Origin of the sequence: Selenomonas sp. KH1T6, assembly GCF_900108415.1 — a bacterium.
GTDB lineage: Bacteria > Bacillota > Negativicutes > Selenomonadales > Selenomonadaceae > Selenomonas_B > Selenomonas_B ruminantium_A.
On the sequence record NZ_FNWN01000021.1, the window covers coordinates 1 to 57,671 of the forward strand.

The window sequence follows — 57,671 nt, forward strand, 5'->3', positions numbered from 1 at the left end:
GACGGGTTGTTGGAAGAAGGGCACCATCACTCTTCCATGATGTGGTATATTCGGTTATTCGCAATAATATCCGTCATCCATGTAAATGCCTGGCGTAAGCGTGCTTGAACTCTGAAAAAATTTGTTTTTCAGAGGCTGGTTTTTCTGCGCCAATTTTCTCATACGCTTTCAAGCTATGGTATTCCAGCTTTGTGTAAAAGCATTTCCCATCACCTCAATACCAACAGCCACACATTCTCATTTAGATTACCGGGTTTTCTAATTCACATATATCTGTCAATCAGCTAACTGCCTCTTCTTGCATATCACGCTGTTGTATCTTACTCCGTATAGACAAAGCCATATGCCTTATTTCATCGTCTTCAACATCTTCCACTGAGAAATCCAATGTCTTGGCCAGAGGCACTGGAACCGGATCTCCAGAGCCAATGATGCTTGCTATTACATCATCCATGAGTTCAGGATGATACAGACGCACATCGCTGGCATATTCCTGAATAGACTTTTCTGCACGCCAATTGTTGACAGCCGTATTGAACAGAGCTGGATTGCCTCCCTTGGACAAGGTATACATCAGGCAAGCTGCCACCAACGGCAGCGGCTTTTTCTTAGCTTTGTTGATTGTAACCTCAGAAACATGCATAGCATCCAGACGTCCTAGTACATAATCCATCGAAGGACACTTTGTTACCGAATCAATAAAATCGCTAGTTGCATATGTTGTAAAAGGAGGCGAAGTCCTTACGGCCTCTGTGAATTCGACAGAAAAGACCACATCGAGGATAACCCCTCTTGGCCCTTTGACTGTATTGATATCGTTAATCCGTATGGGAGACGCAGGATTTGCATTGATATCCTCAACTGCCTTCTTTACCACCAGTTTCATGTAGGTGTTGGTTTTAGCAGAATCGTTCTTGGTCGGAACCTTTTCCCTCATGGTGACCAGTGGGATGCTGATATCAAAGGAGGATTCTATCTGGTTATCAGCCCTTCTGTCAGCAATACATGCCAAGATGAGTTCCAATACTCCCTCGCTGTACTGGCTTTTTGCCAACAGATAGAATTCAATGCCGACCTGCAATTCGGGGTGAGCAAGGACGTTGGAAATATAGTATTTCTGGAACGGAGGCGATGAGTGGATTGTAAGTTCCCCATTCTGAGAGATATCCAATCCAGCAAAAATATTGAGCAAACGTTTCTCCTTAACGCCGTCCTCGTTGGTCACGTCCTCAACGTAGATGGCAGGGTTGTTGCTCATGAGGAATTCCTCGGCATCACGATATACTCTTTTCTTGAAATTGGACAAGGCACTGAGACTAAGCCCTTTGGTCTTGCCAATCTTCGTAAGATCGATCTTGATAGCTATGGATTCATTGAGATTCTTCAGTAAGCCGTTGACGTAGGCCTCCTGAAGACAGTTTTTGTACCACGCAATGAGTATCTGCGAATTCTTAGAGTACACCTCTTTAGGAGTGCTCTTAGCCAAAGGCCGGTTGTAGTACAGAACCGACTTGTTATCTTGTTCCCCCATGGATTGTGCGTCCTTTCCTCTCGTATGCCTTGATATTAGCAGAAGCCCACTCTATATGCAAGTGTTCACAAAAGGTTGCATCTGAGAGGTTAGTCGAACGTCTCATGCATTGATCAGCCCCATTGTGCTGTACATCCTAATTGCATAGTGGCTTATAGTATTTACTATATACTAACTCTTATTATAGACCACTGGTGAATGGCTGTAACCGTTGGTATTGCTGGAACAAGAGGCGACCTTTTGTGAAAGGGGCAACCTTTTGAAAACCCAGATGTGACATTTTGTGAAGCCAGAAGCAATCTTTCGTGAAGACTTCTCAGATACAGCAAGAGTTATCCACAACATCTGTGGATAAGTACTGTGGATAAACACTATAACCGCTTTAGTTATGCACAGTTAGACCCCTGTTCATAACTTAAATTCACAAAAGGTCGCTTCTGAAAATCAAGTGACAAAAATATTTTTTTGAACATAAATAGAACATCATAAGCATTGTTTCCGTAAATGTAGAATATGTTACTCCTCACAGCCGTATATATTGTGCTTAGGTATTACAGAGATGGCATATATAGTGTAAATGTCATTGATTTCTGGTATTTAAGCCCTATAATCCTCCGCTGCAGCTGCTTCACAAAAGGTTGCCAGTCCATCCATGCTATCCCAACATTGATTCACAAAACATCGTATCTGATGCCTATACATCATCCTCTCACCTGGAAAAACAGCACTGTAAGCGGCTCTGATATGAGTTTTTAGTTATTCACAAAAGGTTGCAACTGGCCTGCCCAGCAGCTTCCAGCATCACTGCTCGCATATGCTAATCCCGCGTCATTCCTAGCATTATGACGTTCGGCAAATACACTTCACAAAAGGTCGCTGGTGGTATAGCATATTCACAAAAGGTCGCTTCTGATTACCCCACCGGGGAAATGCTTCACAAAAGGTTGCTTGTCAGCTGCCATCAGTGTCTATTCACAAAAGGTTGCATCTGACGATGAATGTCGCTTCACAAAACATTTCATCTGCCATAAATACTTCCATCAGTAGCCATTACAATTGCAGTATTCATCTTATATCATGCATATAATTATGTTTATGGGACAAAACAATGACATCCTGTGCCTCTGGGATCACTCCCCATACACACTTACCCATGACAAAACTTCCAGTACAGCCTATGAGCTGAAGAACGGCGTGAAAATCCTCGTTCCTGATCAGTGGGACTGAAGCACAAAGAAGCTGCGCAACCTTGCCTCCCAGGCAAAGCCACGCAGCTTTTTTCATGTCAGGTCAGTAATACAAGGAATCCACTATCTTGTAACTCCACCCCAGCTTATCCATACAGAACTCAAAGATACCATTTCTGGGGATGACCACAGTAGTGTGGCTGCCATCCATGGTGCTTGTCTCAAACCGCCACATATCATCCTTATGCTTGCTAAACGCCCAGGTTATCACATCCAGCTGTTGTCCGTCCCTCACTGTCTTGGCCGTCACATTAAAATATCTGCCATTACTAGATGTTCCGCTGTAAATAGTTTCATCCATCACGTAGACATCTATATTCGAATCTCTCAAGTGATCAACCCAAACATCTTCAGCCTCGCAGCTTGGCAGCATGCAAGCCATCACCACCGCTATTACCAGTACAGACAATAGCCTTTTCATAACCATGCACCTCCACAATTTAGCCATATCCTTATCCCCCTAGTCTGACAAATGTATCCGTATCTCCTGTATAATCCCATTCCTCACTATAAAGCTCATTGACAGGCAGGCACTGGCGTTATAGGTGTACACTGTCCTGTTCAGCCTTTCATCATACTTATGATTCTGTTCCTCAGACAGCTTTGGTGCAGTGTGCTTCTCAATGTACACTTCATCTGCCGTGCCATAGGCCTGGGTCAGCACATATTCTGACATACCAACACCGACACCTGCTGGCGTAGCATTATTCCCAATGCGCATATTTTTCGTTACTTTGATATCAACCAGAATTGGATTTTTATCTCCAGCGAAATCCACAAAGGTCAGTATCATGCCATCGTAGTAGTGCCTTAGGCCATTCCCATCTGTGATGTTATCCGGCATACCATAGCAGGCCCTGACTGCCGCCACGCTATCTCTCGTGTGTATATTGCCTATACCTGCCTGCTCTGGGTAAATGGAGCAGCTTATGGGTAGCCCTCCCAGGTTAGTGGTAAATTCAGGCTCCCTGTAGGCATCGGCCTCATTCATGCTCCCAACGGAAAGCCCTACCACCAGTCCGACAAGAAGTCCGGCTATCTTTCTTGACAGCTTAGTCATCAGACATCCCCTCTTTTTATTATTTGACAATTCCAACAATAAGGTATCTTAATCCTGCATATTTATCTGCATGTCAATAATGATTCCGTATCTCACCATAAAATTCATAGCTAATTTCTGGCCTGCATTATAGGTGTAAATAGTCCTGTTCATGCGTCTCTCATACTCATCGTTCTGTTCCTCATTCAACTTTGGAACTGTATACTTCTCTATGTACACAGTATCTGCCATACCATATACTTGTGTCAGTATCTCCTCTGACATACCAACAGCCACACCATCCGATGTCGTATATTTGCATTTTTCATTAGCCTTGATATTTCGTAATACCGTTTTCTCTTCACCGCCATAATCTATGAACTTCAATATCAGACCATCGTAGTAATAACGTATTTTTCCTTTGTCATCATGAATATGACTGGGTTCTCCCAAAATGCTTTTAACTTTTCCAGGAGTAATTCCCGCACGTACACCGCCAATCTCAGCTTGTGATGCATAAATCGAGCAACTTATGGGGAATCCTGCTACATCTTTTATCACCTTAGGTGGATCGTAGGCATAGGCAATGCTGTTGCCGATAATAAATGCTGTCGAGAGGACTGCTGCCATGCCTAAACTTACTCTTCTGCTTATTTTCATCATGCTCACTCTTTTCCTAACCATCCAATAGATGTTCAGAGTATCCCTTTTTAATAATTCGTGTAAAGCTCTGATTCTCCTGCCCCCTCAAAAGAAAAAGCCCTGCCATCCAGTAAGAGCTATATAGATTAGTACCTGTCGTCATGAAAGTTTCATAGCTTTAAAATGATATTATGCCCATATCAGTCATGAAATTTTGCATTTCATGCAGGAATTACAAAATCTGTATAGAAATGCAGGAGTGTCGAATCCACATTATCTATATATTTAGGGAGGTTGTTCTACATGAAGAGAGGTTTAGCTGTTCTATGTACTTTAGGTTGCATGGCATTTGGGACCATGGCCTTTGCTGCGGAAAGCACGGCCAATGCTCCCGATGAGCAATGCTACACGCCGGACAAGCTTATTACCCTGGACAAGCAGGACGTCGCCAAGGGGCATGGCACACTGTACGGCAAGTTCTCCTTTACCCGTGATATGCCACCTTCAGAAGCCGCCATCAAAGAGATTGGCTGGATGACACTTCAGAAAGGTGCCTCCATTGGTCTTCACAAGCACGCCTTCAATGAGGACACCTACATCATCGTATCTGGCGAAGGCATCTTTACGGACGGTACCGGCAAAGAGACTGTTGTTCAGGCTGGCTCCATTACCATCGCACGTCCTGGCCAGTCCCACGCCCTGAGAAACGAGAAAGACGAACCTCTTGTTTTCCTTGACATCATTGCCCAGAATGACACCTATAAGGCTAATCATCCAGAAACTGAACAGAAATAACAGCTAATCCTATGTAAGTAGGAATATTAAGGCCCACGCCAAACATTTAGCGTGGGCCTTTTCTTTGACTCTATGATTTTTTCTCAACAGCCTCTTGCTTCCATTCCTTACGGTCATAATCCCAAACAGCCGTGTATTCTGTTTGGGATACAATGCTGTCCACAATGGGGAGCAACAGTTTTTCCAAAAGAGCTATGGCTTCATCCAACTCCACACTAACCATAGTCCTTTTCTTTTTCAGAAAAGCCTTCCATCGTTTTTGATGCAGTTCGCTGGCAACGAAAGCTCCATCAAAAGCATAAATATCCTCAAAGCCAGTATTACGATGCTCAAATGTTTCCTTGACAGCTTCCCTAAGCTCATTACCCAACAGCTCATAACGGTTAGCAAGCAGATAAATGTCATAGAAATCTTTATACCTGCTGTTTGCATCACCAAGCGTAACAATGGCCTCAAATTTTTCAGCAATCACTGAGGCCAACGAATATGCGTATAAGCTGGGAACATCCATGTCCAGAATTACAGGAAAATCCATTTTTACTCTATCCGGGTAAATCACGTCCCCAAAGCCTATATCAATGGATACTGGAATTTTTGTTCTTTCCAGAAGGGCTATGATGGAAACATTGACTCCGTGATATTTTTTGAATTCCGTAATGTCTCTTACTGTCAGAGTAGGTATATCAAAGCGCAAGGCATCATCGCATTCAATGGAAAAAATATCTCCAAAGATATCTCGCATCTTATCTGCATCATTGGGAATCTTCCAGGCCAGCAGGTCTATATCTCTCGTGGCTCTTGCGAACGTCCCTTCAAACATAGCATACAGAAGTATGCCGCCTTTCAGGGTGAATGCCTCGACGTGGCTGGATATAGACAACCTGTAAAGTGTTCTCTCCAGTCCATAGGCTACCAGAAGCTCTTGCATATTTTTACCAGTAGCAACCGCCTTGTTCTTTAGTCTTTCCTTTACTGATGCCGCACTGGTCATATAAGTACCTCCAAATATCTACGCATAACGTTATCGCATTTCATGAATTCAGCGCATTTCAGCAACTTGTTCAAGTTCCTGTCCTGCCTGTGCAGATAGTTGGTCAGGACTTCCTTTGTCTCCTCTATGCCAACGGTTTCCCGATAGAAAACAATATCAGTCACTGTTTTTTCGAGGTCGTAAATCTTGAAACTGTTATGTCTGTCAATAATCGTCTCAACACCAAAACTATGCCGCTTGTCGGTAAAGTAATGTATAGCCATTTGTGGCCAGTCTGGCATATTCGATACTTTTGCCTTCCTAGGGATAGCCACATCAATCTCACTGGGAATAAATGTGGTGAGGTCGTAGTATGCTGCAGCACTAAGAAGGCATACTACGCCATTGGGGATATAAGCATTGACATAATAAAAATCAGAATCGTCACCAATGTAGGTGATATTCTCATAATATTTCTTGTTTAGCTTAGCCAGTTTGCCGTCGCTCACCAGTTTATTAATCTTATACAGTGAGAAACCTATCTCCTTGAGTTCACCTATAGAAATGAATTTTTGATCTACAGGTAGAGCAAGTGTTCCATTCACACTTATACCCCCTCTCTTTATTATATTTCGGCATAATTAAAAAGTGCCGAATTTCAATTAAATATTATACTAGGCCAACGACTTTGTCAACCAAATCTTCACTTCATCTCATGCACCACATACCGCCCCTTCTCTGCGTCATACCCGTCAATGCCCAATATTTCCTCCACCACACGCCCGGTTCCCCGTCGCCGCAGGTACACAATCACATCCACGGCCCCGGCAATGGTCTCCTGCTGCGGAGACACAGACACCCTGGACACCAGTTGCTCCAGTCTCCTGAGAGTCAGCAGGGCCGAACTGCTATGCACCGTAGAGCATCCCCCGTCATGACCCGTATTCCAGGCATCCAACAGGGCTAGTGCCTCATCTCCACGGACTTCCCCCACAACAATCCTGTCCGGGGTGGCTCTCAGGGTATCCCGTAGCAAATCGCTCATGCTCCGATTTTCCGTCACCTTCAGTGATAGATGATTCCTGGCAGCGCATTTAAGCTCCCTGGTATCTTCCAATAGCACGATCCTATCGTCGCTCTTGGAAATCTCTGCCAATATAGCGTTGAGGAACGTGGTCTTACCAGACTTGGTACCTCCCGCCGCGATGATATTCTTTCTGTCCCGTATAGCCTCCAGGATTATTTCCCTCTGCCGTGGCGTAATCACTTCATCCTCCACATAATCCTTCAATGTCAGTTCCCTCTCTGTATGCTTGCGGATGATGAAGCTGGGAGCCGTCACCACATCCGGCAGGAATCCCTGAAATCTGCTGCCATCCGGCAGCTCTGCCCCAATGGTGGGATTGCTTGCAGAACACACAGTATTGGTGAGATCCGCTACCTGATAGATAATCTGCTCAGACTTTCCAGACTCCATGGTATACTCCGTTAGCACCCGGCCCCGGGAAAAGGTATCCACCCAAATCTTGGTATCCGGGTTCACGATGATTTCATTAACATCCTTGTCCTTGAGGAAGTTCATGATTTCAAAGCCCAGGGTATACTCCAGCGTCCCCAGTGCCCTAGCCAGGGCTTCTTTCTTCTTGGCCATTATGCACCCTTCCCTCCGGCGAACTGCCTGTTATGCACCTTGTCTTCCTTCTTGCCTGTGAGCACTCGCATGCCCTTTTCCTGCATTTTGCTCTTAAGGGCCGCCAGCCTTCTTTCCTTATGCATTTTGCCCCGCACCAGTGACTTCATTTTTCCCCTTCCCTTCAACCATTTCAGGTACCTTTGCCAAGGTTTCTGCATCCTGTTCCTTGGCCAGTCTTACCTTTTCCTGGGCCTCCCGCATCTCCGTCAAAATGGGCCTGATCATAACCTTCAAATCGTTGAAATTAGTCACGCTCCGCACCTTGTCACTGTACAGCGGTGGCGGTATCTCGGAACGCTTCCTGAACCTGGGCACCTCATGGTACAGCAGCTTAACCCCGTAGATGGGATTATTTCTGGCCACCATGACAATCTCCCGGCGGAATGGCATCTTGCCCAGCTCATATGCTGCCATAAGGTCCTTGCCCATGCCCGAGGTAGACCGGCTTCCCTTGCCGAAGCCTCCACCACCGTCATTCTTGGTTTCACTGATTATGGTTTCCTTGCCCAGGGAATCTGCAATAATTCTGGCAGTATTCCCACCGTCCTGATTAGGGGTGAAAATCACCTGAGTATGGCAGTTGCCCATGATGGACTGCTCCCTGGTGTAGCTCTGGTACAGCTGAGTAATGGTCTGGGTAATGAGGCAGATCTTAATGCCATAGCTGGCGCATACCGCCATGGCACTCTCAATGGTCTCGAACCTGCCGAATTGTGCAAATTCATCAAGTAAGAGCAGCAACCTCTGCCGCTTTACTCCCTTCACGTGCTCATCCTTCATGTCCCGGATGAGTCGGTTCAGCATCAGATTGATAAGCAGCCTTACCAGTGGTGTCATGCGCTCAATGTCATTAGGGGGAATCACCAGGTAGAATGATACTGGCTTTTCCGGCACCAGCAGGTCTTCCACAAGGAAATCTGTGGTGCTGGTATTTTCCTGCACAATGGGATCCTGATAGAGGTTCAGGCAGGTGGCTGCTGTGGACTGGATGCCGCTGATTTCCCCGCCTGCGCTCTTCACTTTGGGCAGGAGACTCTGGGCACATTCCAGCACCTTGGGATGCACCAGAAGCTTATACCAAGGTGCACCGCCATCCTTGAAATCTATCATTGCTACCCCATCCTCATCATCTGTCTCAAGCTTTGTCCGCAGATTGTCCATCTGCTCAAAAAGATCATTTTTCGTGAGAGCCAGCTTCTGTAGCTGGGCATCAATCCTGTCTGCCATATTTTTTGCACTCATTGCCTCCTGCATGAGCTTGGCTGCCTCATTATCAGCAGCTATGGATTCTTCCTCAGAGCACTGCCCGCTGGCCAGCTTTTCCCTGAGAGCCAGAGCCTCCTCCTTGGCATGATCTGCCGCCAGATCAGCTTCCTCATAGGCCATATCCGCCTCTTCCTGCCGGGAGGACAGTTCTTCTTCACGAGCCTTGACCGTCTCCAGTTCTTTTTCCAGTTTCTCAAGCTTCTTCTCAATCCTTTCCTGCCGTGCCTCCTTGACGGGATATTTCCTAAGCTCTGCCTTCAGTTCTTCCACGGAGGTAAGCCGCACCTCATGTCCGGCAAGTTCCGAAAGAGCTGTATTGTAGCTGGAGAAGTCCGTAATATATTCCTCTCCGTAATACACTTGGAATATATTGGGCGTGGCAAAGAACTCCTCCACAGAGATATGGGCATAGGACCCCATGGAAGCCAGCAGTTCAGTGAGATTAGATACCGAGGACAGGATATTTGTGAGAGTTGGCAGAGGTCGCTTCTCGCGCTTGAACCAGTACAGATGATGGAGGATGGCAGCTTTCAAGAGAGCCTTGCCTGCCTGGGGCCAGTAGTCCCCGTCCTTGTTCTTCCCCTTGGGATTCACCAGAATTCCGCTGATAGTGTCCACATCACTGCCTTCGAAGGGCGTTTCCATGCGAATCTCTGACAAGGGATTCCACTTAGCAGAGCTGCCATCATTGGAGAGGGGCGCAAACTTGATGCACTTCTGCCCCATGTATTTCTTCCTGTAACCTGCGCTCTTTGTCCAGTTCTCCCCCTTCACGTCTGTCACAAAAAGAGAGTGTGTCCAGGTGAGGCAGGTGGGGATTATCACGCACACACCTTTGCCGGAGCGGGTGGGTGCCAGGAGCAGGATATGGGCCGAGCTGTCATCTCGCATGAGTTTCTTGGTATAGGGGTTGATTCCCAAGATAACCCCGGTATTGCCCATCAGCTCTGCTTCCTCAATGTCCTTCTTGGAAGCCCACTTGGCCGAGCCGTGGGAGGTGAGCCTCCGGCAGTGCCGTATATAAACACAGCTCACCAGCAGCCCTGCAAGCAAGAAGCCGTAGAACCACCTGTCCCCACGCAAAATGATATCCGGGATATTCGGGCCAATCTCACCGTAGCTCCAAATCCAGTAGCTCCAGGGACCGAACACATGATACTCCCCTATCATGACAAACTTGCCCAGTACTTCCAGATACTCACAGTCTGAAGCTATGCTCATGGAGGCCGCCTCCATGCCCAGCAGAGCAAAGACTGCCATTATAACCAGCACCACCTTCACATGGTGCTTCCGTTCCTCCACATTTACATCCATCAGTGCTGCATCCACAGCCCCACCATCCTTCCCTATGTTGAAAAAGAGGAGCCTTCCGGCCCCTCTGGTCACGCTGGTATCAGTAAGCATTAAGCTGGACAGGCCGGGTCACATACACCATGAACTCGCTGCCCGCTGCCACTGTGACAGTAGGCCTTGAACTATCCACGCCCTTCTGGATAAGGGCAGAAGCCGTATTCATGAGATTACTCATGGCCCCCTGGGCTGCCAGCTGACCTGCCGTGTAGGTGTTGGCTGTAGTGCTGGTGTTGCCAGCTGCCATGGAGCCAAGGGCTGCCACCACAGAGGTAAACAACCCACCCCGGAGGAGGCCGCTGCTATGATGGTGTATCCTGCCCGGAATTCCCCCGTAACCCGCAAGATCTGCCGCCACCATGGAGCCTCCCAGAGCATAGCTTCCTCCCGTAGGCAGCATCAGGGTCTGCCAGTTGACAGCTACCCGATTCTGGCCTTCCTGGGCACCCTGGGCCACAGTGCCCACAAGACGGCTTCCCGCAGGTATCAGGAGGCAATTGCCAGTAAGGGAATCATAGACATCAGTCTCAATCTGAGCCAGCACCTGCCCTCCCACATCCGTGTTGATGCCCGTCAGCAGCACCGCCGGGATGACGGTGCCCGCCTGGAGGCAGTTTGCCGTAGGTTCCATATAGGCAGCCGCCGCAGACAGTGGCATGTTTCCATAGACACCTGCATTACCATACAAACTACTGCCGGAGCCAGGTTGCTCCCTGTTCCCGGCGGGGACACTTCCTTCTACAGCCTCCTGGGCTGGTGTATTCTCACTGCTTCTTCTGGAGCCGTTGCCATAGCCTCCGTCAAAGGCAATGGCCGCCCCAAATTCTGCCTTTTCCTTACCCAGCCTTGAGGCTTCGCTTTCCTTGGCCTCTGCCTTGGGAGCTTCTGCCGGGGCGTTTGCCAGCATAGGCAGAGGATAAGGATTACTGTAGTTTCCCTGATTCCTTCTCGGGATAGCTGGATACTGTGACGGCTCCTGCCCTGCTGGGTGGGGCTGCATCTGGCTGTTGTTCTGAGCTGTGTTGTTATTGGCCTTGCCCCCTTCCATAGGCGGTGCCCCATTGGGACTTACGCCGTTGGGATTCTTCGCCTTGTTGTTCATGGCTTGCAGCTGCCTGTCTGTATTCATCATATTTTTGGCGTCCGCAGCTTCTTCTGTCTCCTTCTTTCCCTTGGCTTTGTCCTCATCATCCCCCATGCTCATGTATGAAAAGCCCAGAAAGGCGCATACAACAAAGAGTACGATGCCGTAAACCACGCTTCGCTTGATGCCATAGGCCTTGTCATTGATGCCCTCTGCCATGGAGGGATTTTCAAAGTCTTTGTCCTTCCCCTTGATAGAGGACATCTTTTGAGACAGCCCATCCTTCAGATCCTGAAAACTCATGCTGCAGCCTCCCTCACTTGCGTGTCCTCACAATCTTCACAGTATCACCTTCCAGCCTCAGCTCTGCCGTGCCAAAGGTGCGTTCCACTATGAAAGTGTCCTGACGTACATGATAGTTCACCAGCATGGCCTCCTTATGACCCTTCTCGCGCACAAAGAGCACCGGCAACTTCTTAGGCACCCTGCCGAATTTGATGAAAGTTTTCCTGCCGTCATCGAACACATGCTCCGGCTTCCAATCGGCGCTTCCCCTGATGGCATAGTCAAAGGTCAGCTCTGCCGGTGACTCCACCACAGCCTTGACAGTCCTGTCATAGGCCGCCTGTTTGGCCAGGCTCTCCATGATATTCTCACTGCCGTATGACCATTTGATAATGGGGTTGTACCAGTCACCCTCATTGCACAACACCTGATAAGTATGGTGGGTAGTGTTGATGATGATATTGGTCCTGGCACCTCTGGCAATGGGCTTGAGATAGATGTGAGGTGTACCTTCCACGGTAGCCGAATCCATCATCCACTTGCCCGTATCTCCCCCGCCTACAAAGGTAATCTGTTCTCCCTCTTTCAGCTGGATGTCAGTCAGGTAATTCAGCTTGCAGTATATTTTATAGAGCTGACTGGGACTGTAATCAAAGACCATGGTGCTATCCCCTTGCGCATTGATGGCATCCTGGGTGTAGCTTACGTCCCCGCCGTCCCCCGGCTCCACCAGGAAGCTATCGGTAGCAGGATAGCCGTGGGAAATGCTGTCTCCTTCTTCAATGGCCCGCTGACGGGCACTTAAGCTGTCCACTTCCTCCATGAGTGCCAGATGCTCCCGGGCCTGTTCTTCAAGCTGCCCTTCCAGTTCCTGTACACGCTTCTTAAGCTCCCGCATCTTATGGCTTTCACCCTCATCACTAGATGTATCCGTAACTTCCACGGCAGTTTCTTTTCCCTCCGTCTCCTGGGCCAAAGCTGCCGCTGGCATGGCCAGCACTGAGAGCATGCCTACTACCAAAGCCTTATTCTTGAACCGCTTCATTGCCATTATTTATCCCTCACCTTATCCTTTATGTCCTTGGCCACGTTTTCTTCAGACCAGCTGAAATCTTTCACATATATGCCCAGCGGGTTTTCCATCAGAGATTTCTTATCCTTGTTCTGGATGATGGTAGTGGTGAAAATACCTGTCATGGGCACTCTCTTCTGTTCCCCGGTGGTAAGGTCAGTCACATCTTCCACCCAGGTGGCCTGATATGAATTACTATCCGTATTAACCGGCAGTATGGAGTTGATAGTCACCTTGATACGCTTTTTGCCAAAGTCCTCTGCCTTGTTCTGCTTTTCCATTTCGGCGCTCATGGCAGCCGCCGCATCCTTGGTCATATAGCCATAGGCTTCGTACCAGCACTGCTTGTACACCTCCCCGTCCACCGGGAGGCTCCGTGTGTCCTGAATAAACCGCCCCAGGAAATACTCAATCTCCAGCTTTTCGGGAGTGTAGTTCATTTCCGAAATAACGCCCGCTTTCCTGATAGCTCCCGTGGTGCTGTCTACCTCAATAATATACGGTTCCACAGTACTCTGGGTGGCCTGATAGACGTTGCCAATGGTGGACACGGCCAAAGCCGCCAGGAGGCCCATGCACATAATCCTTAAATTCTTGTTCTGCCTCAGGGCGTTGCCATTCATATCATCCCAAATCCTGCGGCCATAATCGCAGGGGTTCTCCGGCTCCTTCTCTGTAAATTCCTGCTTCCCCATGAAAAGCTTGCTCACATCCAATCCTCATTCCCCCTGTTTCCCAAAACCTATGCTCCCTCCGCCCGTGAAGGCGATCTTGGAGCTGTAGCTTTCCTTCTCGTTTTCCTCCCTGGCCTTGCTTTCAGCAGCCTGTTTTTCCAGAGGCAGCACCGCTCCTTCGGCTTTTCTCTCAGGCCTCTTGGGCACCGGCAGCCGCAGCCCTCCGGGCGTAGCTCCCATCTGTCTTACAGGCAGGGGCGTTACAGACTTGGCAGAGGAAGCTGCTTCCTGCTTGCTGGCAATTGCACCTTCTTCCGGGAAGGGCTTCAAGTCCGCCAGTGTACATCCTCGGGCAGTTCCCTGCCCGGCACTTAAGTTTGCCATCTGGGCATTGGCTTGGCTCCACATGAGGTATTCCCTGCTCCCTGCCTCTTTCCCTGATCCTCCCGTGCCCCAGATAAGGGCACCTGCCAGCAGTCCCATGGTCAGACCGGCTGTGATTCCTGCTGCAGTTCTTCCTTGCCAGTCCATGCCTCTGCCTCCTTTCTCATAATGACTCTCGTCTCCCGCAGGAAATCCATCTGCAAGTTCCCTGCCCTTTCCAAGATTTCAGCCATCTTCCTGGCCCGCCGTACTGCAAGAATCAGCAAAATGGTCAATGCCACATTTGCACCTGTCCAAACTATGAGAAACATCATTTCACCTACTTTGTATAGATTTTTACCTGCATGACTGTATCCAATTGAGCTTCCGTGCCCTTCATCTGCACCATCCTGAGACCCAGCAGCGCATCCTTGGGCTGCAGATGCTCCAGGAAACCTGCCGTTCTCTGCCAGCTGCCCCTAAGGCGCATTTCATAGACCTCCCCCGTACCGTCCCTGTATAAAGGCTCGCTTCCTGTCTCAACCTTGAGTCCGTAATCCTGAGCCTTGCTGGCAAGATCCTGCCTGACATCAGGAACTTGCTTTGTCTCCACAGCCCTGCCGGTAGCATCGTTTACTACCTTAGCCTGGCTGCTGTAGGTGCTGACAGCATCTTTCATCTGCGCCTTGTAGGCTCTGGCATCTTTAGCTCCCTGCAGGAGGCCTATGCACAGCATTCCCAGTACCAATATCAAAGTGCCCAAAGCCGCGCTGCGGAAATACTCTCCATACATTCTCCACTTTTTCAGTCGTTTCCAAATCAGTTCCAATCTCTCTCTCAACGCCATTTGAATCCCTCCGGCATGGGCACCGTGATCTTTACCCCGACATTGGTATCTTCAATCCTCATCTCTTCAAAGCCGGGATTCTGACGCAGAGTGCTAATATAGCTTTCCAAGGCTGCATTGTCCGCTGAAACAGCTTCTGTCACAAGCCAGTCCCCGTTATGGAAGTTGCCAATGGTAATTTCCTTGAGCTTTACCTGCTCCGGCAGGGCAACCATAAGCATTGTCATGGCCTCCCGTATATGCAAATCCTCTTCTTTGGCGACTGCCAGCCTATCAAGCTCTACCCTGACCTGTTCCTGGTGCTCTTTCATTGCTACATAATCTGATGCCAGAACTGCCTCCGGCTCATACGCTTCCATTAGCCACCAGCCCACAGCAATCCCTACCAATTCCAGCACCAGTATCACGGCTACAAGGTCAATCCCGCTGCCCAGGCGGTGTATCGTCCTCTTCCACCTGTTCCGGGCCAAAACTTCTGCAAATGAACTCATATAGCATCATCTCCACTTCTTCATTCCCAAGACCTGAGCCATCCGATAGGCAGCACAAGCACAGCTTTGTGTTCTATGCGCTCAAGGGATACCGTGCCATAGTACCTGCCGTCAAAGGACCTGGGGTTATCTCCCACCGGCAAAAAAGCACCTGCTTCCACCACATGACCGCCTTTGGCCTTGTCCGGCATGCTCCGGCCCAGCCCATCCACGGTACTGACTTGTCCTAGATACTTCTCATTGACATAGAACTGCTGGCTCTCATTCACTCCATAGACAGCCCCATCCAGAGCACCGACCCGTTTCAAGAGCTTCGTACCCTTCGGCAGCCAGTCTCTGCTCTCCGCAAGCTGCTGCATATCCTCAGGCAATGAGAAGATAACCATATCTCCCTCAGCAACCTCCTCCGGCGGCAATAAAGTACTACTTTCTTCAGTAATTTAGACATCCCCCCGTTATAATTCGTAGTCAGTGCAATACAAACATTTTTGCCTAGCGTCTTAGCAAAATATATGACTGGCCAATAGTCTCTGTCATTGGAAAGCAGGATTATACGTTCTAAATCCTCCTCTTCACATATAGCCTTCATCATAAGAGAAGCCAGCCATAAATCTGCGCTATTCTTACCTTGCATGCTATTCCAAATACGAAAACACGGCTTTTCCATACACAGCATAATTTTTGGCATCTGGTTGATATTGCCTACAACATCACACATATTCACATCATACTTCTCACAGGCAAGATAGTAAAATACCACACTCTGCTTTGCAGGAACATTCTCTGCATCAATAAAAATGTGCGTGTACATTATATTACCATTTTCTTCTCATGTCATAAGTCTTTATAAGCTCATTTTTTGAATCAGCTTGTTTTTTATATTCCGTCAGCAAATTGTAGAATGTTCCTTTTTTCAACCTAGATTGATTTAAGAACTCTTTGGAAGAGATTTCCTTCTTCTCCCACTTCTCATATAATTCATCCCAATTATCCGGGAAGGCGATTCTGCTACGTCCTGAATTGCTTCTCCTATAATTGGGTAATTCGACAACATTATTGTTATTACTTATTATCATTTGCTTCAATACAGAAAGAGCAGCCATGTTTGTAGGTTGTGACATCCCAAATTCGTACGTAGGAACACAGCTACCCACAGCAAGCATTCTCTGCCGTTGAATAAACCATTCCAATTGACTAGCAATTTCTGCTTCATTCATGCCTAAAGATGACAAGCTTTCTATTACAACAGCATCTTCTTTCGTCATACTCTTTTTTACTTTTTCCAATTCGTAAAAGCTTCTTCTGTTTTCCATACTAACATATATACTGCAACAATCTCTCCTTATAAAATCCACCACCTTCTTTACTTTTTCCTCATCGTCTGTATACTTCATATAAATGTATATTTCCATGTGATATTTAACCTCATTCCTATCTAAACAATCGACTTAAAAAATTCCCAGATTCAAAGCTGAACCCCAGCCGGTCTTCTAATGGTTTTCTTTCAATAATCAACGTAATATGATCTCTTCCAGAAACAATACTTGCCCTCATCTCTGGAGGCAATATATTTTTCCATGATTGGAATTTTTGTCTACTTTCCTTATCTCCATCTAATTCTATTTCCACCTTATCTTCAGTCACCTTGAATAGCTTTTTGTTTTTTCTATACAGTTCTTTCAACCCATCAAGTGCAACTTGCGATATGAATGCTGCATTGGCCGAATAATCATCACGCCATGTCAACTCCTTCATATAGGACGGAAGTTCATATCCATAATCTCTAAAAATGGAAATAATTATTCTAGACGAAAGTCCCAGGAGGTCTGGATACCAAGATACAGGTCTGTCCTTATCATCAAGATATTCCAAGAGTTGGACAACTCCATCCAACGTTCTGCGAGCATACTCACGATAGAATGCTGTATCAATCCTTCTTAGAAGGCTCTCACTTAGGCTTGCATATTCACCTTGGTCAACCCCGCTTGGCAAACCATTATCATAAAACAGGAAAATCATTCTTTTACGCAGTGTATCTTCCGGTTGTAGCACTGTATTACTTGCAAATACCAGCATCGGCATTGTTTCCAACTGCATCATTTCACATTTCTCTGGATTCTTGATAAGTGCTTCAATATTGGATATGAACGGATTGTCCACCTCGTCAATGAAGATTGGTGTCCCTTGATTACTGACCTGATACCCACCGATAAGCTCAACATTTGTTTTTTGCTTGCTTTTCTCCCTGCCATCACTTTTGAACTCTTTTTTTTGCTCTTTTAAATCATCCTTCTTCATAATCGTTATATTCTTGCCTGTCATCATTTTCAAAAGTGCCCTGACCATAAACGTTTTACCGCAATTAGAACCTTCTGATGCAGAAAGCATATACATAGGTAAAGTAATTGTGGGTAAATTATGAGCGTATGCCGCACATCTCAACTTTGCATTAAATGGTGATGAAAAGAAAGCATTAAGGAGCCGAAAATGATTTTCTTTGAGGCGCTGTGTATCACCTACAAAATCATCAAAGTTATTAAACACTTCCAATAAAACTTCAATATCCTTTTTTACGTCATCAGTAGAAGGAGTCATATCCGCGGCAACACCGTTATAATACATCTGTTTTGCATCATAATCAAATGTTATGCTCGGATAATTTTCTACTGTATTGCGTATATTGACCTGCTGTTTATCCTTTTGTTCCTTTTCTTTCGCCTTCTTTTCAACCCTCTCTACCATCTTTGGATTTATTTTAAATAGACCGTCTTTCATATTCGGTTTTATGCCCTTGAATATTTCTTTGTACGATTCTAAAGTCTTATCGCAAGCAAGAGCATAGGTTATATTATCAATGGTCATTTGAATCGGTAAGGACTTCGCCTCTATTACAATAGCCTTAGCTGTATCCTTCACTTTCTTTATTATGACATTATCTTCAACAAAATCATTTGTTTCTTTCCCCTGTACTGCTTCAGGCGTAATCTCTACGGCTGTTCCCCATGCTGATTCAAAGTCTTTTACCCACTCATCGTAACATATCAAATCTTCATCATTACAATAAAATGTCTCATTTTGATTATTTGAAAAAGCTGTACCACCCATGTTGCCAGATCCTGTTATAACCCTTTTGATACCGTTATCTTTTTTTTATATATATACCTTTCTGTGATCAACTATGAGCGTAGCTACACGAAATTCAAGATTTCCATCCGTCATCATTTTTACAAGACTTTGATGCTTGCGTATAGCATCAGGTGCTTCTTTACCATTTGCTATAACGCGAAGCATCATATCCTGCAAACTTATATCTCTCCTTGCCAAAAATGCTGCTCCTATCAAAATCTCTCCGTACTTGAAACGCTTCATTACCTTTTCTATAAAATCCAGTTCATATGAAAAAGTGATTGCTCGTATGGTATCATAGCCAGAAAACATTTCTGATGGAGTCATAAATTCTACTCTATCCACCTTAGACATATAGCACTTCAGTGGTTCTTCTTTGTATTCTCCTCCACCTTTTATAACAGTAAAATTCTGGGGCATTTCTGATTTAGTACCAGCGGCAAACAAGTCCAACTCTTTGTCCATAATGCACCTCCGACCTTAACTGTCCAAAAATAATCACATCTATTTGGAATGAATTATAGCACACGTTCAAATAAAGTACAATATTTTTAGACATTGTTTTATATGCTGGAAAAATGCATTATATTGACTTTGACAACATTCAATCTGCTCAACATTTTTTAACCACTTCATCCCTAATTCTAAGCATAAAAATCCTCCCCATCAATCATCTCTGGTGATGGAGAGGCACACTAACCCATAAGCTTCAACATACAAATAACTACAGTAGTTGCAATCCAGTATTCAATTTTGCCCGAAAGAGACCATGCTGATTGCAATAATAGTACAACCACCGAATGTTGCTATACTTGAATCGTGCCTCAGCGTCCCCTTCTGGATATAATTTCTTAAGCCCGCATCCGTCCTCCCTGACTGCCGCAATAAAAGATACTATGACCATGAAAAGCGCCGCACCGATGCCCTTGCCGGATACATCAGCCATGGTGACTGCCAAATGATAATTTCCAAGCATATAAAAATCGTAAAAATCTCCCCCTACTTCCTTGGCGGCATCCATGGAGGCATAAAGCTCCATATCTGTCCTATCCGGATAGCGGGGAAAAATATGGGGCAGCATGCCCCACTGGATACCGTTGGCCAGGGACAGCTCCGTAGCAATACGCTCCTTCTCTGCCGTGGCAGCAGAAAGGTTCTCCATATGTGTCTTGAGGTCGCGGGTCATATCATTGACAGAATCCGCCAGAGCCTCGATTTCATCTCCTGTCCTGATCTGGAGCTTTTCCTCAAGATTTCCCTTGGCGATTTTCTTCACCCCAGCAGTGAGGAGCAACAGGGGTTGCACAAATCTCAAGGCCGCCTTTGAACTGCCGGCAGCGATGCCCAGCATAAGCAAAACCAGCAGGACAGCCATGGTCAGGATATTCTGCAGGAACAAATGACGCATGGCCCCAGCAAATTCCCTGGCCCTGGCCTGGACATATTCCTTCGCCGTCCGTGCCGGTGCAACCACCTTCTCCAGCTCGATGAGCGTGCCATAGCTCCATCCGATAGTGGGCATGGGGGCATAGGCCAGGACATATTCCTTGCCGTCCGTATCGTCCACGATAGCCGTACCTGTTTCCCCGGCCATCATAGCGGCTATGGCCTTTTCTGTGTTTTCAGAAAGAGGCGGGGCATCATCAAAAGACTGGCGCAAGCCATCCTTGCCACCTGCTCCCACAGCCCAGATGCCCTCCTGCCGTGAGGAAATTGCCACACAGCCTTTCTCATCCAGGGCAAATTGGATATTGTCCTCACTCTCATTATTGTCCAGCACCAGCTGGTAAAGCACCTTCAAAGGCGTGCTCACGCCGGCCCCCCCGGCAAAGACGCCATCTTCATAATAGGGAGCCGCACAGGTGATTTCCGATTCCCCCTCCACCGAAACATATACATCAGTGACGATGGGTTTTCCTGCCTCTTTTGCTTTCAAGTACCAGGGACGGGTTTTGGAGTCATAACGCCCCTCAAGATATACATCGGGATACTCCGCCTTGTCATTGTCTGCTCCCACGCTGTCTACCCAGATCAGGCAACCAGTTTCCGAGGCAATATAGCAGGAAGAATACCGGTCATAGTAACGTGCAACAAGCTCCAGATTGTCCCCAATATTAGCAAGGATTCCCACCTTGTAGAAAAGGAACGGGTCGGACATAATCTCTTCCTTCGCTCCACGGGTGTAGTAGATATAAGGGGTAAGTCCAGTAATCAGAGGCTCGTTGGGCGTAGTGAGCTCACGGGGACGGTAGCGCTCATGATGCCTCATTATATTCTCCGTCATACCAGCAATATTCCTGGCATCCGCCAGTACTTCGATAATACCAGCCTCAGCCCGACGGGACTTTTCCCTGGCTATGGATAGCAGTCGTTCCTTTGCCTCGTGCAAAGCGAGATCTTCTGAGTACTCAGCCACAGATTCGCCCATGGCACCGCCCATCCGCAAAGCATCTTCCTGTACATGCCAAAGACCAGCAAAGGATACCAGCCCCAGGGTCAGAAAAGAGAGCAGACCTACCCCCATGAGCAGTAGCATGATTTTACGCTGGATCCCCATACTTCTAAAGAGTCTGACGAGCACAAGACACCCCTACAATTATCCGGCCGGCACATTTCAGCCCTGACACCCTTAGAAAATCCTTGGCCAGGGCACGAAACTTAACCTCTGCCCGGGGCAGCTTCCTGCTCCCATGAATTGATTTCATTACCGTTTCCAAATCAAACGAAAGCCATCAGACCCTATAAAATATCATATCACAGCTGCAGCGCTGGCCCCAAATTCAAGGCCTACAATAACTGTACTAACAACAGATGTGCTAACACCGACAAACGTGAGTGACAAAGCCAGCTCTTCATCCGACCCTCCCCCAGCCACCTTGGCCAGATCCTCATCAGAAAGATCCTTAGTCATCTCCTCGTACAACCTCTTCATCTCAGTAACGAACTCCTCCTTGGTGAAGCCATCCTGGACACTGGCGGCCAACTTGTAAGCCTCCCCCGGGTCACGGATCTGGGAAAATTTTTCCTGAAGCTCCTTGTCCTTGCCTAACTTATCCAAAAACTTCCTGATATTCTCGTTCTCAATGTTTATTGCCATAACGTTACTCAGCCTCTTCTTCTCTTACAGTGTCATCACCCAAAAATCTCAAGCCCAGCATGGTGATGTCATCTGACTGCTCTGCACCATTAGCGTGAACATCTATGTCGGCACGGATAGCGGCCAGGATTTCCTCTACGGAAGCGGCAGACGCCCCCACCTGGTTCAGCATCCTTTGGAGACGTTCCTCGCCGTAGAGGTTCCCCTCCTGGTCCATGGCCTCGGTGACGCCGTCTGTGTAAAGGTACAGCATATCCCCCGGTTTCAGGGTCAGACGCTCCATACTGAAAGTGGCTTTCTTCCTGGCTCCCAGGACCAGGCCCACCTTCTCTATTTGGACGTATTCCCAAGCCATGCCCCCTGCCTCCCTGTGGCCAATAAGTGGCGGGTTGTGGCCGCCGCTCACATAAGAGAACACTCCCGTACGGAGGTCCAGCACCCCAAAGAACACCGTCACGAACATCCGTTTCTTGTTATTTTCGCAGAGCTGCTTATTCGCCATCTCCATGACCTGGGCCCAATCTATGTTCTCATCAATCCTGCCTGCAGCCAGGGCGTTATTCTTCAGGATGGTCTTAGCGATGACCATGAAAAGTGCCGCACCGATGCCCTTGCCAGACACATCGGCCATGGTGACTGCCAGATGCTCCCTGTCAAGAGTATAGAAATCATAGAAGTCTCCCCCAACTTCCTTGGCAGCATTCATAGTGGCAAAAAGCTCAAAACCGCTATTGTCAGAAGTGCTTGGGAAAATCCTGGGCAGCATGCCCTCCTGTATGTTCTGGGCCATGGACAGTTCCGTGGCAATGCGCTGCTTGTCTGCCGTAACCCGGGAGAGATTGGCCATGTATTCCTTGAGCTCTGACGTCATGTAGTTTACCGTGTCCGAAAGCTCCTCAATTTCATCCCCGGTATGGATAGCCAGCTTCTTGTCCAGATCCCCCTTGGCAATTTCCCCCACCCCTTCAGTCAGAGCGAGGATAGGACGCACAAACCAATCCGCCGCTGCCTTGCTACCAACGAAGAGCATGGCTAGGATAACCACCAGCAACAGCGCCATCTCCCTGACATTGTCCCGGAAAAATTCCCTCATCAACAGGTTGAAGCCCTCCAGCTGGAGCGTCATTTTTTCACGGGCCGTCAACGCCGGTGCAGTAACCTCCTCTTCCTTGACCAGTGTGCCAAAACTCCAGCTCACCGAGGGGATAGGCGCATAAGCGAGATAGTATTTCTCCCCCTCTATGCTCACAGGCAGCACGCCACTTCTGCCCTCCACCATGCTGCTTATCTTTCCCACCAGAGACGGTTCTGCTGCCTGCCGCAAATCCTTCCCGTCGGGGGAAGCTGCCAGCAGACCTGACTCCTCTGAGGATACCGCCACCACACCCTTTTCATTCAGCACAAAGTTGATGCCTGTCCCCCCGTGGCTTCTGTCCATAATAACCTGATACATTGCCCTGAGGCTCAGGCCGATACTGGCGACCCCGCCAAGCTTCTGCCCCACATAAAAAGGCGCCACATGGTCAATTACAGGAAAACCATCTGAGCCCATATAGATATCTGTAATGGTAGGAGCACCCTTTTCCACAGCTGTCTTGTACCAGGGACGCTCCTTAGGGTCATAGGTATCGAAAAACTCATCTGTGAATACCACATGCTCCTGTCCCGGCAGCAGCAAGTCCGTACAATACATATAGCCGCTTTCAGAGGCAACCAGAATGGAACCTTCACAACCAGGGTAAGTTTTAGCCATATTCTCAAGTGTATCTGCTATGCCGGAAGCCACCCCCACCTCGTCAGACAGTTTTGCCACTGCCTCCTGGCTGCGCAGGCCCGGCGGATAGTAGAGATACACTTCACCGCTGCCAATGTGGTCCACCATAGGATTTTTTACCTGTTTGACCTTATGGCCCTCAGGCCTTGCCATGAGCTTCTCCATCATGAAGGCGATGTACTCCGAGTCCTCCTTGATGGTGCGCAGTTCGCGATCAACCTTGTTGGCTTTTTCCTGGGCCACGGCCATAAGCTCCAGCTGGGCCAGCCGGACAGTCAGTTTTTCCGTAGCACCTCCTGCCACCGCCCCCATACGCTCGCCATTCTCCAGCGTCTCCTGCTGGATATCATACATGCTCCAAAGGGAAGCTGCCCCCAGCACCAGGAAGGAAAAAATCCCCGCCAGGAAAAGCAGCAGCAAAAAACGCCGACGGATACTCAGCTTGTATTTCATCATCATCTCACCCCAGGAATCGAACCCCCAGCATCGTGATATCATCGAACTGTTCTGCGCCGTCTGCGAAGCTGTCTATATCGGCGCGCACCAGAGCCAGGATTTCCTCCATAGACGTCCCAGGCCCGGCCACACGAGCCATCGTCTCCTGTAGGCGCTCACTGGTATACATATTTTCCTGCCCGTCCATAGCCTCTGTGACACCGTCCGTATAGAAATACAGCATCTCCCCTGGTTTCAGGGTCAGGCGCTTCTCCTCATATGAGTAGTCCTCCATAACCCCCAGCATCATGTATTTCTTGCTCTCGTCCTCCAGATACTGCCAGCTGATTTCTCCGTCTTCTGCGACACTGCCCAGCAAGGGGGCAGTATGACCACCATTGGCATAGGCAAAAACTCCCGTCTTAATGTTCAGCACACCAAAGAACACCGTCACGAACATCATTTCCTCGTTGTTATCACAGAGCTGCTGATTCACCCGCTCCATAATCCGGCCACAGTCCACCCCTGCTATACCGTTTTTATTCACGGTCAGCAGAGCTTCATTCTTCAGCATGGTCTTGGAAATGACCATGAAGAGCGCGGCAGGTATCCCCTTGCCGGACACATCAGCAATGGTCAGTGCCACATGGTCTTCATCGAGATGGTAGAAATCGTAAAAATCTCCCCCCACCTCTTTGGCGGTCTCCATCCTCACATACAAGTCATAATGGGGATTGCCTACAAACTTCGGGAAAATATTCGGCAGCATGCCCTCCTGGATTCCCTTGGCCAGGTCCAGCTCCGTGGCAATACGCTCCCTGTCCTCTGTCATCGCCACCAGGCTGGTCATATAATCCTTCAGCTCCGAGGTCATGTTATTGACAGAGTCTGAAAGCGCCTCAATCTCATCCCCGGTATGAATGTCAATTTTCTTGTCAAGCTCGCCCCTGGCTATATCCCGCACCCCTTCTGTCAACGTGAGGATGGGGCGCACGAAGCCTTCCGCCGCACGGCGGCTGCCATAGATCAGCACAGCCAGCACCACCAAAAAGAAAAGTGCCACCCGCGCTATATTCTCGAAAAACAAGTCCCGCAGGGAAGCAATGAACTTTTCCGTATGGACAGTCAGGCTCTCCCGGGCAAGCTGCACCAGGGACAGTACCTCGCTACGCTGGACCAGTGTGCCATAGCTCCAGCCCATGGAGGGCAGCGGCACATAGGCGAGATAATACTCCTCTCCCCCCAGGTTCACCAAAACAATGTCAGAATGGCCTGCCACCATATCTTTCGCTACCTGGGCCAACGGGGCATCCTCTGACTGACAGAGGTTCCGGTGGCCGTCCCCCACAGCCAGGGCGCCTTCCTGCTCCGTAGAAAGCAGGATTTCCCCTTTCCTGCCCAGCATAAAATTTATATTGTTGGAACCCAGGGATTTGTCAGCAATGATACGATACACGAAACCAGGTCGAAGGTCGATGGCCGCAACGCCGGCGAAATCCCCTCCGGGGTAATAATACGGAGAGCTGCAGGTGAACTCCATCACCCCTTCGTAGCCCACATACATATCGCTGAAAACTGTCCTTCCCACAGCTTTCGGCCTCTGGAACCAGGAGCGCTCTCTCAGGTCCACCTCCCGGTAATTTTTTTCCGCATGCAGACCATCATAATCTTCAGGATTATTGTAGTAAAAGCAATTGATGAAATATCCGTGGGTAGAAGTGATATAGCAGGGTGCATTATATTCTTTATAGAATAGCGACGTGACTTCAAGGTCATCGGCGATATTGGCAGCCAGCCCGATTTCATGCTGGACTGCCTCAGTGGCGCACTCCTCCCTGACTCTGGGCATGACAAGAAGATACGCCTCCCCCGATGCGATACGCCGCTCCTGTGCGGTAGGAAGGCGACGCGGAGCATAATACTCCGGCTGGGCCATAATCCGCGTCATGGCATCAGCCAGATACTCGGTATCCTCCCTTATCATGTTTAGTTCACGCTCTACCTGCCTGGTCTTTTCCTCCGCGACTTTCACAATCTGCGCTTTCGTTTTGGTGACGGTCATATCTTCCGCATAACCCACCACATCCGTTTCTACCTGGTCGCTGCTCTCCTGCACCTTCTGCTGCACATCATAGAGAGACCGCAAAGATACCAGGCCCAGCGCAACAAAAGTCAACAACCCCACCGCCAACAGCAGCAGCCGTATGCGCTTATGTATGGTCATATCCCGCCGCTCCCCTCAATCCTCAGACCTATTACCAACTAAAGCTTACTGATAATTTCGTTTTGAAGGTTAATTTCCATGAGTCGCTCCCTTTAGGGCACGCTGAAAAACTCCACCTGCCTGCACCTTTCTGGGCTTCAGACTGGCAGCATGGCTATGCGCCTCTTCTGCCATAGCGGCCATGAGTTCCGGGTGGGCGAAGAGGAAAGAACAGCATTCACAGTTCATGGTGACCCGCTGGGGAAAGGGCTGCCCCAACTGGCTGGCCTTCAGGTATATCCAGGCCCAGCCTTCCAAAAAGATAATCCGCAGAAAATCCCTGGCCATAACACGAGACTCAACCTCGGCCAAGGGTATCTCCTCTGCCCTTCCCAGCTTGAGCTGAGGCAGTTCCATGCTGGTTATGCCGCAACAAGAGTACCACTCCCCGGCAGGCGTAAGCTGCACAACGCCAGCAATAGAACATTTGGGCATGACAGCCGGATGGAAAAAACGTACTCAGTCAGCCGTTCTACATATATGAACAAGGTTTTATGCTAGACCAGTTTCAACCAAAGGGAAAGGATATTGGCTTTCTTACCCTGAAAGTCCTCGTATGCGTACTCTATCCTGTCAAAGCTTTTGCGCACGAGATGAATGCCCAGGCCGCCCTCCTCCCGCTCCTCCACAGGCAGGCCTTCAGAATGGCGCATATCTTCAGCCAAAGGGTTGAAGGGACGGCCATAGTCGGCAAAATCCAGCCGGAAAAGCTCTCCTTCCCTTCGTGTCCTGATCCAGACAGCCCCAGGGTCATCGTAGGCATAATCTATGATATTTATCAGCATTTCCTCTACGCCAAGCTCCAGCTGGATTTCCCTTGTCTCAGAGATGCCTGCCACCTGGGCACTTGCCATGATGTCATCACGCATGTTGTCATACATTTCCCTGGTGGCAGGATATTCCCGCCACTCCAACAGTTCCTTCATGCCATCACCCCCGGTCTGCTGCCATCAAAGATCATCCAGGGATTCGCTCATATCCAGGAGCGTATCCATTTCCTTCTGCACAACCTCGCTTGCCATGATATTCAGCCTCCCTAGCATTTCAAAAGTTTCTTATCCCCTCACGAAGAACATCGGCATATCAATCAGAATCTTGCCCCAAGAATCTCAAGCCCAGCATGGTGATGTCATCGGACTGCTCGGCGCCGTCAGCGTGAACATCAATGTCGGCACGGATGGCAACCAGTATCTCCTCTACAGAAGCGGTGGCCGTCTCCACCTGATTCAGCTTCATCTGCAGGTGTTCCTCCCCGTAGAGGTTCCCCTCATGGTCCATGGCCTCGGTGACGCCATCCGTGTAAAAGAAAATCATCTCGCCTGGAGCAAGAGTCAGATGATACTCCAGGTATTTCACTGGATCGAAGATTCCCAGCATCATGCTCTTCTTTTCCATGCGCAGATATTCATAATTACCTTCGCGACAGATGAGCGGCGGATTGTGTCCCCCGTTCACATAGGCGAAATCACCGCTTTTCAGGTCCAGCACTCCAAAGAACACCGTCACAAACATATCTTCCTCGTTGTTCTCACAAAGTTCCGCATTGGCCTCCTGTATGACCTTGCCCCAATCCACGGCCCCTTCATCTGCCTCATGGAAAGCCGTCATGGCGCATTTCTTCAGGATGGCCTTTGATATGACCATAAAGAGGGAAGCGGGAATCCCCTTGCCAGACACATCGGCAATGGTCACTACCAGCCGCTGTTTGTCCAGCATATAGAAATCATAGAAATCCCCGCCCACTTCTTTAGCTGGAGTCATGGAAGCATAGAGATCCAGTTCCTTGCGGTTCTGAAATTCAGGGAAAATATTCGGCAGCATTCCCGCCTGGATCTTCCGTGCCCCTTCAAGCTCCCCTTCAATTCGTTCTCTCTCCTTGGCCTTCTCGATATATGATTTCAGTTCCGTGGTCATATCGTTGACAGAATCCGAAAGCACCTCGATTTCGTCCCCGGTCTTGACACAAAGGCGCGTATCTAAGTTCCCCGTGGCAATTTCCTTCACTCCGGCAGTAAGCAGCAACAAGGGCTGCACGAATATCTGAGCCGCCTTTGAACTCACAGCAGCTATGCCCAGCATAATCAAAGCCAGCAGGGCGACCATAGTCAGAATATTCTGCAGGAACATCTGGCGCATGGTCTTGGCAAAATCCCCAGCTCTGGCCATGACATACGCCTTCGACTCCCTGGCCGGTGCAACGACCTTCTCCCGCTCGATGAGAATTCCATAGCTCCAGCCGATGGTGGGCATGGGAGAATAGGCCAGGACATATTCCTTGCCGTCCGCATCCTCCACGATAGCCGTACCTGTGTCTCCGGCCATCATGGCAGCTATAGCCTTATCCGTGTTTTCAGTGAGAGGCCGCTCACCAGCAGAATACTGGCGCAAGCCATCTTCGCCCCCTGCTCCCACAGCCCAAGTGCCCTCCTGCCGGGAAGAAATTGCCACACAGCCTTTCTCGTCCAAGGCAAATTGGATACTATCTTCACTCTCATTATTGTTCAGCACCAGCTGGTAAAGCACCTTCAAGGGCGTACTCACGCCGGCCACCCCGGCAAAGACGCCATCTTCATAATAGGGAGCCGCACAGGTGATTTCCGATCCCCCCTCCACCGAAACATAGACATCAGTGACTATGGGTTTTCCTGCCGCTTTGGCTTTCAGATACCAGGGGCGGGTTTTGGAGTCATAACGCCCTTCAAGGTATACATCGAGATACTCCGCCTTGTCATTGTCCGCTCCCACGCTGTCCACCCAAATCAGGCAGCCAGTTTCCGAAGCGATATAGCAGGAGGTATCCCGATCATAGTAGCGGGCAATAAGCTCCAGATTGTCCCCGATATTGGCGAGAATTCCCACCTTGTATCTAAGGGAGGGGTCAGACATGATTTCTTCCTTAGCCCCACGAGTATAATAGATATACGGCGTGAGCCCAGGAATAAGCGGCTCATGGGGCGTAGTGAGCTCACGGGGACGGTAACGCTCACGATGCATCATTATGTTCTCCGTCATATTGGCAAGATTCCTGGCATCCGACAGTACTTCGATAATATCTTCCTCCGCCCGGCTCGACTTTTCCCTGGCTATTGATAGCAGCCTTTCCTTGGCTTCGCGCAAAGCAAATTCCTCTGAGTACTCAGCCACAGATTCGCCCATGGTCACCCCCATATGCAAAGCATCTTCTTGCACATGCCAAAGACCGGCAAAGGATACCAGCCCCAGAGCCAGAAAAGAGAGCAGCCCTACCCCCATGAGAAGCAGCATGATCTTGCGTTGAATCCCCATGCTTCTAAATGCCTTGATGAGCATACGACACCTCCCATTTTCCCGACCAGCTCATTTTCATGCTTTATTTATTCTTCAAGCTGTTTCCAAAGTCCTTCCGGGAAAACAAAAGCAGGCTTCTGTCAGAAAAAGCACCTTTTTCAGCGAAAGAAGTCCACACATAAAAAGAGAATCCCATCTGGAGGTGTCTTCTTTTGGGATTCCTTTTTATGCTCAAACAGTAAATTTTTGGGTTACCAGCTAGTCTTGCGGCTCATGGTCCTACCCCAGTCCGAAATCACCTTCCATGCCTGGCAGCTTACGCCTGTGATATGATACACAGTCTGTTCGCCGTAGGCCGTCTCGCGGACGTAATTGCCGTCGCCGCCCATGAAGAATTCATAACGTATGCTGTCACTGGGGAACTCCAGGATGACATACTGCCCCTCAGGCGTTTCCCAAGGCTTCGCATGCTCGAAATACGCCCCGTCCATGATCTTCTCAACATAAGGCTTCGCGTTGAATCCGTCACGGTAGGCCACCGTGCCATATTCCAGCGAGGTGATGTTATAATCATCGTAACTGTCCCAGATCCGGCCGAGCATATCGCCAAGGGTGCACTCCGAACTCTCAGCGTGGACCACCGGCACAGCATCCAGGACAACGTCCGCGCCGCCGAATGTAATCAGGGAAGCCGAAAGCAGTACAGAAGCAGCAATCTTTTTGAGGTTCATTTTCTCTCCTCCTCCGCATCACAATACTTGTCAGCATTTCTGCCACAGCCTCAAAGATCTTTATGCTTCATTTTGAGAGGTGCTTCCACTATGCGCAATGCCGCCGAACCGTCATCATTGGCCTGCATGACGGCCCTGCTGCCAAAAGGCAGGCAAAGATTATTCTTACCATGCCCTACTGGTACCCCCTTCAGCCATGGCTTGCCGGAGAGCTTGGCATAGTACGAAAGCACCTTATCCAAATGGAAGTCACCTTCTTCGTAATCATCCTCTGCGCCAACGAAGTCTCCTACCACTACGCCGCTTACGCGAAGCAGGAGGCCATTTTGCCAAAGCTGCTGAAGCATGCGGTCAATCTTATAGGTGTCCTCTCCCACATCTTCAATAAATAGAATAGCCCCCTCTCCCTTCACTTCTTACGGAGTGCCTATGGTGGATGCCAGAATAGACAAATTGCCGCCTATGATCTGTCCCTCAGCACTTCCTGGCTGAATTGCCTGAAGCTTGATCTCTTTTGGCAGGGGAATATCGTCTGGATACAGTTTGCCGCTTAAGGCCTTGGCAAAATTTTCCCGGGTATAATCCGTGTCAGAAGCTTTCTTCCTGAACGAAGTAAGCATAGGCCCGTGCAATGTTGCCAGATGACTGTTCTGATTCAAAGCCACGTGCATGGCAGTTATATCGCTGTAGCCTATAAACAGCTTGGGATGCTGCCTGATGGCTTCATAGTCCAGCTTGTCCAAGACCCTGGCCGAGCCATAGCCCGCCACGCAGGCAGAGAATAGCGTCAACCTCATCATCACGGAAAAAGTTATTGACATCAGCGGCCCGCATCACATCAGGTCCCGCAAAATAGCCATAATTCGCCTTGCATGAAGGTGCCAGTTTTACTTTATATCCCAATCTCTCCAGATACTTGATAGCATTTCCAAAATCATCTGTCCCCACATTAGAAGCGGGGGCAATAATACCAATGGTATCACCTGGCTCCAGTGCATAGCCGCACACCATCGCCGTTTCCTCTGCCATTGGGGCAGCTTGGGCAGCAGGCATATCTGGTACAGCCACAGTCAAGGACGCTGCCGCCAGCATGATTCTCAGGACTGCAGAACTGAATGATCTTCTCATGTGATCACAATCCTCTCTTGCAAAGCCAAGTTCCAAAACTGTTGCAGAATAGCAGCGCAAATTAGGTTCAACTCCAATTCCTCTTGGTCTTTTCCCACAGGGACTAGCTCCGCATCGCACTAGGCGGGAGATATCAGCTCACCACCTGTTATGATATCCGCCCCCCAGTTACATAGCTGGGGGACATCTTATTCAGAGTTATACCGAGTTATAAGTATCTGCGTCTACCTGCTTTTCGCAGGCTGCCACAAGCATTGCCGAAGTGATATTTCCCACTACGCTCTGGGCCGTGCCAGGCATATCCATAAGCGGCTCAATGCCGATGAAATGCATGACTGCAGCTCCCGGAATTCCCATGTTTTCCAAGATAGAAGGCATGACCAAAAGCCCCACCCCGGTCAACGCCATCAAAAACTCCACAAAAAAGAGAGAAAACAGAAAATCTGCATCAAGGGTTACATCAAAGGTACGAGCCAGCATCATGGATACCACAGAAACATAGTAAGCTGTGCCGTCCATATTGAACTGCATGCCTACAGGAATGGCAAATTTGCTCATTCTTTCGTTAATACCCATTTTCTCTGTGCAAAAGGAAAGGGTAGCCGGCAAACAAGCATTGGAACTGCTGGTAGAAAAGGGCAGCAAACTGAAAGGTATAGCTTTTTTCAAAAAGGGGAGCGGCGAGAGCCTGGCGGTCAGGGCAATAAGAGCTGCAGAAATGATGAAACATAAAGGAAGCCCCAAGGCGGCCCCCACCAACAGCCTTCCATAGGCCACCAGCCCCCAGGGCCCCACATGAAGAATCAGCTCGGCCGTGGAAATCCCCACCATGAAGGGCAGCAGATGGCTCATGGCTCCGACGACCTCCATGGTAAATCTGCTCAGAAACTCCACCCCATCCCTGGCCCAGGTCAATTCTCCCTCCATACGGTTCAAGAGCACGCCAAAAAAACAGGCCAGGAAAAGAGTCTGCATGATATTGTTGGTTTCAAAAGGAGAGACAAGATTGCCGGGCACGATGCCTATAAGCAAGGCGCGAATGCTAAGCCCGGCTGCTTCCGGGGCCGACTCGCCAGCCATGATGACATCAAGCATCTCCGTCATCCCACCTATGCAATAGCCCACCAGAAGTCCTGCCGCCACATAAAAAGCCAACTTGGCCAGTGACCACACAACCAGGCGCCAGCCAATACGTCCTAAGCTGGCCGAATCGGACATACTGATTATTCCTGATATAACCGAGAAAAAGATCATGGGAGCCACTGCCATCATCAAAGCACTTACAAATACAGACTCCACTGATTCAATGAAAACTTTGTCAATCCATATGTTGGTCTCAGGACTTGCAAAAGCATACAGCAATATCCCTGCCAGAGCCCCCACAATCAAGCCCAGGAATATGTTGCGCACCTCACTGCCAATCGGCTCACAAGGTGAAATATATACCACATTCTGCCTGTCAGACCACTTTCTGGCATAGCTCATCTTCTTGCGGTGTGCTCGCAAGAGGGCATAAGCAAGAAGATCTTCTTCATTATCATCGGACCAGCGAACCAGTGGGTTGCATTCATCCCCCTCTGCCACAAAAACCAGCCTCACATCACCAAGACGCTTTTTGATGTAAAGGCACGCACTGAAAGCGTCAGGATCGACCTCACGCCGGGAAAAACGCACGAAAAGTTCTTCCACCAGCATCTGGGCCACATATATTTCGTCCTCTTTCAGTTTCTCCCTAGCAAGATTTGCCAGCAGCCAGTCCATAGCATCGGAGAAATTCTCCCTGTTTATGATCAAACCATCCATTTTGTTTACCCGCTGCCTGTTATGGTATTCGCAGCCCCCAGCTACAAAGCTGGGGGACATCTTCTTCCGAATTATGTCATCGACTCCGCCACGTCAGCAAATACTTCACGCTATCCGTCCTGGCCTTCTGACATCACAAATCATCCAGGGATTCCCGCATATCCAGAAGCGTATCCATATCGCTGTCTTTCAGCACGGTCTTCACCGCCCCGGAGGGTCCTGCCACCGTGAACACCTTGCCTTCCCTCTTGGCCTTCTTCAGCAGGCGCAGAAGCACACGAAGACCGGCACTGGAAATATAGACTACGCCGCTCATATCCAGGACAGTCTTCTCCTCACGTCCCACAATCACCTCACCGCTCTGGTAAACCGAGTCAGCGGTTGAAATATCAATACGGCCTTCAACGCGCCACACCAGCCAGCCGTTTTCCAATTTCGTTTCCTGCTGCACAACTTCGCTTGCCATGATATTATCCTCCTCTAAATATGCAAACATTCTTATATTGCGTTGTAATTCTACAGAAATGGGCACAATTCCTGCCCATCACCTGCATTCCACTCAAAAAGACGAATACAGTTATCGATTTCCTTTTCCGCCCCCACTTATGGAAGTGGACTCAAAGTCAATTTCGACGCCATGCGCGATGACAGCAAGGAACTTGGCTTCACCAGCAAAGCTCATAACGGCCTGCTCCATGAAAACTCCTACAAGCAGGACTCCACTGGGAAGACCTTCAGCCAGCAGGAATTCATGGACTTCCTGCACAAAAAGTATCCGAAAGTGAAGTACCCTCGCACAAAGCAAAAAGCCGCAGGAACAACTCCTGCGGCTTTATTTTATGTGGATTTCCGTCTTCAGTCATTGGGAAAAGCTTTCTTTTCTTCCATGCAGAGCCCGACCTCCTGCAGGATGGCGAATATCTCCTTCTGGCTTCGGGACTTCATGATGACCTCCCGCTCCGCTTCCGTAAGGCGGGAGATGGGACCTGCCAAGGACAGGGTAAGCTCCGCCTCCTGATTATCCAGCCATTCTTTCCCTGCGGCTCGGGAAGTGACGAAGGCGAAAATCTCCTTCACCTCACCGCAGAACTCGCGGAAATAATCATCGTAGGCGGCTTTCGCCCTTGAGGCGCAGCCCCCCCTGCAGATGAAGGCGTAGGGGCAAAGCCGGCATGCCTCCATAAAATCCACGGTGCGGGTGCGCCACTTGGCCTTGGCAAAGTCCCATAGGAAACGCCTCGTCTCCGGGTCGGCAATGCCAACTGCATCCTCCTCTTTCCCCACCGTATCCCAGCAGGAATAGACCTTGCCAAAGGGGTCCAGCACCAGCATACCCTTCTCAGAGCCGCAATAGCCAGGGTCAAAAGCCGGGTATCCCTCCTTTTTGAAAAAATCCCGCAGTTCGCTGTCTATACCGCTGTACTGAGACTGAAGGCTGATAGCCTCATCGATGGTGAAACCGTACTTCATCAGCTCCTCCAGAATGTCCTGCTCGGCAATGTCCTTTTCAGGATGAGAGTCATCATTGGTGGCCTTGAAGTAGTAGCTGAAAGCGGCCCGGTTCTCGTCCTTTTCGAGTAACCCCCGGGTCTTCATATCATCTATGAGTGCTCCGATGCCATGCAGGTTCTCCTTGCCCACGTTCACCCGAAGGTTCACTTCCACGCCATGGGATAGGGCCAGCTTCACATTCTCGAGAATACGGTCATAGGTGGGCAATCCGTCCTTGTGGACGCGGCGGCGGTCATTTACCTCTGCCACGCCGTCCACTGTAATCTGGAGGTCCTTCACCTTGTATTCTTCCATGAAATCAATATATGCATCAAGCTCGTAACCATTTGTTATGGCGCCTATGTCCATGTCCAGCGCTTTGCATCGTTCCGCGATTTTTCTTGCCACCGGAAGGTTCTTTTCCAGGAAGGGTTCGCCGCCGTAGAATGTACAGCCTCTCAGAGCATAGCCCCTTTTTTTGTAATCTGCCAGCGCCATAAAAATCGTATCTATCATCTCTTCGCTCATGGTGCTGTCCAGCCAGTCCTGCCCTTTTTTCAGCCGATGCTGCTCGAAGCAGTATGGGCAACGGAAATTGCAGTCGTAGGTGGGCATGATGACAAGAGAGACACCGCCGCGTCCGAAGACGTTTTTATGGATGTGGGACAGGAGTACCAGATCAGCCAGCTCTCCCGCCTCATCCTTCCGGGTGATATGCCCACGAAGCGCAAGACGCTCCCGCAGTGCGAAAGGAAGCCCTGCGAAGTCTCCGGCTTTGAATTTTTCCGCTTCCTCCGCCTTCACCACATCCATAGCGCCATACAGCCCGTTCACCAAAAGGACGCGATCATCAATCTTCTTCCCCTCTCCGTCCATCAGGGGTAAAATGATTTCATAGGAGCTTGTTCTCATAGATTCAGTCCTCTCCGCAAAACCGCCGCAGAATCCTTCCTGCGGCGGTTTTACTGCTCTCGTTTATCTGATACTGATTGATGTCCTCAATGTCCTTTGCAACGATCTGTACAACCCTTGGTTTCGCAACGATTGCAATCAGAATAGCAGCCGCCTCCGGCCGCGCTCTTGAGCATCTCGCTGTCCAGTTCGATATCATCAAACTCAGACAGGTATGCCTCCGCTTCCTCCACTGTGAACTCGATGCCATGCTCCTTCGCCAGCTTCATCAGTGCCTCTGGCGTATCACACCGCATAGCCTCTGCGAGAACCTCCCGCGAGATTTCTTTTCCGTCGATCTTTGGCATGTTCATATTCTCCTTTCTGTAGCTAACGTCAAACCTCAACGTATCTTGCAACGAACTGGACAGCTCTTGATGTCGCAATGATTGCAATCAGAATAGCAGCCGCCTCCGGCTGCGCTCTTGAGCATCTCGCTGTCCAGTTCGATATCATCAAACTCAGACAGGTATGCCTCCGCTTCCTCCACTGTGAACTCGATGCCATGCTCCTTCGCCAGCTTCACCAGTGCCTCTGGCGTATCACACCGCATAGCCTCTGCGAGAACCTCCCGCGAGATTTCTTTTCCGTCGATTTTTGGCATGTCGATTTTCTCCTTTCTGATAACCAGCAATAAGGGCACCATCTTCAGTATCGCCAACACGAAGTTAATGCATAGATTTTTAGATTTTATTGTCATTAAACTTCTACAAAAGGTGCTGTATTTCCTGCCTGTCTGGGATAATACCGATACCACAAATCAACTGAAGATGCGGCTGATTCCTAAGAAAATTTCTTTTTATACATGGGGCATTCCGACGATGCCCTGACAGCAGGACAGGGACGGCAGCGCCGATAATAGCAGCAGCGTTTGCAGGCGAGGTTTGCTGTATCCCGGAGTTCCCGAAGAGAGGTTGATTCCTCCCAATAGGACAATAAACTTCCCCATGCCTCCCCACCCTCCATGCACAGGCAGGGGGAGAAACTGCCCTCAGCTTTCAGGGCAGCGAAGGATAGTCCTGCCTCGCAGCCGCCTTCTATGCCACGATTGGGGTTCTTTGTGGGGTCTTCCCCACCGAGGAAGGCGGCAAGATGGGAGAAGCAGTTCTCCAGGGAAATCTTCATCTTCCCGGGTTCCCCCTCTTCATCCTCATGGTATCCCATGGTTTCCCGCAACTCCCGGATGAGGTCTGCCGCCTCCTTTATCTCTTCTGCCCCAAGAAGCGAAGGGCTTTTCCCTTGGCATGGTTTCTCCCCCGTCACCATGAATTCCGCAACTCCGAGCCGTGCCATGAGCCTTGCTGCCCGTACCATATGGGAAAGTTTCCCTGCCTTCAGGAAATACCTTACCCGCACCTTGGGAAAGCCCATGCCGCAGAGCTTCCTGACTGTCCAAAGGGCATAGCTTTCCACCAGGAAGCTGTCCGCCCCCGCCTTCACCAGTTCCCTGAGCCGCTGCCTGCTAAGGTTCTCCTTTAGTACGATTTCTGCCCTGATTCCTATTTCCCTGCATTCCTCCAGAAGATTGACAAGGGATGCATAGGCCTCGCCGCCATGGAAGCGCACTCTCCCCACCCGGGTTTCCCCGCATTCACGGAGTCTTGACAGGGCAGTCTCCTTCGGCATGACCGTCTTTCCTGCCGCCAGTTCCATATCCAGCCGCACAGGGCGCTCATAGGCATCGAAATAGCGGTGATTGCGGTAAGGCGTCTGCTCAAGATACGCCTTGGCTTCAGCAATGCGCCCGTCCTTGTAGACCAGCTTGAAGTAACTGATCAGAGTCTGGACGAAGGGCTCTCCCTCCGGGCGAAGCCTGATCCAACGGCGCAGGGCTTCCGCCTTCGAGGGCAGGCACAGCCCTGCCTTCTCCAGACGGGCGATGTACTTGTCCACCAGCAGGGGATGGCGCCAACGGGAGAAAACCTCCACGCCGAGCTTCGGCAATACCCCCGTGGGGGCAAGATCGAAATTAACAGCCGTGCCGTGGTCTTCCTTCCATGGCTCCGTTGCCGCCCGAAAGGCCTCCACATCCCCCGGCCAGCCTATGGGGCCAAGGCTGGGAGCAATGTCTTCCCAACACTGATAGAACACCACGATGCGCATGATGTCCAGTTCTCCACGGCTTGTCATGGTGCCAACCTGCTTGATGTGGGCACCCTTCGGCAGGACCTCCAATACATGATCAAATGTGCCCCGGAGCCTCCTGGCGCGTTCCTCCCCAAGGAAGGGGGGCAGGAGGCTGTCCCAAAAGTCTTCCCTCTGCATTTCATCAAAATCCATCTGAGCAAAAAGACATGGCTCGATGGTACTACCCTGACGGGCAGCCTTCAGGAATTCCCCATAGTCGATTTCGTACCAGAAGTTGGTTGCGCCGGGGATGCTGTCATCGTCCAGATTCATGATGTAGTCCACATACCGGGCCTCATCCCCCAGCCGCACCTCCAGCCCCGCGCCGTGGCTGATGTCATCACCGTATTGCGCCTCTATGCTCTTTAATGCCTCAAGACAGGTTTCGTCCATAATCTCAGGTATCGGATGACATCGAAGGTGCGCCAGCCATTCCTTTACTGTCCGGTTCTGTACTTTCATTTATCCGATCCCTCTCCTGCTACACCAATCACGTTACCTGACGCTTGACATCTGAACTTATTGCAGACTGACATTTTTCCACCTTTTTATTAACACGCCGCCTGTTATCAAACGTCACTTTCAGACCTTCAGATATTTCTCCTCATCAAGCATATTGTTTTTCCTGGCCAGCAAAAGGACATCAGCCACATTGCCGGACACATTGTTTACCGTGTTCAGCATATCAGTCAGGAAGTCTACGCAAAGAAAGAACATCACAGCAGATGGAGGTATACCAACAGCTGCAAAAACAGTTCCCATGGCCATCAATCCCCCTCCCGGCACTGTGGGAATAATATAGGAAATTATAAAAACGTACAAAACCAGATACAAGATAAATTCCCTATTGATAGGCAACCCCAGCACCTGGGCCATCATAATCGTTGGCAAAGCCAAGCAAAAACAGGTACCGGTCTGATGAAGCTGGATGCCAACTGGAATTGCAAAAGAAGCCAGCCTTGGCGATATCCCCAGTTTCTTGGTGGCTAAATCAAGGGTGTCTGGCAGGGAGCCAGTTGAACTGCAGATTGCCATAGGTATGGGAGCAAAGGAAACTATTTTTTTCAAAAAAGCCAGCGGCTTTATTCGTCCGTAAAATGCTAAAATAACTGCCCATAGCCCCCATACCAGGATCAGCCCCAGGAAGGACCCCAAAATGATTTTGCCCAGGTTGACAAAAATTCCTATCTCAATATGCACAGCCACGCCCATCATAGTAATAAAAATAAGCCAGGGCCTGGATTGAATAATGATGCCCATGACACTCATGCAGAAACTGTTCATGAATTCAATGATTTCCCTGGCTATGTTTGCCTTTTCACCCAATCTGTTCAGCACCACACCAAAGAAAATAGCCAGAAAAAGAATCTGCACAAGTTTCCCATCCTTGAAGGGGTCAACCAGATTGTTGGGCATTATGCCCATAAATATGTTACTCAGTGAAAAAGCTTCCCCGAGAAAATCTCCCCCACTGTTTTCAAACAGTGGCACCATATAGGAAAGCTCATGGGGAAAGAGCAATAAAGCTGTTGCTACACTAAGCACAGACGTCAACATCATCAGGACCAGCGACTGCCCAATCAGCCGTCCTCCCATCTTGCCAATATCTGCTGTCTCGGCAAGATTTGTAATGCCTGCAATGATGGAAAAGAACACTACCGGCTCTATCATCATGTCCAGGGCGTTCATGAAGAAAACCGTCACCGGCTCTCTAAGATATCTGTCCACCAGAAGGACTGTCTCCGGAGAAAAGGCAGTCTTTAGGAGAAAGCCACAGACCATCCCCAGGACGGTGGACGAGAAAATCATGTACAGGAGATTCACGCCACCTTCGTGTACCTTGATGGAAACCACATTTGCCCCGTTGCGCCGTGAATAGCCCAGGCGATCCCGGTTGGCTTTCAGCACATTCACGTTGTAAAGGTCTGCTTCATCTTCCACCCATTCTGTCAGGGACATAATGGGATTGACAGCCTCACCTTGGGCGGTGATTATCAGGCTTATATCACCGAAACGCTTCCTGACAGTGACATCTGCCGTCATTTGGGGATTGTTCATACCAGCCTGAAGCCTTAGAAAGGTTTCTTCCAGCACCATTTCCCCCCGGCGCATTTCCTCTTCAGTCAGTTTTTTGCCTGTGGTTTGGAAAAGATATGCCATAATCTCAGGGATGTCATCCTGAGGCAGGTGAAAAATCCTTTTTTCCACAAATATCATCCTTTCCAGCGTTTATTTCGGCAAAATCACAAATCATTCAAGAATTCCGCATTGCTGTCGTTAGTGTCCTGTTTGTGACAAACGTCCGGCTCCTGCCAGCCAGCGCAACTTTAGTCATTTGGAAAAATCTTTCTTTTCTTCCATACAGAGCCCTATCTCCTGCACAATGGCGAATATCTCCTTATGGCTCCGCGACTTCATGAGGGTCTCCCGCTCCGCTTCCGTGAGGCGCGAAAGGGGACCTGCCAGCGACAGCGTGAGCTCATCTTCCTGGGTTTCCAGCCATTGTATCCCTGCGCACCGGGAAGTGATGAAAGCGAACGTCTCCTTGATGTCGCCACAGAACTCGCGGAAATAGTCACCGTAGGCGTTCTTTGCCCTTGACGCGCAGCCGCCCCGGCAGATGAAAGCGTATGGGCAAAGCCGGCATGCCTCCATCAAATCAGTCGTGCGGGTGCGCCACTTGCACTTGGTGAAGTCCCACAGGAAACGTCCCGTCTCCGGGTCGGCAATGCCCACCATATCTTCATCTTTCCCCACCGCATCCCAACAGGCATAGACCTTACCGAAGGGGTCCACCACCAGCATGCCATACTCTGAGCCGCAGTAGCCCGGGTTAAAGGATGGGTACTCCTTCTTCTTCAGCAAGCTCCTCAGATTGTCAGCAAGACCGCTGCAGCTGCTCTGGAGGTCGATGGCCTCTTCGGCAGTAAAGCCGTACTTCAAGAGCTCTTCGAAGACCTCCCAATCGGAAATGTTTTTTTCAGGATGCACGTCGTCGGTGGCAGCCTTGAAGTAATATTTGAAGGCTGCACGTTTCTCATCTTTTTCGAGGAGCCCCCGCGCCTTCAGGTCGTCTATAAGGGCCCCGATGCCATGCAGGTTCTCCTTACCCACATTCACCCTAAGGCTCACTTTGGTTCCACGTGATAGCGCCAGTTCCACGTTTGCGAGAATGCGGTCATAGGTGGGCAAGCCCTCCTTATGTACACGACGTCGGTCATTCACCTCTGCCACTCCATCCAGCGTAACCTGGAGGTGATCCACCTTGTATTCCTCCAGGAAATCAAGATATGTGTCAAGCTCATAGCCGTTGGTGATGGCATCGATGCCAATGTCCAGCGCTTTGCAGTGCTCCGCAATCTTTCTCGCCACTGGAAGATTCTTTTTCAGGAACGGCTCACCGCCATAGAACGTGCAGTCCCTTAAAATGTAGCCCCGTTTTTTGTAATCCTCCAGCCCGGCAAAAACCGTCTCCATCACCTCTTCACTCATGGTGCTGTCCAGCCAGCTCTGCCCCCTTTTCAGCCGATGCTGCTCGAAGCAGTACGGGCAACGGAAATTGCAGTCATAAGTGGGCATGATGACTAAAGCGATATCTCTGCGTCCGAAAAGGAGCCTATAGACGCGGGACAGGAGCGCAAGATCAGACATTTCTCCTGCCTCATCCTTCCGTGTGATATGCCCGCGCAGCATAAGACGTTCCCGCAGTGCCATAGGCAGTCCTGCAAAGTCCCCGGCTTTGAATTTTTCCGCTTCCTCTCCACTCACCACATCCATCGCACCATACAGCCCGTTCACCAGGAGGACGCGGCCCTCGATTTCCTTCCCCGCCCCGTCTGTCAGTGGCAAAATGATTTCGTAGGTGCTTGTTCTCATACTGTCATCCCTCTCCGCACAAACGCCGCAGCATATTTTCTGCGGCGTTTGTGCTTGTCTCGTTTATCACTTTCCAAAGCGGGTTGAAAATTTTTATCTTATTTCAGGAACTGTTTTGCGTAACTACTTGCTTATGATTGGTTTATCAGCCTATTCCGAGAGCGAAACTATAATCACGAATACAATCACAGTCTACATTTGCTTAAAGCATCTCCCCAGGCGCTTCTGCCGCCCGCAACATTCTTCAGCATCTCGCTGTCCAGTTCTATTTCCTCCATTTCGGCGAGAAAGGCCTTTGCCTCCTCCGCCGCGATTTCGACCCCCTGCTCCTTTGCCAGCCTCATCAGTTCTTCCGGCGAATCACACCGCATGGCAGCCGCAAGAAGTTCCCGGGAGATTTCTTTTCCGTTGACTTGTGGCATGATGATTTCCTCCTTCTAACAAAACTTTACCCCTGCTTTACGTCGGGGGGACAAAACAATCAGACCAACCGCCACCTGCGACCTTTTCCAGCATCTCGCTGTCCAGGTCTATTTCTTCCATTTCGGCGAGAAAGGCTTCTGCCTCCTCTGCCGTCAGTTCAATGCCCCGCTCTTTTCCCAGCTTCACCAGATCTTCCGGTGACTCGCACTGCATGGCCTCTGCGAGAATCTCCCGGGAAACCTCTTTTCCGTTGACTTGTGGCATGATGTTTCCTCCTTCTAACAAAACTTTACCCCTGCTTCTATATAAGCCTTGGCATCAAGGAATACACCCTTTTGCCATCGCAGTTTCAGAAACGCGGGATAGCAGAAAATCACACTGTTTGGCAGCCAGCCGGGCAATCGCCTGAGATGAGCCATCTCCACCAAGCGCTGCCATCTGTCATCGGCCAGCCCCCAGGCCTGCACTCTGCGCATCATCTCTCCGCCTCCATTGTCCAGACGCAGGGGAGGAGACTCTGCCGTTCCCGGCGGCAGGCAGAAATACACGCTGACAGCGAAGGTCTCGCCCACGGTGCCATCCGGCCTCACATCGAACTGGAATTCCGGCACAAAGGGCGGCACAATCAATTCCCGGCATCGGGCCGCTACCTCGACAGCCACCTCAGCCGGTACACCTACCCCGCACAGATGCTCTCCCAGAAGGTCAGGCTCAGCCCGGTAGGCTTCTTGCAGCGGCTCTACAGGTATGTTCTCGGTTCTGACAAAGTTTGCCTTTCGCCCGGGAAACACCCCCGTATAACAGGTAAACCATCCCTGCGGCGCACGCTGCCGAAAGGCCCGATATGCGCCAGCAGCCGACGTTCCCCCTGCCAAGGTCAGAAAAGTTTCCGACGGCGGCATATTTTTCACCAGGAGCTGCACCGCAGGCGAAGGATTATCATCCTTGCCCACATCCCAACTGAGAGCGAGCTTTCTGACTGCCTCTGCTCCAGCAAACCAGCGAAACAGCGGCTTTACTTCCTCCGGCAGGCTGCTCCCCGCAACTTCATCCGCCTTCAGTGACTCCCTCGCGGTCAGCACATGCAGGTCAAACCAAGGCTTCCCCCATAAGGGCACTTCAAACCATAACTCCGGGAAAGCAGTCCCAACCAGGCTGCTGCCAAAAGCGCGGCGAGCTGCTTCCTTCTGACTGCCGAAGAGCGCATCTTCCCGCCCTTTGGCAGTCAGCAGGGCATAAATCATCTCATAGATATCTTCCCGCTCCAGGCCCATAAATTGCATTTTTCCCATCATTCTGCCCCTATCATTTTTGCCTTCAGTTCCAGGTAGCACTTGGTGCTCTGCAGGGAGCCGCCCCGGTACTTGAGCTTGAGGGAGTGGACACCTGCGGCCAGGCCCAGAAGCTGACTGCCGCCCTCTGCCAGTTTGCGCCTTCGCCCCTTGCTCACAGCGCAGCCAGCCAGATGATGCCAACGCCCGTCCGTCAGGCCCTCCCGTTCCATCTTCTCCAGCAGCGCGGCGCCCCCATCGGTCCGCATATAAGCTTCCTTTGCCAGGATATCAAGACCCTGAAGGAAGCTGATGATCCCCAGCGTGTCTCCCATGCGTCCCCCCGGATAGAGGTCAAACTGCAGTTCCGTGTAAATCTCCGGCAAAATGTATGCGGCGCACTGCTTCAGCATTTCCCCGTGAAAGGCCGTAAAGCCCACCTGCCACAGCTGCTCTGCCAGCCGCTCCGGCTCGGCGTGGATAGTTTCCCGCGCCTCTTCCGTCAGGGCCACAGCCAGACGCAAGGGGGCCTCGGGACGATGAGCAAAAAGTCCCAAATAATATGTCCTCCACACCTTCGGCATTTTTTCATGGAATGACAGGCAATCGGCCAGCCGTTCCTCCGCCCCCAACGTATGCAGAAAAGGTTCGACGTATTCCGCGTTTTGCCTATAGCCCAGCATCGCCGCCGCCTGCTCCGTGTCGCCCCTGCTCACATCCACTTCTATGCCGCAGCTGCAGCCCTCCGCTCTTGGCTTCTCTGTCCACCAGTCAAAGGTCTTCTGCAGCCCATAGCCCCGTCCGGGGCCAAAGGACACCCCCGGTAGCAGGGAACCGTCATAAAGGGTCGTCACATCACAATAAGGCTCGCCCTGCAAGGGAATCTCCAGATAAAAGGTGGGGATATAGCTGCACCTGAGCAGCGCCTTCTTCACAGCTTCGCTAAGCCGCTCCGGCGCGATGCCGAACAGTTCCGCTTGGCGTCCCTCAGCAGACATACGCCGATAAATCATGTCAAAAATGGAACTGGCATCCGACAGATACATAGACGCCCCCCTTTGATTTTCCATTTATCCGCAAGGTCCCTGTATGCCTCTTATTCTACATAAAGCCACGCATTTCCTCCCTGATTCAAGCCACCTGTCACTTCGCGAAGGAAACGAGAAGGTTTTGCCTGCAGCAAATCTGGAAAATGTCGTTATTATAAAAATCTTATAAAACTTTCAAAAGTATCGTTTTTTTCGTTCCCATAACGTATAATATTATAAAGACGCTTTATATCCGCGCCATGTGCCAAACATGAAAAAGACATGGTCTGAATCGTATTACTAAGCAGCGGGTAAAAAAACAAAATATAAGGAGGCGATTAGTATGGCAGAATCCAAGACTGAAAAAATGCAGCAGATGCTAGCAGACAAGGCAGTGGATGCGGAACAGCTGGATAACGTCTCGGGCGGGAGCTACGCATATCTTTGCGACGACAGCGAATTCCTGAACATGCTGCTGAGGGGCAAACCCGGCCAATGCAAATGTAACAAGCACGCTGACTTTGATGATGGTTTTTTCGCAACAATGCGCAATCGTCCAATTATAGATGATATAGCCACGGCCTGGGCAGCCGTTGGGATCCGCCTAGAAGGCAGTGCTGATGTCGACACGGCAAACCGTTATTTCAACATGGAAACCGGGGCCGAGATGAGCAGGTACGACGCCATCAAACACGCGGAAAATTTCTTCCCCAGCACTGAAAAACACCATCGGCGGCGTCACTGAGCGGGACGGATGATTTCGGTCGCAAGCAGGAGACGATGCGACCTTCGGATTGGTGCTGGTAACTGAGGGAAGACAAACAAATACCGCATAAGCAAAGGCAGGACTCTCTTCCTGCCTTTTTTCTTCGTCTTTCTTTATCAAATGAAGGGCTCCAAGTTTGCAAACCAATTTTTCATACCTTATAACCCTTCTTTAGCTTACCCTCCCCCATTTTCTATCCCACAGGGCGAGAATTTCCGTCTTGTATTTCTTCACCATATTGACACCATACCAGGCGGGAAACAGCATCATCACCAGCTCTATATAAGATGTCACTCCTGGCGTGTCGTGCATAACTCCGTCAATTACACCAGGGGTAGTGCTCATGGCCAGCGCATCATATAGGGTGTGTAGAATCGCTGTTGGCCAATAGCTCCCCGTGCGTAGGGCAAGAGCGCCCATATACAACCCAAACAACACTGAGTGAATCGCCTGATGGATTGCTGTCTCCATCGGTGCTCCCCCCAGCACGTTACAGCAATGGGACAGCCCGAAAACCACCGATGAAACTACCAGCGACCACCAGACCCGTTTTTCGCCAGACAGAAAGCGCATGCCAATGGCAATCGTAAAGATGCGGAAAACTGCTTCCTCGAAAAATCCAGCACATGCAGACATCGCGACAATGATAAGGGTCAACCGGAAAAAGAAACCGTTATCCACACCCTCCAGCAGGATGGAGATTCCCAGGAATACCCACAGCGGCACGCTCCAGCGGAGCACATCCCTTAGCGGGACATGGAGCCGCAGCACCCCCTGCCAATCGGGAGCGAACCACCGCTTGAAAAGCCAAAGAAAGAGGAAAGACGAAACCGCTATGCAAAAGGCCTCCATCACGTCCTTGTCCAGCTGCGGCAGGACCTGGCGGATGATTCCCTGCCCCGCAATTCCCATGAGCGGATAAACGACCGTGATGAAAAATGTGCCAACCACCATGACAAAAAGCGGCGCTTTTTCGCAGAAAAAATGTCCTCGGCCTGGCTTTTTTTCGCTTTTTGCAGGCTCGATACCATTCATAAAACCACCTCCCCTATTTTCCTTACGATAAAAAACACCTGTTTCAAAACCTTTCTTTGGGTCTTACATACAGCGTGCGAAGCATCCATTTAAAATGGACGCTTCGCAAAAAATATATGCTCCCCCTATGATGATAGTTTGATTTTTTACTATCTCCCATAGGGAGAGCATGGGTGGCACTTATCTTTATTTAATTAAGTTGTACCGTTACCAGCTGGTCTTGCGGCTCATTGTCTTGCCCCAATCCGAAATCACCTTCCAGGCCTGGCTGCTGATGCCTGTGATGTGATAAACAGTCTGTTCGCCGTAGGCCGTTTCGCGAACGTAATTGCCATCGCCGCCCATGAAGAATTCATAACGCATACTGTCACTTGGGAACTCGAGGATTACATACTGACCCTCGGGGGTTTCCCAAGGTTTCGCTTGCTCGAAATACGCCCCGTTCATGATCTTCTCAACATAGGGCTTCGCATTGAATCCGTCACGGTAGGCAACCGTGCCATATTCCAGCGAAGTAATGTTATAGTCATCGTAACCGTCCCAAATCCGGCCGAGCATATCGCCGAGAGTACACGCTGAACTCTCAGCGTGGACCACCGGTACAGCATCCAGGACAACGTCTGCGGCGCCAAATGTAACCAGAGAAACAGAAAGCAACGCAGACGCAGCAATCTTTTTGAGGTTCATCATTATTCCTCCTTTGCATTTACGAAAAAGTTTTTTCATAAGCATACCAAAGCAATCTCCGCATGGCATTCCCCCTCTCAAAGCAGTATTCCTTGCCAATCTTGTTCCGTTGACGGGCAATACCCTTATTCAACAATCGCCCTGTTTTAGTTGATGAACTGAAAATTTAAATGTAAAATTGTGACTTTTTATATGCGCTTGGCTATTACCGATGGGCTGCCAGTTCGTTATACCACTTCTGCATAACAGAACTCGCCTTCGTCTCGCCATCCGCGAAGGTCGCCTTGTAGAGAATTTCAAAACCGTCCCCATGAACTTCCCGAACATAGTTTTCCTTGCCGGACAGTTTGAAAAAGTCAAAGCGGAGCTCTTCTTGAGGGAAATTCAGCACAATATACTCCCCATCCGGCGCTTCCTCCAAATCCACCATTTCATATTTCACGTTCCTGATCAGCTGCTCCACATATTCCGAAGCCTTCACCTCTTTCGAGAACAGGGGGCCAAACTGGTTCGTGCTGACCATATACTTTGGGTGTGGGTTATTGGCATAGGCTGCGCGGGCCAAGGCTATGGCAACGCTGCTGTTGTCGTAGCTTTCAGGGACAAGCCCCTGGTTCGTCTCTATGAATTCTCCCCTCACGTCCTTGCCTGCCCACTCGCAAAGCTCCTGCCAGCGTTTGCTGTCTCGCTGCATATCATCGGCATCCTGACGGATGAAGCGCACATCCGTTGGATGACAGAAGACATAGAAGCGTCCCTCGGCATCCTTCGCAAAGACCTCCATGCCGGACATCTCGGAACAGAGCAGTTCATGAAGCTTGTCCTTGCTGACACGCTGGATGGTGAAGAGCCATCCCGGGCCGTTCTCCCGTTCATTCTGGAGCCAGGCGTCCGCCACCGATTTAGCCTCTGTGCAGGAAAAAAGCCTCCCCTCTTTGTCTTCCTTGAATACCTTGGTATAAATCAATTCATCGTAGTAACCGGGCACCATCAGCAGCATGCCGTCATTTTCGTAAGGAACCATCGCCTCGCAGACCGCCGAGCCAATGACCGGCGTGGCAGAATAGGACGGCAGTACCGCTGCCAGGGAAGCGGCCAATGCCACTGTGAAAATAGATCTTTTCATGTTCATGTTCTTCTCCCCCTCAATATCCTTACCCTTCGCTCACATAGCTGCGCTCGTTCTTCGGGATATTCTCCCAACGCACCTCGTTCGCCTCGAGGCCGTGAGCAAGCCCCCAAGCCGCCGCGATCCCCGCCGCCTCACCCATGCTCATGCAGGTGGGCTGGATACGCACTGATGCCTGCGCAGCGAAGCTGGCACTGATGCAGCGCCCTGCCACCAGCAGGTTGGAAATTTCGTTGGCCACCATCGCCCGATAGGGGATCTCATAATACTGACCTCTTTTCAGTTTCTCGCCAAGATCGAGCTCAACATCGTGGATGTCGATAGGGTACGCTGTACGGCAAACTGCATCAGAGAACTTTCGCGCCTTGAAATAATCCGTGGCCTCCAGGTAATATTTCCCGCGAATCCGCCAGGACTCCCGTACACCCACCATGCTCGCCTCACGGCTAACGTAAGATTTCTCAAAGCCCGGTATGTTTCCGGCGAAGAACGCCGCCAGCCGCCAAATCATCTGTCGTCCGAAACTCACCGCCTTGCTCTGGGAAACCGCATCTGTGGCACTAAATACTGCACCAGGCATTTGCGGGCAATTCATGGACATTGTGGCAGTCTTGCCGGGAATCGTGAAGGCCTGGATATACACGATGTCTTCTTTCTTCAATGTTCCCTGCTCCACACCACGCTGGAAAAACGCCTCGTTCTTCTTCCATTTCGCGAATTCCAGGAAAGGCGGCGTGCCCTTTTTCAGCGCCTCCTCCAACTTCTCCGCGAACATCCCCCTCGTCCAGTCGTCTTTGAGTTCTTTAGTAAAGAAACGATAAACCTTGCCTACGTCGATGCCGCCCATCTCAAAGCGCAGGCTCATGGCCTGGTTGCGACCGGTCTTCTCCGAGCCCCTTTCTGCCGGGATGCCTGCGAACCGTGCCAGCAACGCGTCACCGGTTCCATCGATGAAAACCTTTGCCTGAATCTTCGCCAGCCCTTCAACCGTCTGCACGACGCAGGCAATGACTCGCCCTTCCTCCGTGACTGTGCCAACCAGGGCAGCGTTGTAGAGGATATCGACGCCCGCCTCCTCGCACATCTCGTCATAGACGATGCTCAGATACTCCGGTATATACTGCCCGCGGCCGCCACCGTAGTATGTGTCGGTCTCAAAACCCAGCAACGGCCCCGTCCCCTGCGCCTCCATGCGTTTGTTGAGGTCTGTGATGTACGGTGTGTCGCTGCCGTCAGCAAAGGTCGGCATGCAAGGGAAAACACAGCCCTGTGTCTGGAGACCGCCAAGAGAAATGCCACGCTCTACCAGCACCGTCTTCGCGCCTTTGCGTGCTGCGCTGATGGCCGCCGCTGTTCCAGCCGAGCCGCCCCCTACAACGCAGACGTCGGCATTGATCAATACCGGCAGGTCCGCCCCGCTGAAATTCACCGCAGGAATGACCGTCGCAGCCGCTGCTGTTTTTTTCATTTCCACCCCACCACCGAGTACCGCACCTGCCGCCGTCAGGCCCACCAGCTTCATGAAGCTGCGACGGGATATGGGAATAGAAAAAGAATTATTTTCCATGAACATAGCTCCTTTTGCCATGATAGAAATGAAACCGGACCGAAACATTGGAGAATTCTAGAAAACATCATCAACAACGAACCTTGTCCTCATCTTGAAGAAAAAATCAATCAACCTGAACCCAGGCATGGATGCCTCCTTCGGGGCATTCCGGATCATAGCCGCCGTGATGGGGATCGGAATGAATCTCTTTGCCGCACTTGCTGCATTTGTATGTATGCTCATACTGGCCAGAAGAACTGCCTTCCTTGTCCCTTGAAGAAACGTCAGCGGCTGTCGAATTCCAATCGATCTTGACCCATGCATGGATTCCCCTATTGGGACATGCGGGATCATAACCGCCCTCGTGGGGGTCATGGTGGATGATCAAACCGCATTTCGTGCACTGCCAGGCAACCGCAGCATACACAGCCTGCAAACCGCCCGACGCGTAAAATGCGACTGATGCCAGGAACGCAAAGGCAACCGCAAAAGCAACATGTTTTCTCATTTTCTTTCCTCCTCTGCATAACAATACTTGTCAATACTTCTGACATAACCTCAGAGATCTTTATGCTTCATTTGGAGAGGCGTTTCCACTATGCGCAATGCTGCCGTACCGTCATCATTGGACTGCATGACGGCCCTGCTGCCAAAAGGCAGGCAAAGATTATTCTTGCCATGCCCTACTGGTACTCCCTTCAGCCATGGCTTGCCGGAGAGCTTGGCATAGTACGAAAGCACCTCATCCAAATGGAAGTCACCTTCTTCGTAATCATCCTCTGCACCAACAAAGTCTCCCACCACTACGCCGCTTACACGAAGCAGGAGGCCACTCTGCCAAAGCTGCTGAAGCATACGGTCAATCTTATATGTTTCCTCTCCCACATCTTCAATAAATAAAATAGCCCCCACTCCCTTCAATTCGTACGGAGTGCCTATCAGGGAGACCAGAATAGACAGATTGCCGCCTATGATCTGCCCCTCAGCACTGCCTGACTGGATTGCCTGAAGCTTTATATCCTTTGGCAGGGGAATATCGTCCGGGTAAAGTTTGCCACTTAAAGCCCTGGCAAAGTTTTCCCGGGTATAATCCGTGTCGGATGCTTTCTTCCTGAACGAAGTAAGCATAGGCCCGTGCAATGTTGCCAGATGACTGTTCTGATTCAAAGCCACGTGCATGGCAGTTATATCACTGTAGCCTATAAACAACTTGGGATGCTGCCTGATAGCTTCATAATCCAACTTGTCCAAGATTCTGGCCGAGCCATAGCCGCCACGCAGGCAGAGAATAGCATCAACCTCATCATCACGGAAAAAATTATTGACATCAGCAGCCCGCATCACATCCGGCCCCGCAAGATAGCCGTAATTTGCCTGGCATGAAGGTGCCAGTTTTACTTTGTACCCCAAGCTCTCCAGATACTTGATCGCATTTCCAAAATCATCTGTCCCCGAACTAGTAGCGGGAGCAATAACACCAATGGTATCACCTGGCTCCAGTGCATAGCCGCACACCATCGCAGTTTCCTCTACCCTTGGGGCAGCCTGGGCAACAGGCATATCAGGTACAGCCACACCAACCGGCAAGGGCGCTGACGCCAGCATAATCCCCAGGACTGCAGAACTGAATAACCTTCTCACATAATCACGTTCCTCTCTTGCAAATCCAAGTTCCAAAAATTTTGCAGAGCAGCAGCGCAAATTGTTTTTAACCCAAATTGCTCTCTGCCTGATATTCAACCAAGAACATCATCATTCCTTCTTGAGCATCCCTAGTTTTTTACCAAGGGCCAGCATTTCCAGCTGGAGACAGAAACCATTCATGGCTGGCATGATATGTCCCATCACAGTAACAAAGAGGGCACCCAGAGGCATAAATTCCAGTGGAACTCCAGTACTGGTCATAAGAATGGGCAGGACCACAAGCCCGGAACCGGGAATCGGCGGCGCTGCGATGGCAACAATGACACTCAGGAAGCTGACCTTCACCAACATGGGGAAATCGGCGGGAATCCCCGCAAGATAGAGCATCATCCAAGTCGTAATGGCGAGAAGCACCACACCATTCGGCATATAGAGCACAACGCCCATGGGAAACGCGAAATCGAACAGCTTGGGCTCAACGCCCCAGCCTTCCTTGCAGCATTTTTCACTGGCAGGATATGATGCCATCTGGGAACTGGTGGCGAGATTTATCAGCAGCGCAGGAACCGTGGGCTTCAGGATTTCCTTCAGCGGCCTCCTGACCAGCCTACAGGTTCGCAGGACAACGAAGCCTATGACGATGACCTGCACGGCGAGCATGGCCAGCGCAAATCTGTACAGATCCCAGATTCGCCCTGAATCCATTTGGGCGCTGACGGAGATGATGCCGAAATAGATAAGCAAAGGCAGACCTTTGCATGCCAGCGACATCATCCTGTTCACCACCTTGGCTGATTCATCCACCAGCTTCTCCAGGCTCGAGACCTCTCCCTTCAGCATGAGCAGCACAGTCCCCGTGAAGACAGCAATGACAATGACCTGCAGATCATTGTTGACCTGCAGCGGCGTCACCAGATTATCTGGTATGATATCCAGCACAAGCTGAAGCAGGCTGCCAAACACAGATTCGCCGCTTCCCCCTCCCAAGGAAAGTGGATAGCAGGCGATGCAGGCCAAGGGTGCCAAAAGAAGGGCCACAAGATAAGGCTTTGACAGATGCGCGCAGACTATTTTCCCCATCCGGCCCAGTGACGTCACATCGCCAATATTCTTTATTCCCGTGAGCAGAGCGAAAAAGATCAGTGGCGTTGCCAGCGTCGCAAGAATGCTTACCATTTTCTGGAAAATGCGCGTCACAAAGTCATCCGTGAAGAGCTTTGCCATATTCTCAGGCACGAAGTGCAGCAGGACCATGGTCAATACGGCCATGGCGGCGGCAATCCAGAGCTGATGCAGCATTGTGAGCTTCCGCTTGGGGGGCAGCTTCACCGTGGTGACATTGCACCCACGTAGATACTGATATTGCGTCCCCATACCCAGGACATTCATCATGCGCTGCGCGTATTCGATGACTTCCGCATCCTCCTCATTCGCCATGAGCAGGGGATTGCATTCCTGTCCTGGGGAAGATATGGTGATACGCGAACCACGGAAGAAATCGTCTTTCCATACGCAGGTAACCGCTTTGTCTTTCCCAAAGGCCAGCTGATAATCCAGCAGGACTTCCTCAAGTGTCAATGCCAGGTTCAACTGCTCCCGCTCGGAATACTTTCCTGCCAAAGAGCGGACTTTGGCCACGAGATTGCTGATTTCATCATTAGTCAGTATCAATCGTTGTTTCAGTATTTCTTTGCTCATGCTGCAAAGTCATCTCCTCACAAATTGGACTGCATTCTAAAGTAACCCCCACACAGCCAAAAGCCGTAAGAACAGCGCCTGCGGCTATATTTATTTAAATGTAAGCACTCCACTTCCTTCTTCAGTCATTTGGAAAAATCCTTCATTTCGTTACAGTTCACCTCCCCCATGTGACAAGCGCACAAAATTGATGGGCAATAGCAGGAAAAATCCTCAGGAAATTGAATACATCATACAGAAGCTCGTAACAAGAAAAATAAAGCGAACCTGCATTGACATGATTCATGGGGTAGCAGGCGAAGATGGTTTACGTGATAAAATGATGCAGGAATCAGTAGTATAATAGGGAGGTTTATCGTGAAAAAATCATTCGTATCTGTATTGACAATGACTCTAACTGTTGGGAGTGCATGCACAACCTTTGCTGCAGCAAATCCGTTCTCCGATGTGCCTGTTGGCCATTGGGCTTATGACGCTGTTGCTCAGCTTGCTACTGACGGCGTTATTGAGGGTTATGGAGATGGCACCTTCCGCGGTGATCGGAGCATCACCCGTTATGAGATGGCTCAGATGATTGCAAAGGCAATGGCGAAGAATCCCTCCGGCGGTGACAAAGCTATGCTGGATCGTCTTGCCGCAGAGTTCAGGGAGGAGTTGAATAACCTGGGTGTTCGCGTAAGCAATCTTGAGAAGCATGCTGATATGGTTCAGTGGAGTGGAAAGCTGGAGTACACGTATCATAGCACCCGCATCAGGGATTCTATATCAGGCGACACTGCAAAGGTGAATGTGAATGGATATGTCTTTCGTCTCGAGCCGAAAGCCGAAGTCAATGATCACTGGACCGTGAATGCTCGTCTTGATGCTGAAGGCAATATGAAGCATGACACAACGACAGATGTTTCCCTGAAACGCGCATGGGCACAAGGCGACTACAACAATTTCCAAGTAAAATTAGGCAGGTTCGAATTTAACCCTGCCCCTGAACATGGCCTTCTCTGGGATACGGATATTTCCGGCGCGGAGATGACCTTTGGCAAGGATTTTTATGGGACTATTGTAGTAGGACGCCTGTCGGAGGACAAGGTCAGACCCGGCGTGCGTTTGTCTGACAGTACAGGATGGAGCAATACCGGCATCACACCAATCACAGATTTTTACGAAACATCAGCAAGACTCCATTCCAACGCGCCATCTTCCCTTGTCGGTATCCGGGTGCAGTATGATAATCCGGAATCGAAACTGTATGGCGGTGTCGGGTATTACCATATCAAGGATTCTGACCTGAAGACACTGGATCAGGATCTGGCCAGGAATGGATACAATGATTTCTATACCTACAGCAGAAGTCGCAATGAGGATACGGCTAGCATCTGGACAGTCAATGTGGGCTATCGTTTTAGCAAGAAAGCCAATCTATGGGCAAATTACGCCAAGAACACCAAAACCGATTTTGAGGATACATCATGGCAGTCTGAGTTCGACTATGGCACTTATCAAGATCGACCTGAAAAGGGCGATTGGAGTATTTATGCAGGCTATCGTCGTTTCGGATATAACACCACCTTTCAGGGCACGATGTATGACGACGCGCTTCGTGGCACGAAAGGGTGGGTTCTCGGTGCAAAATATGCCCCCTTCAAGAATGTTGGCCTTATCGCGAAGTACTTCAAGGGAAAAACAATCACCGGCGGCGAGAAAGCAGAGAAGCTATTCGGACGAGTTGAGTTCTTCTTTTGACGCAGCAGCTTAGGGTGGAACTTGCCATGAAACATGGTATTAGAAGTGTTGCCTTCCCGTCCATCTCCACCGGCGTGTTTACATAACGCTGATACAACTCTGATAATATTCGACAATGATGGCTATTTTCCTTCTACAAAATAAACAGCATTTTTCCAATAAATCCACGATTCTTCCTGTAGTTTTCGCTGTCGAATTGTGCTTTTCCTGCTTAATGTACTTATTTTACCTGTACCAAAGGTCTGAACTGTAACAACAAAACCAAAAGCCGCAGGAGCAGTTCCTGCGGCTATATTTATGCAAATATACGCGCTCCTCTAACTTCTTTATCCATTCGGCCTTGGTGAAGCCCCATAGAAAAGCATGTGACCCGACTCATTCCTCACTGCTGTAAATCCCTTTATCCACCTTTCCCTCCATACTGGCCAGTATAAGAGAACTGTTGATATTGGATAGTACCGCGGACAAGGTCGTAAAGGAATCTATGATTGGGTCGATGCCGATAAAAAGAGTTACTGCCGCTGCCGGAACCCCCGCCATTTCAAAAAGTGAAGCCATCACCATCAGGTTAGCGCCCGGCATGCTGGGGATAGTCAAGGTAAGCAGCATTGATGCCAGGAAGAAAGAGAGCAGAAATTCTCCAGTGATAGGCAATCCCAAGGTGACCCGCAGAAGGATTGCCAGCATCACCACAAACATGCCTCCCCCGGTCATATTGAATTGCATCCCCACTGGAATGGCAAACAGAGTTAATTTCTCATCCATACCCAGCTTGCTTTTGCAAAGCTCCATGGTCTGAATAAGACAGGCACTGGAACTGCGCGTGGTAAAGGGTAAAAGGCCGAAGGGCAAGGTTTTTTTCAAATATGGTGTGGGGGACAAGCGCCCCAGCAGAGGAATAATTATGCTGCAAACACCCAGCAAGAAAACAATTTCACCAACAGTCCCCAAAATAATCCAAAAATAGCCCAGCAAGGCAGTAATTTCCACCTCAAGCATCAGTTTTGCCATGGAAGCAAATACCACCAGGGGCATCAAGGGCAGGATGGCGCTTATGGCATTCATCATAAGACGATTGAAAAAGTTTATGTAGTCCTTCAGCCATTCTGCCTGTTCTTCAAACTTGATCAGCAACATTCCAAAGAAAAAAGCCAGAAATAAAACCTGCAACAGATTGTTGTTATAAAAAGGCGATACCAAATCCCCTGGCACTATGTCCAGCAGCAATTCCCGCAGTGAGAGCTGGCTGGCCACCTCCGCTGTCCCACTGGACACCATCCCCACAAATTCCGGCATCTGCCCCATCCATACGCCCAGGGGCAATGCCATAGCCAGGCCAATAACCATCTTCAGCAGGGAAATGCCCAGCAGTTTGCCGCCCATGCGTCCTATATCAGCAGCCTTGGACATATTCAATATGCCGGACAGCACAGAGAGGAAAATCATGGGAGCTATAGACATCCGCAGGGCCTTCATAAACAATTCTTCTATAGAACTGAATATGTTCAGTTCCAGCCAGCCAAGAAGTTCCGCTCCCAGAAAGTTCTTCAGTATGAGCCCCATGGCAATGCCGCCCACCAAGCCAATGCCAAGATTCCAAACCTGTTTATTCCCGGACTCATGCACCAATATGGAAACAATATTCCTGCCCCTGCGCCTGACATAGCTCATCTTGGGCAGATGGGACTTCAGGCTGGCCAGAACCATGCGTTCTTCTTCGTCATCAGAGTTTGCATCCAGTTCGATGATGGGATTGCACTCCTCTCCCAGGGAAGAGATTTTCAAACTGACATTTCCAAACCTTTTCTGAAGGGAAACCTCTGCCACAAAGGATTTCTCTTCTCCAGAAGCCTTAGCCAACCTGATGAAATTTTCCTCCAGCAGGAACTGGGCGGTCATTATTTCATTGCTTGTTAATTTCCACGCGCTAAGGGCTTTTTCCAGACACTCCATCACTTTATCATAATCCTTTTGGGATAAAACCATGGATTCCTTCATACTTGTTTGCTCCCCCTTCTTCCTGCCTTTGCTTGTGCGTTTATCTTTACCTAGATGGAGGCCTTACTATTCCCAAAACTCCAATTCCATAATGCGCTGGATACGAGCAAAAAATTCACGTTCCACAAAAGCTGCCCGGCTGCTCGGCAAATAGCCCGAATGGGAGGAGCGGCAGACATCCATAGCCCGAAAAGCCATTTTTGCCTGAGCCAGGTAATCTATCAGCTTGTCCATACGGCGGACGATGGTTTCTTCGCTGGCGATCTGTGGCGTAGACAAATGCTCTTTATATACGAGCCAATATTTTCCCTCCTGCTCTTTTGCATTTACAACTTTCTTAGGCAAGATGCGGAAAGGGTGATTTCTGTCGTTCACGAACTCCTCATAAGCCGCTGCCGTGATTTCTATCCGCGCCTCCGGCACGCTCCCCAGACTGTTGTCCCAGCAGAAATAATCAAAATCCACATCCAACACTATGCCGTCTTGGGGCAAGTCATCCTCTCCCAAAAGACCGCCGTCAATGCGGGAAAAAAAACGATAGTCACTTTCGCTGTTCATCTTTTCTGCCGCATGAAAAAAGGGGACGTAATCACCGCATATCAATTCTTTGGCAGATGCTAAGCAGACGTACTGTTCTTTTTTTTTCAAGGAGACCGGCCGCAGATTTTTCAGAATATGTACCGTGGAAAAAAGACCCTGATATATGGCGGGAACGATAAAGTCGGCGATTCCGAGGGCCTGGTCCATTAGACGGCGTGCCTCCTCCGTCGTTCCCGCAAGCTGGGTAAAATCCCAATTATACCCGCCGCACACCATGTCATCATGGTGGTCGACATGAAGGAGATAATTTCCCGTTTCTCCGATGATTTTTTGCTCTTTGAACCTGTGCCAGGCCACGAAGGCTTCGTTGTGTTCGTCTGCCACTATGACCGGTATCTTCATGGACTTATCTCCTCGTTACGTTTTTTACTCTTCAGCCACAGATTTCCAGCAGGCATTTCAACAGATTCTCTTGGATTCGTGCGGCTTACCAGTTTCTAGAAGGAGCGTACACATCGAACCCCGCCTCGCCACCGGCAATCTGCTTCAGTTCTTCCGGACTCAGATCAATCTCGGAAAGCTGGGCGAAATACTTCTCCGCCTCTTCCGTAGCCCTCATCCTTCGCCAGTTTCAGAAGTTCCTCGACACTCTGGCAGGCCATAGCCTTCTTCACCTGCTCGTAAGACCCCTGTACATTCGGATCAAACTTTTTCATACTGTTTTCCTCCCTTTGGGAAAAATATG

58 protein-coding genes are annotated in these 57,671 nt (G+C 49.9%); 4 read left to right on the top strand and 54 right to left on the bottom strand.

All coding sequences use genetic code 11. From position 1 onward, the window contains the following. Positions 1–280 precede the first annotated feature (280 nt). The 4 genes from BLW59_RS11735 to BLW59_RS11750 form a co-directional block, all read right to left on the bottom strand. Positions 281–1,531 (bottom strand): hypothetical protein, encoded by a 1,251-nt coding sequence (locus tag BLW59_RS11735; RefSeq protein WP_074697937.1) that lies wholly within the window; start codon positions 1,529–1,531, stop codon positions 281–283. 1,290 nt (positions 1,532–2,821) lie between these two features. After that, on the bottom strand, positions 2,822–3,199 hold the full coding sequence (locus BLW59_RS11740; RefSeq protein ID WP_074697987.1) for a hypothetical protein: 378 nt from the start codon (positions 3,197–3,199) through the stop codon (positions 2,822–2,824). Positions 3,200–3,238: 39 nt separating this feature from the next. After that, the gene (locus tag BLW59_RS11745; RefSeq protein WP_074697938.1) at positions 3,239–3,838 is read right to left on the bottom strand and encodes a hypothetical protein; all 600 of its coding nucleotides are present in this window, start codon (positions 3,836–3,838) and stop codon (positions 3,239–3,241) included. A 48-nt stretch (positions 3,839–3,886) separates the two neighbouring features. After that, positions 3,887–4,480 (bottom strand): hypothetical protein, encoded by a 594-nt coding sequence (locus tag BLW59_RS11750; RefSeq protein WP_074697939.1) that lies wholly within the window; start codon positions 4,478–4,480, stop codon positions 3,887–3,889. A gap of 282 nt (positions 4,481–4,762) precedes the next feature. Here BLW59_RS11750 and BLW59_RS11755 point away from each other — a divergent pair, with 282 nt between their 5' ends. Then, positions 4,763–5,254, top strand: coding sequence for a cupin domain-containing protein (locus tag BLW59_RS11755; protein WP_074697940.1), 492 nt, complete (start codon positions 4,763–4,765; stop codon positions 5,252–5,254). 70 nt (positions 5,255–5,324) lie between these two features. On the opposite strand, the gene BLW59_RS11760 is transcribed toward BLW59_RS11755, so the two are convergent. The 40 genes from BLW59_RS11760 to BLW59_RS11945 all read right to left on the bottom strand — a co-directional run bounded on the left by BLW59_RS11760 (position 5,325) and on the right by BLW59_RS11945 (position 44,158). Beyond that, positions 5,325–6,245 carry a nucleotidyl transferase AbiEii/AbiGii toxin family protein gene (locus BLW59_RS11760; protein WP_074697941.1) on the bottom strand — a complete coding sequence of 307 codons (921 nt, stop codon included), beginning with the start codon at positions 6,243–6,245 and terminating at the stop codon, positions 5,325–5,327. Further along, the gene (locus BLW59_RS11765) at positions 6,242–6,829 is read right to left on the bottom strand and encodes a type IV toxin-antitoxin system AbiEi family antitoxin domain-containing protein (protein WP_074697942.1); all 588 of its coding nucleotides are present in this window, start codon (positions 6,827–6,829) and stop codon (positions 6,242–6,244) included. The genes BLW59_RS11760 and BLW59_RS11765 overlap by 4 nt, the downstream gene beginning before the upstream one ends. A gap of 98 nt (positions 6,830–6,927) precedes the next feature. Then, positions 6,928–7,875 carry a P-type conjugative transfer ATPase TrbB gene (gene trbB, locus BLW59_RS11770; protein WP_074697943.1) on the bottom strand — a complete coding sequence of 316 codons (948 nt, stop codon included), beginning with the start codon at positions 7,873–7,875 and terminating at the stop codon, positions 6,928–6,930. Next, positions 7,875–8,024, bottom strand: a complete 150-nt coding sequence (locus BLW59_RS17775) for a hypothetical protein (RefSeq protein WP_175463422.1) — start codon at positions 8,022–8,024, stop codon at positions 7,875–7,877. Before BLW59_RS17775 ends, trbB begins: the two co-directional genes overlap by 1 nt. After that, a complete protein-coding gene (locus tag BLW59_RS11775) occupies positions 7,993–10,512 on the bottom strand; it encodes a type IV secretory system conjugative DNA transfer family protein (protein ID WP_175463423.1) in 2,520 nt (839 codons plus the stop codon). Before BLW59_RS11775 ends, BLW59_RS17775 begins: the two co-directional genes overlap by 32 nt. A gap of 64 nt (positions 10,513–10,576) precedes the next feature. Then, entirely contained in the window at positions 10,577–11,920 is a 1,344-nt protein-coding gene (locus BLW59_RS11780) for a TrbI/VirB10 family protein (RefSeq protein WP_074697945.1), read from the bottom strand. A gap of 13 nt (positions 11,921–11,933) precedes the next feature. Next, on the bottom strand, positions 11,934–12,953 hold the full coding sequence (locus BLW59_RS11785) for a TrbG/VirB9 family P-type conjugative transfer protein (protein ID WP_074697946.1): 1,020 nt from the start codon (positions 12,951–12,953) through the stop codon (positions 11,934–11,936). Beyond that, positions 12,953–13,684: a VirB8/TrbF family protein gene (locus BLW59_RS11790; RefSeq protein WP_318258546.1), complete on the bottom strand. Its 732-nt coding sequence runs from the start codon at positions 13,682–13,684 to the stop codon at positions 12,953–12,955. Before BLW59_RS11790 ends, BLW59_RS11785 begins: the two co-directional genes overlap by 1 nt. Before the next feature lie 9 nt (positions 13,685–13,693). Next, the gene (locus BLW59_RS11795; RefSeq protein WP_139283657.1) at positions 13,694–14,179 is read right to left on the bottom strand and encodes a hypothetical protein; all 486 of its coding nucleotides are present in this window, start codon (positions 14,177–14,179) and stop codon (positions 13,694–13,696) included. Continuing rightward, positions 14,134–14,313 carry a hypothetical protein gene (locus tag BLW59_RS11800; RefSeq protein WP_139283658.1) on the bottom strand — a complete coding sequence of 60 codons (180 nt, stop codon included), beginning with the start codon at positions 14,311–14,313 and terminating at the stop codon, positions 14,134–14,136. The genes BLW59_RS11795 and BLW59_RS11800 overlap by 46 nt, the downstream gene beginning before the upstream one ends. Positions 14,314–14,351: 38 nt before the next feature. Next, positions 14,352–14,858: a hypothetical protein gene (locus BLW59_RS11805; protein ID WP_139283659.1), complete on the bottom strand. Its 507-nt coding sequence runs from the start codon at positions 14,856–14,858 to the stop codon at positions 14,352–14,354. Further along, positions 14,849–15,349, bottom strand: coding sequence for a hypothetical protein (locus BLW59_RS11810; RefSeq protein WP_074697951.1), 501 nt, complete (start codon positions 15,347–15,349; stop codon positions 14,849–14,851). The genes BLW59_RS11805 and BLW59_RS11810 overlap by 10 nt, the downstream gene beginning before the upstream one ends. Positions 15,350–15,369: 20 nt before the next feature. Further along, positions 15,370–15,765 carry a S26 family signal peptidase gene (locus tag BLW59_RS11815; RefSeq protein ID WP_318258540.1) on the bottom strand — a complete coding sequence of 132 codons (396 nt, stop codon included), beginning with the start codon at positions 15,763–15,765 and terminating at the stop codon, positions 15,370–15,372. After that, positions 15,654–16,160: an NYN domain-containing protein gene (locus BLW59_RS18360; protein ID WP_074697953.1), complete on the bottom strand. Its 507-nt coding sequence runs from the start codon at positions 16,158–16,160 to the stop codon at positions 15,654–15,656. The genes BLW59_RS11815 and BLW59_RS18360 overlap by 112 nt, the downstream gene beginning before the upstream one ends. 4 nt (positions 16,161–16,164) lie before the next feature. After that, entirely contained in the window at positions 16,165–16,761 is a 597-nt protein-coding gene (locus BLW59_RS11825) for a hypothetical protein (RefSeq protein WP_074697954.1), read from the bottom strand. Positions 16,762–16,780: 19 nt separating this feature from the next. Next, positions 16,781–18,454, bottom strand: coding sequence for a hypothetical protein (locus BLW59_RS11830; RefSeq protein ID WP_074697955.1), 1,674 nt, complete (start codon positions 18,452–18,454; stop codon positions 16,781–16,783). A 45-nt stretch (positions 18,455–18,499) separates the two neighbouring features. After that, positions 18,500–18,940, bottom strand: a complete 441-nt coding sequence (locus BLW59_RS11835) for a hypothetical protein (protein ID WP_074697956.1) — start codon at positions 18,938–18,940, stop codon at positions 18,500–18,502. Positions 18,941–19,199: 259 nt separating this feature from the next. Beyond that, entirely contained in the window at positions 19,200–21,011 is a 1,812-nt protein-coding gene (locus tag BLW59_RS11840) for a cache domain-containing protein (protein ID WP_175463424.1), read from the bottom strand. 213 nt (positions 21,012–21,224) lie between these two features. Continuing rightward, on the bottom strand, positions 21,225–21,572 hold the full coding sequence (locus BLW59_RS11845; protein WP_074697958.1) for a Nif11-like leader peptide family RiPP precursor: 348 nt from the start codon (positions 21,570–21,572) through the stop codon (positions 21,225–21,227). Positions 21,573–21,576: 4 nt separating this feature from the next. Beyond that, positions 21,577–23,799, bottom strand: coding sequence for a SpoIIE family protein phosphatase (locus tag BLW59_RS11850; protein ID WP_175463425.1), 2,223 nt, complete (start codon positions 23,797–23,799; stop codon positions 21,577–21,579). A gap of 7 nt (positions 23,800–23,806) precedes the next feature. Then, positions 23,807–26,005, bottom strand: a complete 2,199-nt coding sequence (locus BLW59_RS11855) for a SpoIIE family protein phosphatase (RefSeq protein WP_074697960.1) — start codon at positions 26,003–26,005, stop codon at positions 23,807–23,809. Between the two features lie 69 nt (positions 26,006–26,074). Beyond that, positions 26,075–26,479 carry a hypothetical protein gene (locus tag BLW59_RS11860; protein ID WP_139283661.1) on the bottom strand — a complete coding sequence of 135 codons (405 nt, stop codon included), beginning with the start codon at positions 26,477–26,479 and terminating at the stop codon, positions 26,075–26,077. A 62-nt stretch (positions 26,480–26,541) separates the two neighbouring features. Continuing rightward, complete coding sequence (locus BLW59_RS11865) at positions 26,542–26,970, bottom strand: ATP-binding protein (RefSeq protein WP_074697962.1); 429 nt, start codon at positions 26,968–26,970, stop codon at positions 26,542–26,544. A 157-nt stretch (positions 26,971–27,127) separates the two neighbouring features. After that, positions 27,128–29,353 carry a SpoIIE family protein phosphatase gene (locus BLW59_RS11870; protein ID WP_074697963.1) on the bottom strand — a complete coding sequence of 742 codons (2,226 nt, stop codon included), beginning with the start codon at positions 29,351–29,353 and terminating at the stop codon, positions 27,128–27,130. Positions 29,354–29,562: 209 nt separating this feature from the next. Next, on the bottom strand, positions 29,563–30,042 hold the full coding sequence (locus tag BLW59_RS11875; RefSeq protein WP_074697964.1) for a hypothetical protein: 480 nt from the start codon (positions 30,040–30,042) through the stop codon (positions 29,563–29,565). A 50-nt stretch (positions 30,043–30,092) separates the two neighbouring features. Continuing rightward, positions 30,093–30,455: a hypothetical protein gene (locus tag BLW59_RS17130; protein WP_081348516.1), complete on the bottom strand. Its 363-nt coding sequence runs from the start codon at positions 30,453–30,455 to the stop codon at positions 30,093–30,095. A gap of 3 nt (positions 30,456–30,458) precedes the next feature. Then, positions 30,459–30,785 carry an LD-carboxypeptidase gene (locus BLW59_RS17135; RefSeq protein ID WP_175463426.1) on the bottom strand — a complete coding sequence of 109 codons (327 nt, stop codon included), beginning with the start codon at positions 30,783–30,785 and terminating at the stop codon, positions 30,459–30,461. Further along, positions 30,766–31,170: an LD-carboxypeptidase gene (locus tag BLW59_RS17140; protein ID WP_081348518.1), complete on the bottom strand. Its 405-nt coding sequence runs from the start codon at positions 31,168–31,170 to the stop codon at positions 30,766–30,768. The genes BLW59_RS17135 and BLW59_RS17140 overlap by 20 nt, the downstream gene beginning before the upstream one ends. Positions 31,171–31,368: 198 nt before the next feature. After that, positions 31,369–32,973, bottom strand: coding sequence for a dicarboxylate/amino acid:cation symporter (locus tag BLW59_RS11885; RefSeq protein WP_074697965.1), 1,605 nt, complete (start codon positions 32,971–32,973; stop codon positions 31,369–31,371). A gap of 133 nt (positions 32,974–33,106) precedes the next feature. Continuing rightward, positions 33,107–33,439, bottom strand: coding sequence for an STAS domain-containing protein (locus BLW59_RS11890; RefSeq protein ID WP_074697966.1), 333 nt, complete (start codon positions 33,437–33,439; stop codon positions 33,107–33,109). Between the two features lie 389 nt (positions 33,440–33,828). Beyond that, a complete protein-coding gene (locus BLW59_RS11900) occupies positions 33,829–35,376 on the bottom strand; it encodes a radical SAM/SPASM domain-containing protein (RefSeq protein ID WP_074697968.1) in 1,548 nt (515 codons plus the stop codon). An 86-nt stretch (positions 35,377–35,462) separates the two neighbouring features. Further along, complete coding sequence (locus BLW59_RS11905) at positions 35,463–35,723, bottom strand: hypothetical protein (protein ID WP_074697969.1); 261 nt, start codon at positions 35,721–35,723, stop codon at positions 35,463–35,465. Positions 35,724–35,758: 35 nt separating this feature from the next. Next, positions 35,759–36,019, bottom strand: coding sequence for a Nif11-like leader peptide family RiPP precursor (locus BLW59_RS11910; RefSeq protein ID WP_139283663.1), 261 nt, complete (start codon positions 36,017–36,019; stop codon positions 35,759–35,761). 179 nt (positions 36,020–36,198) lie between these two features. Then, positions 36,199–38,004, bottom strand: coding sequence for a hypothetical protein (locus tag BLW59_RS11915; RefSeq protein WP_074697971.1), 1,806 nt, complete (start codon positions 38,002–38,004; stop codon positions 36,199–36,201). A gap of 120 nt (positions 38,005–38,124) precedes the next feature. Then, positions 38,125–39,750 (bottom strand): dicarboxylate/amino acid:cation symporter, encoded by a 1,626-nt coding sequence (locus BLW59_RS11920; RefSeq protein WP_175463427.1) that lies wholly within the window; start codon positions 39,748–39,750, stop codon positions 38,125–38,127. 123 nt (positions 39,751–39,873) lie between these two features. After that, positions 39,874–41,418: a radical SAM/SPASM domain-containing protein gene (locus BLW59_RS11925; RefSeq protein ID WP_074697973.1), complete on the bottom strand. Its 1,545-nt coding sequence runs from the start codon at positions 41,416–41,418 to the stop codon at positions 39,874–39,876. 185 nt (positions 41,419–41,603) lie between these two features. Continuing rightward, entirely contained in the window at positions 41,604–41,840 is a 237-nt protein-coding gene (locus BLW59_RS11930) for a hypothetical protein (protein WP_074697974.1), read from the bottom strand. 37 nt (positions 41,841–41,877) lie between these two features. Continuing rightward, positions 41,878–42,105 (bottom strand): hypothetical protein, encoded by a 228-nt coding sequence (locus BLW59_RS11935; protein ID WP_074697975.1) that lies wholly within the window; start codon positions 42,103–42,105, stop codon positions 41,878–41,880. Positions 42,106–42,119: 14 nt separating this feature from the next. Beyond that, the gene (locus tag BLW59_RS11940; protein WP_074697976.1) at positions 42,120–43,133 is read right to left on the bottom strand and encodes a hypothetical protein; all 1,014 of its coding nucleotides are present in this window, start codon (positions 43,131–43,133) and stop codon (positions 42,120–42,122) included. Further along, the gene (locus tag BLW59_RS11945; protein ID WP_074697977.1) at positions 43,133–44,158 is read right to left on the bottom strand and encodes a hypothetical protein; all 1,026 of its coding nucleotides are present in this window, start codon (positions 44,156–44,158) and stop codon (positions 43,133–43,135) included. Before BLW59_RS11945 ends, BLW59_RS11940 begins: the two co-directional genes overlap by 1 nt. 325 nt (positions 44,159–44,483) lie before the next feature. Between BLW59_RS11945 and BLW59_RS11950 the strand changes: the two genes are divergently transcribed. Then, positions 44,484–44,885: a hypothetical protein gene (locus BLW59_RS11950; protein WP_074697978.1), complete on the top strand. Its 402-nt coding sequence runs from the start codon at positions 44,484–44,486 to the stop codon at positions 44,883–44,885. 192 nt (positions 44,886–45,077) lie between these two features. Here the strand turns inward: BLW59_RS11950 and BLW59_RS11955 are convergent, their stop codons facing one another. The 7 genes from BLW59_RS11955 to BLW59_RS11985 form a co-directional block, all read right to left on the bottom strand. Next, the gene (locus tag BLW59_RS11955; protein ID WP_074697979.1) at positions 45,078–45,941 is read right to left on the bottom strand and encodes a CPBP family intramembrane glutamic endopeptidase; all 864 of its coding nucleotides are present in this window, start codon (positions 45,939–45,941) and stop codon (positions 45,078–45,080) included. A 207-nt stretch (positions 45,942–46,148) separates the two neighbouring features. Continuing rightward, entirely contained in the window at positions 46,149–46,628 is a 480-nt protein-coding gene (locus tag BLW59_RS11960; RefSeq protein WP_074697980.1) for a hypothetical protein, read from the bottom strand. A gap of 205 nt (positions 46,629–46,833) precedes the next feature. Further along, positions 46,834–47,760 carry a hypothetical protein gene (locus BLW59_RS11965; protein WP_074697981.1) on the bottom strand — a complete coding sequence of 309 codons (927 nt, stop codon included), beginning with the start codon at positions 47,758–47,760 and terminating at the stop codon, positions 46,834–46,836. A gap of 22 nt (positions 47,761–47,782) precedes the next feature. Then, complete coding sequence (locus tag BLW59_RS11970) at positions 47,783–49,324, bottom strand: FAD-dependent oxidoreductase (RefSeq protein WP_318258544.1); 1,542 nt, start codon at positions 49,322–49,324, stop codon at positions 47,783–47,785. 106 nt (positions 49,325–49,430) lie between these two features. Beyond that, positions 49,431–49,814, bottom strand: a complete 384-nt coding sequence (locus tag BLW59_RS11975; protein ID WP_074697982.1) for a hypothetical protein — start codon at positions 49,812–49,814, stop codon at positions 49,431–49,433. Between the two features lie 50 nt (positions 49,815–49,864). After that, positions 49,865–50,947: an LD-carboxypeptidase gene (locus BLW59_RS11980; protein ID WP_175463430.1), complete on the bottom strand. Its 1,083-nt coding sequence runs from the start codon at positions 50,945–50,947 to the stop codon at positions 49,865–49,867. A gap of 111 nt (positions 50,948–51,058) precedes the next feature. Beyond that, entirely contained in the window at positions 51,059–52,648 is a 1,590-nt protein-coding gene (locus tag BLW59_RS11985; RefSeq protein ID WP_074697983.1) for a dicarboxylate/amino acid:cation symporter, read from the bottom strand. Between the two features lie 357 nt (positions 52,649–53,005). Here BLW59_RS11985 and BLW59_RS11990 point away from each other — a divergent pair, with 357 nt between their 5' ends. Both BLW59_RS11990 and BLW59_RS18365 read left to right on the top strand, forming a co-directional pair. Further along, positions 53,006–54,388: a putative porin gene (locus BLW59_RS11990; protein WP_074697984.1), complete on the top strand. Its 1,383-nt coding sequence runs from the start codon at positions 53,006–53,008 to the stop codon at positions 54,386–54,388. 14 nt (positions 54,389–54,402) lie between these two features. Further along, positions 54,403–54,474 carry a macro domain-containing protein gene (locus BLW59_RS18365; protein WP_413778192.1) on the top strand — a complete coding sequence of 24 codons (72 nt, stop codon included), beginning with the start codon at positions 54,403–54,405 and terminating at the stop codon, positions 54,472–54,474. Positions 54,475–54,763: 289 nt separating this feature from the next. On the opposite strand, the gene BLW59_RS11995 is transcribed toward BLW59_RS18365, so the two are convergent. From BLW59_RS11995 to BLW59_RS17780, 3 genes are all read right to left on the bottom strand, one after another. Next, complete coding sequence (locus BLW59_RS11995) at positions 54,764–56,386, bottom strand: dicarboxylate/amino acid:cation symporter (protein WP_074697985.1); 1,623 nt, start codon at positions 56,384–56,386, stop codon at positions 54,764–54,766. 66 nt (positions 56,387–56,452) lie between these two features. After that, positions 56,453–57,328, bottom strand: a complete 876-nt coding sequence (locus tag BLW59_RS12000; protein ID WP_074697986.1) for a UPF0489 family protein — start codon at positions 57,326–57,328, stop codon at positions 56,453–56,455. A gap of 164 nt (positions 57,329–57,492) precedes the next feature. Beyond that, positions 57,493–57,642, bottom strand: coding sequence for a hypothetical protein (locus BLW59_RS17780; RefSeq protein ID WP_175463431.1), 150 nt, complete (start codon positions 57,640–57,642; stop codon positions 57,493–57,495). Positions 57,643–57,671: the final 29 nt, after the last annotated feature.

Excerpts from the sequence above, each read along its gene's own strand:
- BLW59_RS11925 (WP_074697973.1), bottom strand. The coding sequence starts at position 41,418 with ATGAGAACAAGCACCTACGAAATCATTTTGCCACTGACAGACGGGGCG.
- BLW59_RS11760 (WP_074697941.1), bottom strand. The coding sequence starts at position 6,245 with ATGACCAGTGCGGCATCAGTAAAGGAAAGACTAAAGAACAAGGCGGTT.
- BLW59_RS11910 (WP_139283663.1), bottom strand. The coding sequence starts at position 36,019 with ATGCCAAAAATCGACGGAAAAGAAATCTCGCGGGAGGTTCTCGCAGAG.
- BLW59_RS11850 (WP_175463425.1), bottom strand. The coding sequence starts at position 23,799 with ATGAAATACAAGCTGAGTATCCGTCGGCGTTTTTTGCTGCTGCTTTTC.
- BLW59_RS11740 (WP_074697987.1), bottom strand. The coding sequence starts at position 3,199 with ATGAAAAGGCTATTGTCTGTACTGGTAATAGCGGTGGTGATGGCTTGC.
- BLW59_RS11945 (WP_074697977.1), bottom strand. The coding sequence starts at position 44,158 with ATGTATCTGTCGGATGCCAGTTCCATTTTTGACATGATTTATCGGCGT.
- BLW59_RS11810 (WP_074697951.1), bottom strand. The coding sequence starts at position 15,349 with ATGAGTTCATTTGCAGAAGTTTTGGCCCGGAACAGGTGGAAGAGGACG.
- BLW59_RS11855 (WP_074697960.1), bottom strand. The coding sequence starts at position 26,005 with ATGACCATACATAAGCGCATACGGCTGCTGCTGTTGGCGGTGGGGTTG.
- BLW59_RS18360 (WP_074697953.1), bottom strand. The coding sequence starts at position 16,160 with ATGTACACGCACATTTTTATTGATGCAGAGAATGTTCCTGCAAAGCAG.
- BLW59_RS11930 (WP_074697974.1), bottom strand. The coding sequence starts at position 41,840 with ATGCCACAAGTCAACGGAAAAGAAATCTCCCGGGAACTTCTTGCGGCT.
- BLW59_RS11780 (WP_074697945.1), bottom strand. The coding sequence starts at position 11,920 with ATGAGTTTTCAGGATCTGAAGGATGGGCTGTCTCAAAAGATGTCCTCT.
- BLW59_RS11875 (WP_074697964.1), bottom strand. The coding sequence starts at position 30,042 with ATGAACCTCAAAAAGATTGCTGCTTCTGTACTGCTTTCGGCTTCCCTG.
- BLW59_RS11845 (WP_074697958.1), bottom strand. The coding sequence starts at position 21,572 with ATGGCAATAAACATTGAGAACGAGAATATCAGGAAGTTTTTGGATAAG.
- BLW59_RS11750 (WP_074697939.1), bottom strand. The coding sequence starts at position 4,480 with ATGATGAAAATAAGCAGAAGAGTAAGTTTAGGCATGGCAGCAGTCCTC.
- BLW59_RS11840 (WP_175463424.1), bottom strand. The coding sequence starts at position 21,011 with ATGCTACTGCTCATGGGGGTAGGTCTGCTCTCTTTTCTGACCCTGGGG.
- BLW59_RS11835 (WP_074697956.1), bottom strand. The coding sequence starts at position 18,940 with ATGGACAAAGAGTTGGACTTGTTTGCCGCTGGTACTAAATCAGAAATG.
- BLW59_RS11905 (WP_074697969.1), bottom strand. The coding sequence starts at position 35,723 with ATGCCAAAGATCGACGGAAAAGAAATCTCGCGGGAGGTTCTCGCAGAG.
- BLW59_RS11865 (WP_074697962.1), bottom strand. The coding sequence starts at position 26,970 with ATGAAGGAACTGTTGGAGTGGCGGGAATATCCTGCCACCAGGGAAATG.
- BLW59_RS11805 (WP_139283659.1), bottom strand. The coding sequence starts at position 14,858 with ATGGCGTTGAGAGAGAGATTGGAACTGATTTGGAAACGACTGAAAAAG.
- BLW59_RS11965 (WP_074697981.1), bottom strand. The coding sequence starts at position 47,760 with ATGAACATGAAAAGATCTATTTTCACAGTGGCATTGGCCGCTTCCCTG.
- BLW59_RS11970 (WP_318258544.1), bottom strand. The coding sequence starts at position 49,324 with ATGGAAAATAATTCTTTTTCTATTCCCATATCCCGTCGCAGCTTCATG.
- BLW59_RS11985 (WP_074697983.1), bottom strand. The coding sequence starts at position 52,648 with ATGAGCAAAGAAATACTGAAACAACGATTGATACTGACTAATGATGAA.
- BLW59_RS11995 (WP_074697985.1), bottom strand. The coding sequence starts at position 56,386 with ATGAAGGAATCCATGGTTTTATCCCAAAAGGATTATGATAAAGTGATG.
- BLW59_RS12000 (WP_074697986.1), bottom strand. The coding sequence starts at position 57,328 with ATGAAGATACCGGTCATAGTGGCAGACGAACACAACGAAGCCTTCGTG.
- BLW59_RS11975 (WP_074697982.1), bottom strand. The coding sequence starts at position 49,814 with ATGAGAAAACATGTTGCTTTTGCGGTTGCCTTTGCGTTCCTGGCATCA.
- BLW59_RS11950 (WP_074697978.1), top strand. The coding sequence starts at position 44,484 with ATGGCAGAATCCAAGACTGAAAAAATGCAGCAGATGCTAGCAGACAAG.
- BLW59_RS11825 (WP_074697954.1), bottom strand. The coding sequence starts at position 16,761 with ATGGAAATATACATTTATATGAAGTATACAGACGATGAGGAAAAAGTA.
- BLW59_RS11940 (WP_074697976.1), bottom strand. The coding sequence starts at position 43,133 with ATGGGAAAAATGCAATTTATGGGCCTGGAGCGGGAAGATATCTATGAG.
- BLW59_RS11915 (WP_074697971.1), bottom strand. The coding sequence starts at position 38,004 with ATGAAAGTACAGAACCGGACAGTAAAGGAATGGCTGGCGCACCTTCGA.
- BLW59_RS11735 (WP_074697937.1), bottom strand. The coding sequence starts at position 1,531 with ATGGGGGAACAAGATAACAAGTCGGTTCTGTACTACAACCGGCCTTTG.
- trbB (WP_074697943.1), bottom strand. The coding sequence starts at position 7,875 with ATGGCCAAGAAGAAAGAAGCCCTGGCTAGGGCACTGGGGACGCTGGAG.
- BLW59_RS11955 (WP_074697979.1), bottom strand. The coding sequence starts at position 45,941 with ATGAATGGTATCGAGCCTGCAAAAAGCGAAAAAAAGCCAGGCCGAGGA.
- BLW59_RS11935 (WP_074697975.1), bottom strand. The coding sequence starts at position 42,105 with ATGCCACAAGTCAACGGAAAAGAGGTTTCCCGGGAGATTCTCGCAGAG.
- BLW59_RS11870 (WP_074697963.1), bottom strand. The coding sequence starts at position 29,353 with ATGCTCATCAAGGCATTTAGAAGCATGGGGATTCAACGCAAGATCATG.
- BLW59_RS17775 (WP_175463422.1), bottom strand. The coding sequence starts at position 8,024 with ATGAAGTCACTGGTGCGGGGCAAAATGCATAAGGAAAGAAGGCTGGCG.
- BLW59_RS11860 (WP_139283661.1), bottom strand. The coding sequence starts at position 26,479 with ATGCCCAAATGTTCTATTGCTGGCGTTGTGCAGCTTACGCCTGCCGGG.
- BLW59_RS11795 (WP_139283657.1), bottom strand. The coding sequence starts at position 14,179 with ATGGACTGGCAAGGAAGAACTGCAGCAGGAATCACAGCCGGTCTGACC.
- BLW59_RS17140 (WP_081348518.1), bottom strand. The coding sequence starts at position 31,170 with ATGAGAAGATCATTCAGTTCTGCAGTCCTGAGAATCATGCTGGCGGCA.
- BLW59_RS11890 (WP_074697966.1), bottom strand. The coding sequence starts at position 33,439 with ATGGCAAGCGAAGTTGTGCAGCAGGAAACGAAATTGGAAAACGGCTGG.
- BLW59_RS11745 (WP_074697938.1), bottom strand. The coding sequence starts at position 3,838 with ATGACTAAGCTGTCAAGAAAGATAGCCGGACTTCTTGTCGGACTGGTG.
- BLW59_RS11785 (WP_074697946.1), bottom strand. The coding sequence starts at position 12,953 with ATGGCAATGAAGCGGTTCAAGAATAAGGCTTTGGTAGTAGGCATGCTC.
- BLW59_RS11830 (WP_074697955.1), bottom strand. The coding sequence starts at position 18,454 with ATGGGTGGTACAGCTTTTTCAAATAATCAAAATGAGACATTTTATTGT.
- BLW59_RS11755 (WP_074697940.1), top strand. The coding sequence starts at position 4,763 with ATGAAGAGAGGTTTAGCTGTTCTATGTACTTTAGGTTGCATGGCATTT.
- BLW59_RS11885 (WP_074697965.1), bottom strand. The coding sequence starts at position 32,973 with ATGGATGGTTTGATCATAAACAGGGAGAATTTCTCCGATGCTATGGAC.
- BLW59_RS17780 (WP_175463431.1), bottom strand. The coding sequence starts at position 57,642 with ATGAAAAAGTTTGATCCGAATGTACAGGGGTCTTACGAGCAGGTGAAG.
- BLW59_RS11900 (WP_074697968.1), bottom strand. The coding sequence starts at position 35,376 with ATGAGAACAAGCTCCTATGAAATCATTTTACCCCTGATGGACGGAGAG.
- BLW59_RS11960 (WP_074697980.1), bottom strand. The coding sequence starts at position 46,628 with ATGAACCTCAAAAAGATTGCTGCGTCTGCGTTGCTTTCTGTTTCTCTG.